We start from the raw sequence: 57,671 nt of genomic DNA on the forward strand, positions 1-57,671 counted from the left end.
CTGGATATATGATGGAACTAGATGCTATTGCCACGGTAGTTCTCGGAGGAACTTGCATAAAAGGCGGCAGGGGGAGTATAGGGGGTACTGTGCTTGCAGGTCTCCTTTTGGCGGTATTACATAACGGGCTGACCATTCATGGAATTGCCTCCTACTATCAACAGTTAACAACAGGTGTGATTATCCTCGCAACTGTCCTCGTAACTGAATTAAAATCCCGGACAAGTGGTGATTAAATCTTTATGACCATGATGCAAGGAAAAAAGGTACGGCATACCAGGAAGGCTTTGATCGAAACTGCCTTACTGGGTCATGGTTTACCATCTCTCACCAATGACTATATATTACGAGAATGGAGACATAGTACCTCCATAGCTCTGGTGTGGCTGGAAAATGGGCGGATTACTTTCGGTAACATTAAGGAGTTTCTGCAGCTTAGGGGTAATCCAGATATGGAGCGCATCGATGCCAGCAACCTTTCGGTGGCCATAAGAGAAAGGGTTAGTGGCTATATGACCGCCGCGGCAGTAATGAGGGTTGCGGCTCAAACAGGAAACTTTATTGTAGTTACTGCCGGTATGGGAGGAATTAGAGGAAAAATTTTATCTAATGATCTGGTAACCTTGAGCCAGATGCCCATTGTCCTGGTAGCCAGTTCTCCTAAAGATACATTGGATTTGCCAGCCACCTTGGGCTACCTGCGAGGGCAAGGAGTGTGCTTAATTGGTAATGGTACCGATCAGTGCAACGGTTTTCTGTTCATAAAAGAAAGTTTTCCCTTGGACGGGGTTTATTGCGGCCAAAAGGTTGAGGAGCTCATTAAGAATGGCCCATGTCTGATCTTAAACCCCCTGCCTCTTTGCTTGCGTTTCACCGATGGTACCATCCTGGCTAATGCTACAGCGCAGGGGGAAGCGGCAGCCAGGCAAATGCGTCAATTTCACCCGGCCGTAAACGCTGCCCTTGACCGCCTTACCGGAGGCAAAGCTTCCATATTGCAGCTGCGTTCTCTGATGGACAACATCGATCTGGCACTTAGCTTACACTGAGAAGTTTAGTGAGAGGGATAGGAGATTACCTGCATATGGAGTTTAAAGAACGCATGACCCCGTTGGAGCGCATGACAGCCTTTAAGTAAGGTTTACCGGTAGATCGTATACCCTGCAGTCCCAGTATTTCGGAGCACGTCTGCCGGCTGATAGGTGTTTCGGTGGCCCGTTACTGTCATTCCTCGCGCTTGATGGCAGAGACCCATATAATTGCCTTTAAAATTTATCAATATGATTCCGTCGGCGTAGGGCCTAATTTTTATGGGCTGGCAGAGGCAATGGGAGCCAGACTACGGTTTTCAGACAATGACCGTCCCCAGCTGGCGGAACCGGCCATCCGCTCTTATAGTGAAATCAGCCATCTGGAACCAGTTGATGCTGAACATGCCGGCCGGCTCCCACTTTATTTGGAAGCACTGGAAATCATTAATGAAAGTATAGGTCACCAGGTCCCGGTAGGTACAGGAATAGGTGGCCCTTTTACCACGGCTGCTTTTCTAAGAGGGGTCGAGGATTTTCTTAAAGACTTACGTAGAAACCCCGAGTTCGTCCACAGCCTGTTACAGTTGACTACCCGAAGCATCATCAACTACATAGAAGCAGCCAGAAAAAGGGGCTTTTCCTGCAGTATAGGTGACCCGCTGGCTTCGGCCAGCGTTATTAGCCCCCGCCATTTCCGGGAATTTGTGAAGCCCTACCTGACCAAGATCGCCGCCTGGGTCAAGGCGGCAGGTGGTAGCGGACCTTCACTGCATATCTGTGGTGATACCAGGGCTATCTGGGCAGACATGGCCGACACGGGCGTAAGTGCCATTAGTCTGGATAACCAGGTGAGTCTGGAGGAAGCTAAAAGGGCTGTGGGGACAAGGGTGGCCCTCAAAAGTAACGTGGCACCGGTGGAAGTTCTCCTACACGGAACAAGGGATGCAGTCCTCGCTGCAGCGAAGGAATGTATACGCCAGGCTTTTGACAACCCCAAGGGCTTTATCCTGGGCTCGGGGTGTTCCGTTGCTTTAAACACGCCACCTGACAATATTCTGGCCCTTATGGAGGCGGCACGAATCTACGGCAGGATGCCGATTGATCCCAAGAGGCTGAATTAACGGGTAAATATTTACCAAAGTAAACTTTTAAGATTGGAGAACCGGAGCAGATGAAACCCAGTATGCTGGCATCCTTTGATGGCTTACGTGAGCAAAACCTGATGGCGCTGAAGGAGGCTAAGGAAAATGGTGCCAAGGTAGTGGGCATATATTGCACCTATGGTCCCCGGGAGCTGGTGCTGGCTGCGGGGGCTATTCCTGTGGGGCTTTGTGGTACCAGGCACCCGGGGTTATTGTGTAGGGGATTCAGAGACACCCCGGATTTTACTTACCGGCACGCCGGTTGGCGTGGGGAGTGAAAAAGTGGTCGCCTTGGTCGAAGAGTGCGGTGGGCTAGTGGTGGCTATGGAAAACTGTAGCGGTTACAAGACAGTCGGTTTAAAGATAGATGAAAGCGACCAGCGCGACCCTCTCCTGCTTCTCGCTGAAAAATATCTTAAAATACCATGTTCAATTATGTCCCCTAACGGGAGAAGGTTAGAACTCCTCCGACAGATGGTGAGAGACTTCCAGGTTGATGGTGTAATAGATTTAACCTGGCGAGCCTGCCACACCTATAATATAGAGTCCTATTTTGTGGCAGATTTAATCAAAAACCATTTTGGGCTGCCGTTTTTGCAATTGGAAACAGACTACTCTACTTTAGATCGGGAAAACCTGCGTGTCAGGATAGGCGCCTTTATCGAAATGGTTATTGAGAATAATTTCAGGAGGAAAAAATATGGCGAGGGATGAGCAGATTTACTTTCAGACGCGGGAAGTTCTTAAGGAACTTATTACCCCTGGCACTTATAACCCGGGTACCATCCTCGTGGTTTCGTGCAGTATCAGCCGCGTTGAAGGACGCCGTGAAGATACCACCGGCGACCCTCACCTGGCCGCAGTTATCTGCCGGGCTATCTGGGAATTTTGTCCTCCCGAAATACAGATGGCTGTACAATGCTGCGAGCACTTGAATCGGGCATTGATAGTTGAGCGGGAATTAATGGTGGAAAAAGGGCTGGTAGAGGTAAGTGTTATTCCCGTCCCGGAAGCGGGGGGAACCTTTGCCGCTGTTGCTTACCAACATTTTTTTAAGAATCCGGTAGTGGTAGAGAGTATTACAGCGGATTTGGGCATTGACATTGGCTTAACGATGATCGGAATGCATTTGAAACCGGTAGTGAAGCCGCTGCTCCTGGCTAATGAATATATTGGTGGTGCCCGGATAGTTGCAGCGCGTACGCGCCCTAAGCTGATTGGGGGCGCGCGTGCTAAATACCCGGGGCAGTGAAAACTAAAACAGGCAAGCTAGGGGGATTGCTACTGGATGAAAGTACTAGGGCTGGGTACTGCCGCAATGGATATTGTCTTGCAATGTGAGAGTTTACCCCGGGAAGACGGCTTTGCTTTTGTCCATTATGAGAGCCTCTTTCCGGGAGGAAGCTGCGCCAACGTTCTGGTAGCCCTGGCCAGGATGGGAGTGGACACCAGCCTGGTAGCTAAAATTGGCGACGACAAATACGGAGAAGCCTTCCGGGAAGATATAGTCAGGTCAGGTGTATGCGCCAGATACCTCTTTACCCGTCCCGGCGGTATTACCCTTCACACCTTCGTAACGCTGGCTCCAAATGGTGCGCGGGCTATTTTCTGCCACCTGGGCGATAGCTTGTTAGACCTGGCGGAAGATGAGGTAGTTCCCCAAATGTTACAGGGAGTAAAGGTCTTTTATACAGACATGTTCCCCGGCCGGCCTGCCCTTAAATTGGCCCGTCTCAGCCGCGAGCTGGGCGTTAGAGTCGTCTTCAACCTGGAGTGCGCCCCCTCCTTTATGCAACTATGCCGGGTAACCATGGCAAAAATTGAGGAGATGATCTCTCTTTGCGATCTGCTTTGCATGTCCCGGGAGGGACTCTTTGAACTCACAGGAGTTGAGGACCCGCAGGTTGCCGGCCAGACGCTCTACCAGCGTTACCGGCCCACTGAAGGAATAGTTTCTACCTGTGGCACCCAAGGAGCAATTTGGTGGTTGGGAGATAAGACAAGCATATTTGCCCCGGCTTTTAACATCCAAGCTATCGATACGACAGGAGCGGGGGATGCGTTTATTGCAGGGCTAATATATGCCTATTTCTGCCAGGAGATGGGGCGACAACGGGCGCTGGAATTTGCTAACGCTTGCGGGGCAATCAAGTGCACCCAGCTGGGTGCCCGCTTCAAGGCCAGTTTAGAGGAGGTGAATTCTTTTCTAACCCGGAATAATCAATAAAACAATAAAATGGGGGCCTTAAAGAAGGGCCGCCAACAGGTATACTTGTTTGGTGATAAATATATTCAAAAAGAGAGGGTGGAGACTTTAAGTATGCGGAAGTTCTTGGCATTCGCGTTAGTATTTGTCCTATTGATAGGTATAGCGGGTTGTTCAGGCAAAGGGGGAACTGCGAATAACAACCCCCAAACCGCCAATACCCAACCCCCGGCAACTGTGAATAATAAAGCCTTTAAAGAAGCGGAAGCCGAGCTCCTAAAATCCCTGCAACCCCTTCCCAAAGCCTCGCAAAAATATAAAATTGCTGCCCTGTTAATTACCCTGGCCAATCCATTTTGGGTTACTGTGAAAGAAGGGTATGAAGATGCAGCCAGAGAATATGGCGTAACAGTAGATGTGATGTCCGCCCCCAAAGAAGATGATGTAAATTCTCAACTGGAAACCCTGAAAACCATTGTTAGCAAAGATTATAACGCCATTGCTATCTCGGCTATTACACCGTTTAACCTGGTCCCCGGCGTTGCTGCAGCCACAAAAAAAGGCATACCGGTAGTCGCAGTGGGTACCAGTGTAGACCAGGAAGCAGCTACCAGAGCTGGGGCCAGGGTCCAGGCTTTTATTACCTCCAATTTTGAAGATCAGGGTAAACTGGGTGCCGAGTATATAATTAAAAAAATAGGTGCTGGCAAAGTGGCGATAATTGAAGGGCTCCCCGGTGCAGCCCAGAGTGAGGCCCGCAAAACAGGTGCTAAGAAAGCCTTTGAAGGTAACAAAGATATTACCCTGGTGGCAATCCAGCCGGGTAACTGGGACAGGCAAAAGGCTTATAATATAGCGGCCAACCTTATTCAGGCCCACCCCGACTTAAAGGGTATCTTTTGTGCCAATGATGTTATGGCTTTGGGCGCTGTGGAGGCCCTCAAGGCAGCTGGTAAGAAAGACCAGGTAACAGTGGTTGGCGTTGATTTTATCGATGATGCCCGTAAATCCATAGCCAAAGGAGAATTAGATGCCTCAGTGGCTATGTCGCCCTACCTTTTCGGCAAAGGTGGTTTAATTCTTGCCCTGAAAGTTTTGGAAGGGCACGAAATAAAGCAAGAGATTTACTGGACCCCCCTGGCAATTGTAGATAGGGAGAATGTGAACTCTTTTGAAGGATGGAAGTAGGCAATACTTCATTAGAATGACAGGCCGATGACGAAACGCTCATCGGCTTTTGTCCATAAATTAATCCAATACTATGGTGACTGGATATGGGCGGCGAGGTATTTTTTGTTAACCTCGAAGGAACACGAGGCGATAGTGTCCTCGACAAGTTAAAAAGGCTATGTAACCACGCGGGTTTAAATAAGGTAATTGCAGAAGGTGACCTAGTTGCCATCAAACTCCATTTTGGTGAGCTAGGTAATACCAGAGTGCTCAGACCGCAGTTCTTAAAAATAATTATTCAGTTAGTGAAAGAGAGGGGTGGTCATCCTTTTCTAACGGACTGCAACACCCTGTTTTACCGGGGCAGATTTAACGCTGTCTGTCACCTGGAAACAGCTAATTTCAATGGTTACGACCAGGCGGCCATGGGGGCGCCTCTAATTATAGCCGACGGCCTCAAAGGTCTGGACTACAGACTGGCCAGGGCCCGGGAAGGTTTAAGCGAAGTCAAAGTGGGATCAGCTATTTACGAAGCTGATAAGTTAGTCGTTGTTACCCATTTCAAGGGTCATGATGATGTAGGCTTCGGAGGTATTATTAAAAACTTGGGGATGGGAGCTATCGCTCGGCCTGGAAAACAGGCCATCCATTCCCACATGAAACCCGTTGTTGAGACGTCCCTCTGTAACGGTTGCGGCAAGTGCGTAGAGGTTTGTAAGGTGAAGGCCATTGCAATTGAAGAAGGCAAAGCGTTCATCGAACAGGGCAACTGCAATAACTGCGGTGATTGCCTGGTAATATGCCCACGAAAGGCAATACCTGTTAATTGGGCAAGAGATGATAAGGAAATGCAACGTAAACTGGTGGAATCCTGTGCTGCAGTCTTAGCTAATAAAAAGGGGCGAGCTTTTTTTGTTAGTTTCCTCGTGGATATTACTGCCTTTTGCGACTGCCGCTCCTGGAGCCCTCTACCGATTATCCACGATATCGGCATATTGGCAGGTACCGATCCCCTTGCCATAGAGCAGGCAAGCTATGATCTGGTAGATATGCACATTAAAGCCGTTTATCCAGAAAAAGCCCTTCATGATTTTACAGGGGTAAATGGCCTCTACATGCTGGAATATGCTGAGACAATTGGTCTGGGTAGTCGCGAGTATCAACTCATCAAGCTTTGAATTATGGGGGTGTATCGTTTGGCTACTGATAAAGCAATACTAAACTTGCTAGCTGCGGGGGTCAGAGACATGGATGAAGCGCTTACCATCAAGGCAGCGAGGGAGGCTCTGGCCAGCAATATCGATCCCTTAAAAGCCATCAATGAAGGTTTTTTCAGGAACCTTTAATTTTCCCCTTGCATTTTCCTCCTCCAGGTGTTATCCTGAAGACAGGATGGTGTATACAAAACACCGGAGGAGGCGGGGGTTATGGATTACCTGCTGACCTGGATTAACGGGGAAGAGGTAGATTACCGGTTTGTCAGCGCTGAGGAGTTACAAAGGGTCCTGGCTGCTGAAGAAGAAAAACAAAACTGCATCGTTGTTCCATTACATTAGGCACCCCGGTCCGGCATGAGCCGGCTTTTATTTTTTCTTAAACCATGGTACTCTAGAAAAAACATTAACAGGAAGGAACTCCTGGTAACGGTAACACCCTCTCCAGGCAAATAATGAAAGAGGACGTGGTTTATTTGGCCCTCCCCTATAACCTGGATGTCACCCTGGACCTGGCCCGCAAAGAACTGGAACAAGGCAACCCCCGGGAAATAGCCGTCAATAAGGGGGCTACCTGGGATAGGGAAAAAAAGGTGTTAATCCTGCCCTCTTTAAGTGACGTATTTCACATATCCTGCCCCGGCGGGACCATCAGTACCAGTGACGGCAGCAGCGTCGACCCGCGGGTGCAGGTTTTAATCCTCCACTACCTGGTGGGTCCGACAGTTGCCAGGCGGGGTGAATGGGTTTCCTTTAAGGAATTGCCCGGCGGCCTCATCTACCAGCAACCCTTTTATGGCCGGGCCGTCTTGCCCCTGGTCCGCACCTTCGGCTACGATCCCGCCGGCCTCCTCCAGGCCGCCCGGCCCCTTGGTGGGCGGCCCGTAAACCTGGGAGATGCTGCCGTTGAACTTTATCCCTTTCCCAGCCTGCCGGTAAGGCTGGTTCTCTGGGCCGGCGATGAAGAAATCCCCCCCAGCGGTACTATCCTTTTCGATGCTTCCGCGGCGGCAATCCTGGCCACGGAAGATCACGCCGTGCTGGCTGAATACCTTGTCAAACGTTTACAGGGCCAGGCGAGGGAGTCGAAGTAGCTATCAAGCATGTAGTCAGCATCAGTTTGGGTACTAATTGCAGAGATTACCAGGTAAAGCTCAACTGCGGCCAGGAGACAATCCTCCTGGAACGGCGCGGCTGCAATGGCCGCCTGGACCTGGCTGCCCGCCTTCTTAAAAAACTGGATGGACGGGTGGATGCCCTGGGGTTGGGTGGCGCCAACTTTAACTACAACCTGGGTTCGCGGTGTTATCCCTGCCCGGTAGGCCGGTATTTAGCCCGCCAGGTTAAAGAGACCCCCCTGGTGGACGGCTCTGGCTGGAAGCAATGGGTGGAGCCCCGGGCCATAGACCAGCTAGCTTTTTTACCCCCCGGTAGCAGGGCGCTGGTAGTTTCCGTCCTGGACCGCTTCTGGCTGGCCCGGGCTTTACAGGCAGCCGGCTATCCCGTCCTGGCCGGGGATGCTGCCTTTGGTTTAAAACTCCCCCTTGGCTTTCCTTTATCAACCTTCATGATTCTGGGTTATTTAACCATGCCCCTGCTGGCCCATTTGCCCCTGGGCTACCTTTACCCTTTGGGTCATGACCAGGAAAAATCGCACCCCCATTACCATCATCTCTTTGCTAGGGTCAAAATCATTGCCGGGGACTGGCATTTTATCCGTCGCCATCTACCAATTTCTCTGACCGGTAAGGTAGTTATTACCAGCGGCACCACGCCCGGCGACCGGGAACTCCTGCGCCAGCGCGGGGCTGCCTGGCTCCTGGCAACAACCCCCGTCTTCGAGGGTTTCAGCCCGGCGGCCAATGCCATGGAAGCTATGCTGGTGGCCCTGGGCGCTGCAGCGCCCCAGTACCCGGCCCTGGCCGGGAAGTTAGGCTGGTTGCCCTCCCTTTACTGCCTGCAGAAATAAAAGGTGATCCCTCTTACAGGCCTGCTGGGGGTTAACCCCACTCCGTGAACTAGTCATTTCTTCCCCTTCCTGGCCATAGGATGTAACAGGAATGGGGGAGAGAAATAATGACTGGAACCAGTGGCAACCCTACGACCTGCCGGATTAATTTCCAGCTCCGGCACGCCGGGGAGAGAAAAACGATTGCCTATTACCTGGACCTGACCCGGGAGCGCATACCCACCTGGGCCGGCATCAACCTGGGCGGTAATGACCTGGCTATCCAGGGCCAGGGCTATGACGGCCGCTGCGCCTTCTGCCGTTATTTCCGGAAAGCCTTAAAAAACCGCGGTATTCGTTTTAGTTGCACCTGTCCCTTTGAAATCCAGGATAATACCTGTACCTGGCGGGTTAAAATAGGTAGCGTCTTTTTTGATCAGGACCTCCTTGAGGATGAAGAAAAATACCTTACCTACCTGCGCCGGGTGGAAAATGATCCCCGGGATCTGGAAGCCCGCCTGGCCCTGGGGGTCATTCATGAATACCATGGCCGTTTTGCCCCGGCCCTGGCCAGTTACTGGGCCGCCCACGACCTGGACCCGGACGATGCCTTCATCAAGGAACGCCTCCAGGACCTTCTATCGTTATTACAGCAACTATTGCTTGCCTCAGAACAGCAAAAAAGCTGAGCTGTCGCCAGTTTTGGGAAGCAAATCCAGGGCAGCCAACCAGCCGTACCACAGCACTAAAGGCTTGCGCCTGTCCTGTCCCTGTGGCAATATATAGATAGCCAGAAAAAGGGGGATGAGAGTAAGCCTTGGATCTGAAAACTATTGGCGAGTTCGGTTTGATCGAACGCCTGAAAGCCGGGGCCATTGTAGTCCCGGATAAAGTCATTATGGGTATCGGCGATGATGCTGCGGTTTTAAAGGGGGAAGGTGGTTACCTGACCCTGGCCTCTACGGACATGCTGGTGGAAGATATCCACTTTACCCTGGCCACGGCTACAGCCCGGGAAATCGGCTACAAGACCATGGCGGTAAATGTGAGCGATATTGCCGCCATGGGTGGTATACCAGAACAGGCCCTTGTTTCCCTCGGTTTAAGGCCGGAGCAACCGGTGGACTTTGTGGACGAGCTTTACGCAGGCTTACGGGAATGCGGCCAGCGTTTTGGGGTCAATATAATCGGTGGCGATACCGTATCTTCCCCCCGGGCCATGGTGATCAATCTGGCCATCCTGGGGCGGGTAGAAGAGGGGGCCTGTCTCTACCGCAGCGGCGCCCGGCCGGGAGATGTCCTGCTGGTAACGGGCGATCTCGGGGGGTCGGCTGCCGGCTTGGATACCTTGCTTTCGCCCCGCCCGGCCCCACCGGAGGCCGTGGCCTTCGCCCGGGAACGCCACTTCCGGCCCACCCCCAGGGTAACTGAAATCCGGGCCGCCCTGCCAGCAGGGGGGATAACGGCAGCCGATGATATCAGCGATGGCCTGGTAGCTGAAATATATACCCTTGCCCAGGCCTCTGGTGTTGGCATTATCCTGGAAGCCGCTGCCGTTCCCATCGCCCCGGCCACCAGGCAGCTGGCCGCTATTTATCAAAAAGATCCCCTGGATTATGCCCTCTACGGCGGTGAGGATTTCGAACTCCTCCTCACCTGCCGGCCGGACAAGGTGGCTGCCGTCCAGGAAGCCATAGCCAGAGCCTGCCAGACCCCCGTTACGCCCATCGGTAATGTGGTCCCGGCCACGGAAGGTATTACCATCATCATCGATGGGAAGAGATTGCCTTTAAATCCCGGGGGTTATAACCATTTCCAGTAATGTCTCAAAACCCTGTTCTTGCTGCCCAGGGGAGTTTCAGGGAGCGTCAGGGCAAGCTATAGCCCGGTAGAGGGGTTGAAAGTTTTACAGGCAGGACTTGCAAGCTGCCCTTATTACCTGGTAATATAAGGAGGTAGGGAATAATAAGGGGGATAGTTTAATTGAGTGAAGATATTAAGGCCAGGCTGGCCGACCTTGAAGCCAGGCGCGCAGTAGTTTTAGCCGGCGGCGGTGAGGAACGCATCGCCAGGCAGCATGCTGCCGGCAAGCTTACGGCCCGTGAACGAATAGAGTTATTGCTGGACCCGGGCAGTTTCCTGGAACTGGACCAGTTTGTCCGCCACCGGGCCACTGATTTTGGCATGCAAAATATGGAAACACCAGGGGAAGGGGTGGTTACTGGCTCTGGTACCATCAACGGCCGCCAGGTTTATGTCTATGCCCAGGATTTTACCGTCATGGGCGGCTCTTTAGGGGAAATGCATGCCGCCAAAATCTGTAAGGTCCTGGACCTGGCTCTGAAGACAGGAGTACCAGTTATTGGTTTAAACGACTCCGGCGGCGCCCGCATCCAGGAAGGGGTGGCGGCCCTTAATGGTTATGGGGAAATTTTCCGCCGTAATACCCATGCTTCCGGTGTTATCCCCCAGATTGCCGCCATTATGGGACCCTGTGCCGGCGGTGCCGTCTATTCGCCCGGATTAATGGACTTTATTTTCATGGTTGATCGTACGGCCCAGATGTTCATTACCGGGCCCCAGGTAATCAAGGCCGTTACCGGCGAAGAGGTAAGCCCGGAAGAGCTGGGCGGGGCTGCCACCCATGCCATGAAAAGCGGGGTAGCCCATTTCCACACTCCCACAGAAGAAGATTGCCTGCATTTAATCCGGACCTTGCTTGGCTACCTCCCAGGCAACAACCTGGAAGATCCGCCTTATGTGCCCAGCCCTGACCCCATTGACAGGCAGTGCCCCAATTTGCGGCATCTGGTCCCTATCGATCCCAATAAACCCTATGACGTCAAAGAAATAATCTACGGGGTAGTAGATGACGGCCTGTTTATGGAAATCCAGGCTCAATATGCCACCAATATAGTTATCGGCCTGGCCCGCCTGGCCGGGTATACTATAGGTATTGTCGCCAATCAACCCCGGCACCTGGCTGGCTGCCTGGATATCAATGCTGCCGATAAAGCCGCCCGTTTCGTCCGTTTCTGTGACGCCTTCAACATCCCCCTCCTGACCCTGGTCGATACCCCCGGCTATTTACCCGGGGTCGACCAGGAGCAGGGCGGTATTATCCGCCACGGGGCCAAACTGCTATATGCCTTTGCTGAAGCCGTCGTTCCCAAAATGACCCTGGTCTTGCGCAAGGCCTACGGCGGTGCTTATCTGGCCATGTGTTCCCGCTCCCTGGGCGCCGATCATGTGGTAGCCTGGCCGACGGCGGAAATTGCCGTCATGGGTCCCGAAGGGGCGGCCAATATTATCTTCCGCCAGGAAATCAGCCAGGCCAGTGACCCTCCTGAGGTGCGCCGGCAAAAAATCGCCGAATACCGGGAGAAATTTGCCAATCCTTATATAGCCGCTGGCCTGGGGCTGGTGGATGCCGTCATTGACCCGGCCCTGACCCGCCGGCACCTGGTCCAGGTCCTGTTAACTTTACTTAACAAACGGGAAAGCCGCCCGGCTAAAAAACACGGTAATTTCCCCGTTTAACAGTTTTTATTTTCAGGGCAGGTGATATTTTATGGTCGTTTCTTACCAGCAAATTGTTTTAAATAAAGCAGTTGCCCCGGAAATCGTGGCCGCCATTACCGCTGCCATAGCAGTATATTTGCCGGCAGAAACCGGCTGGCAAATCACAACCATCCGGCCCTTGAACAGGATTGCCAATCGCTGGGTCCTGGCCGGGCGGCAGGAACTGATGCATAGTTCTCTGGCGTTAGAAAGGAGGCGGATGGCCGGTTGAAGCGCCATTTTCAGGTCACCGTTAATGGGGAAACCTTTAGTGTAGAAGTAGAGGAGGTAGGTGGGACGGTTGAGCATTTGCGCCCGGCGGTGAAGCCCCCCGCGAAGAAAGCTTCTCCCGTCCACCAGGCCGGCCTTTCCCCGCGAGCCCCCTTACCCCAGGATAACCGCACAGTTACATCTCCTTTACCGGGTACGGTAGTAGAAGTCAGGGTTAAACCAGGACAGAAGGTAACTGCCGGCCAGGTCCTGCTCATTATCGAAGCCATGAAAATGGAAAATGAAATTCAGGCTCCAGCCGGGGGGGTTGTCCAGGAGGTAATGGTCCAGACTGGTACTAACGTCGCCAGTGGCCAGCCCCTGGTTAAACTGGGCTAATTAGCCCCGCAAAAGGAAGTGCTGGAAAGTGCTACCCCATACTTATGTCGTGCTGGACGTGGAAACAACCGGCCTGGACCCGGGCCGGGACCAGATCATTGAAATTGCCGCCGTCCGCCTGGAGAAAGGTCATATAACGGGCCAGTTTCACACCCTGGTCAACCCCGGCCGGCCGATACCGGCCTATATCCAGAAACTTACCGGTATTAATGACGCCATGGTCCGGGAAGCGCCCTGTTTGGCAGAAATCCTACCCGGGTTGCTGGACTTTATAGGGGAAGCCATTCCTGCCGGTCATAATGGCAATTTTGACCTGGCCTTTTTAAACCAGGCCGTGGGTTCTACTACCTGGCACCGCCCCCTGCTGGATACCTTAACCTTAAGCCGCATCCTCTATCCCTGCCTGCCTTCTTACCGGCTGGAGTTTTTAAGCCAAAAATTCGCCCTGGAAGTGACCGAACTTCACCGCGCCCTGGGAGATGTACTCACCACCGTCCAGCTGTTACATACCCTCTGGCGGGCTACCCTGGCCCTGGATAAAAAACTACTAACCGACCTGTTCAGGCTGGCTCCGGCAGGCCTGCAACCCTGGTTCCAGGCTGCCCTGGCCGCCGAATCCATCCCGGCAACCCCGGCAGAAGTAGCCGCTACCGGGCTCTTTGCCCTGGAGCAAACACCGGCACCACCGCCAGCACTCCCTGACTTTTGCCCGGACGAAATAGCGGCCCTCCTGGCTCCAGGGGGCCTGCTGGCCGGTAAACTCGCCGGTTATGAATACCGCCCCCAGCAGGCAGAGATGCTCCGGGCCGTAGCTACGGCCCTGGCCGGGAACCGGTACCTTATTGTTGAAGCCGGAACAGGTACGGGTAAATCCCTGGCCTATCTCCTGCCGGCCATTTACTGGGCCTGCCACCAGGGCAAGAGGGTAGCCATTGCCACCCATACCATCAGCCTCCAGGAACAGCTTATGAATAAGGACCTGCCCCTGTTAAAGGATATCCTTCCTTTCACCTTCAAGGCCGCCCTGGTCAAGGGGCGCAATAACTACCTCTGCCGGCGGAAGATCAGGGATTACCTGCATAACCCGCCACCCGGGGAAGAGGAACGCCACTTTATCCTCAGGGTACTGCGCTGGCTCAAGCTGACTACTTCCGGCGATTGGAGCGAAATGAAGCTGAAACCGGAAGAAGAAAGCTTGAAGCTCGCCCTGGCCGCCGAAAAGGACACCTGTGCCGGTAACAGCTGTCCCTTTAATGACAGCTGTTTCGTCAATGCTGCCCGGCGGGAGGCTGAGGCGGCCAGTATCCTGGTCTTAAACCATTCCCTGCTTTTAAGTGATGTCCGCTTAAACAACCAGGTCCTGCCCGAGTATCCCTATCTCATTATTGATGAAGCCCATCACCTGGAAGAAGCGGCCACCGAACACCTGGGCACCTCGGTCAGGCAGGCCAGTTGTGACTTTTTCCTCCACCGCCTGGGAGGGAAAGGTAGTACCTTTAGCTTTTTAGGCCGGGCCTGGAACCTCGCCCGTCGTTTAACCGGGGAAGGAAACGCCGAACTGCTACCTTTGTTAGAAGATCTGGAGGGAACAGTTGCCAGGATGCACCAGGAATGGCAGGCCTTCTGGGATGGCCTGGCGCAATTAAGTGAGGCTGCCCTGTGGGAACAGGGTAACTCCACTTTACGTTTCACGGCCCGCTTGAAGGAAACGCCGGCCTGGGACAGCCTGCTAACCATCTTTGGCCGCCTGGAGGAAACCCTGAACGGCCTGGCCGGTCGCCTGGTACGCCTGGCGGAACTGCTTTTCGCTGCCGGTGCTGAAGAAATGGCCGCTGATGCCACCAATTTGGGTAACATCTTTGCCCAGTACAGCCATGACCTGGGGGAAATTCTCGAGGCCGACCCGGAAGCATACGTTAGCTGGCTGGAAAAAAACAATGCCGGCCAGTATACCTTACGTTTGGCCCACCTGGAAGTTGGCCCCCTGCTGGCAGAACTGCTCTTTGCCCGAAAAGAAGCCGTAATTTTAACCTCGGCCACCATAACTGTTGATAATACCTTTGATTTTTACCAGCAACAGGTGGGATTAACGGCGTTACCTCCCGGGCAAATAGCTACCTGCCAGGTGGCCTCGCCCTTTGACTATCGTTCCCAGGCCCTGGTGTGTACCGTCAGGGGACTCCCCAACCCCGGCCAGCTTAATGACAGTGCTTACGCCGCAGCTATTGCGCCGGTGATAACGCAGATTTTGCCTGCCGTAGGTGGCCGCACCCTGATCCTCTGTACCTCCCACCGTTTCTTGCGCGATATGTACCACATCTTGAGCACTATGCTGGCTGGCAGTGATTATAGCGTCCTAGCCCAGGGGATTGACGGCGGTCGTTCCCAACTCCTGGAGGAATTCCGGCAAATACCGCGGTCTGTTCTCCTGGGGGCCAACAGTTACTGGGAAGGCATCGACCTGCCCGGGGATCTCCTGCGCTGTGTCATTATTCCCCGCCTGCCTTTCCCGTCTCCCGGCATCCCAACCCTGGCCGCCCGCACGGAACACCTGGCTGCTCAAGGAGGAAATCCCTTTACCACTTTAAGCCTGCCCCAAGCTGTTATCCGTTTCCGCCAGGGGTTTGGTCGCCTGATCCGGAGCGCTGCCGATCGCGGTGCCTTGGTAATCCTCGACCAGCGCCTCCTCTCCCAGCGTTACGGCCGCCATTTCCTCCAGTCCCTGCCGCCGGTTACCACAGCCGAAGTGACCCCGGCCGAACTCCCTGAAAGGCTCGTAAGCTGGTTTAACCCGCCTGCCACCAGGTAACATGCACTTTTTGGTCGTGGCCTTAATACTATAATTAAGGAAGCAAGACCAGAGTGAGGTGAATAGCATGCGGGTTTACTTTATTCCCCTGCCGTCCTTCTTGAAACGCCTTTTAAAAAAAATTTTGCACCAGGAATGAGGGGGTAACCTCTCTTCTTTTTTAGCATAAAAGGCCGGTCCCACCATTACAATTAACCATGGGGGTGGGATTGAGAATGCGGGCTTGTAAATATTTCGCCTGGGGTTTAATTCTGGGAATAGTGCTGACCTGGGGGTGGTTTTCCTTTAGCGAAAAAAACAAAGCAGAGCCTGCCCTGCCGGCCCTGGCTCCGGCCAGTCAACAGCAGGCACCCTTTGCTATTATTTATAAGTTTTACCAGGCCCTAGCCACAGGAAGGGAGGACCAGCTTTCCCTCCTGGTTACCCCGGAATTGCTAATAACGCTGCAAAAAAATCAATTTCTACAAAAGTGGCAGCAACGCCGCCAGCAGGATCCTTCCCTGCGATTCGTTTTTTTCCTGATCAAAGAACAGGAGGTTGATCTTAAAACCGGGACTGCCCGGGCCCGGGGAAGCGCCGAGTGGGTATCAGCCCGGCAGGGTACCCTTTCCGTTCCCCAGACTATTATCATTTTAAACGACCAAGGTAAATGGAAAATAAAAGATATCAAAGAGCAGGGATAAAAATGAGCATTAAAGAATCCAAAGAAAAACAGGCCCGGTGGCCTGGCAGTTTTACTCCCCGTGAGGGCCTGCGTTTTCGCCTGATCTTTGGCCTTTTCCTCCTGGCAGGAGGGTTCTTCTGCTGGTTACTGGTAGCTTTAAGGCATTAAATTAACGGCCAGTCATACCGGCCACCCCGCCCATGGCCCCGGCCAGGAGACAGAGCCCCATCTTCTGGCCGGTAGCTCCCAGGGCCAGGGGCCCGCCGCTCCAGCCCATGGCCAGGGTGACTGCGAAAAAGAGCAGGCCTACAGTTAAGCCCTGGACAAGTCCCCTGGCCGTGGCTATCCTTGCCGCCTGCAGGCCCCCAAAAAAGACGGCCAGGGCCACGATAATACTGGCCAGCAGGGGTAGCAGGCCCTCGGAAAGGGGGGTAAAATACAGCAGTAACCCCAGCAAGGTGGCCATACCCAGGCCGGCTAACATGGCATAAAGTAACCCTGTCAAAACAGCCCGCAGCAAAATTTCCACCCCCGAACCTCATTCTTGTCTCACCTAAACCCTATGCCGGCCCGCTAGAGAAAATACCTGCTTCTTTATAAACCCGGCAGGTATTTTTAAATGGACGTCGAAATCTAGGAAGGACAGTTCAGCAGGAGGAAGAAATCTTTGGCGTTACATATTGGCTTCCCGAGAGCCTTGATTTATTACAGCCATTTTCCCTTCTGGCAGGCCTATTTTAACCGTTTGGGAATCGAAATTGTCACGTCACCCCTGACTACCAAGGCTATCCTGGATGACGGCGCCCGCGAAGCAGTCGCCGATGCCTGTATTCCTATTAAGCTCTACCACGGTCATGTCCTGACCCTTAAAGATAAAGTTGATGCCATCTTTATCCCGCGTATGGTAAGAACAAATAAGCGCGCCACTTTTTGTCCCAAATTTTTGGGTTTACCGGATATGGTGCGGGCTACCCTGGCCCATCTGCCCCCCATCATCGATCTCCAGGTCGATGCGGGCCGGGGTTTATGGGGTTTATGGCCGACCTGCCGGGGCCTGGCCGAACTGCTGGGCTGTAGCCTGTGGCGGGCCTGGTCTGCCTACCGGGAAGGGAGGCACCACCAGCATGCCTACCAGAAATTGCTCCTGGCAGGTTACCTACCCCTCCAGGCCATGGCCAAACTACGGGGCGAGGCAGTAGAAGCTCCAGCCAGGGAACCAGGAGCCCTGAACCTGGCCGTCCTGGGCTATCCCTACCAGGTTTATGATCAATATATCAGCCTGGATATCATTGGCAAGTTAAAAAAGATGGGCGTTAATGTCTGGACCATGGAAATGGTCCACCCGGCCCGGCTTTACCGGTTGAGCAGCCGCCTTCCCAAGCGCCTTTTCTGGCATTTTTCCAACCTGGTGCTGGGAGCCACCTATCATTATCTCCAGCAGGGAAATATAGACGGAATCATTCATGTCACTGCCTTCGGTTGTGGCCCCGATGCCATGGTGGATAAGATTATGGAACTGGACATCCGTAAGTTAAGCCGGGGGCAATTACCCTTTATGTCGGTGAGCATCGATGAGCAAACGGGTGATGCCGGCATAACCACCCGCCTGGAAGCCTTCGTCGATATGCTGCATCAGAGGAGAGGGAACAGGTGAAAAAGGTTTCCTTTGCCCATATGGGGTATTCCTACCTGGGTTTCAAACAGCTGGTAGAAGATATGGGCTTCGAAGCCGTCGTCCCACCCAGCCCCAGCCCCGCCACCCTGGACCGGGGCGTTACGTATGCCCCAGAATATGCCTGTATCCCCTTTAAAATGGTCCTGGGTACCTACCTGGAAGTCCTGGAACGGGGGGCGGAGATGATTATTACCTCCGGGGGGGTGGGACCCTGCCGGGCCGGCCTGTACGGCATGATGCATGAAAGGATTTTACGTAACCTGGGATTTAACTTTGAAATCTTTATTTTTGACCCTCCCCTGACGGGGCTCTGGCCCTTCTTTATTAAATTAAGGCGCGTACTCAAGGCAGCCGGCCTTTCCTGGCTGGCCTTTGTTGATGTCGTCCGCCGCGCCTGGGCCAAGTTAAAGCTCCTGGATGAACTGGAACAGCTAGCTACCAGCATCCGCCCCTATGAATTAAAACGCGGGGAAACTACCCGTACCTTCCATAGCTGTCTTAAAATCGTCGACCAGGCCCGCACCCTGCAAGAATTAGCTGCCGCCCGGGAAGAATGCCGGCAGCTTTTACAAAATATTCCCCGGGATACCGGCCGCCGCCCCCTCAAGGTGGGTATTGTGGGGGAAATTTACGTCCTGCTGGAGCCTTTTATGAACCTGGAAATAGAAAAAACCCTGGGGGAGATGGGGGTCGTTACTCACCGTTCTATTTACCTGACCCAGTACACGGCCACCGACGTTCTGGCCCGCGGTGCCCAGGACGTACGCCAGCTGGCCCACCCTTATCTAAATCAATTTGTCGGCGGCCATGGCCAGAATAGCGTTGGCGAAACCATCCTTTACGCCCGGAATGGTTTTGACGGTGTCATCCAGCTGTCTCCCTTTACCTGTATTCCTGAAATAGTAGCCAAAAGTATTTTGCCGCGAGTTAGCCGGGACTTGGGCATCCCCATTTTAAGCCTGACCATTGACGAACAGACCGGCCGGGCCGGGGTAGAGACCAGGCTGGAAGCCTTTGTCGATCTTTTGCGCCAGCGGCGCGAGCAAATGGAGGCCAGGAGTAATGCAGCCCTGTTACCTGGGTATTGATGTCGGTTCCGTCAGTACCAACGTTGTTGTCATTACCGCTGCAGGAGAAGTATTAAGCAGCCTGTACATACGTACCCACGGCCAGCCCATCCAGGCCGTGAAAGAGGGCCTCCGCCGGGTGAAGGCCACCCTGCCAGGAGACGTGATCATCGCCGGGGCCGGTACCACCGGCAGCGGCCGCTATCTTGCCGGGGCCATTATCGGCGCTGATATTGTTAAAAATGAGATCACAGCCCATGCCGTGGCCGCCCGCCTGGAAGTGCCGGAGGTCCAGACCATCCTGGAAATCGGCGGCCAGGACTCCAAGATTATCATTCTCCGCCAGGGGGTAGTTATCGATTTTGCCATGAACACCGTCTGTGCCGCCGGGACGGGTTCTTTCCTGGATCAACAGGCCGCCCGTTTAGGGATTCCTATTGAAAACTTCGGCGAACTGGCTTTAAAGGCCCGGCATCCCGTACGCATTGCCGGCCGCTGCACCGTGTTTGCCGAATCCGATATGATTCATAAACAGCAAATGGGGCACAATATAGAAGATATTATCGGCGGCCTCTGTGAGGCCCTGGTCCGTAACTACTTAAATAACGTCGCCAAGGGCAAAGAGATACTCGCCCCCATCGTCTTCCAGGGGGGAGTGGCGGCCAACGCCGGTATCCGGGCCGCCTTCAGTAAAGCCTTGCAACAGGAAATTATCGTGCCCCGCCACTTTGCCGTTATGGGGGCCCTGGGCGCCGCCCTCCTGGCTCGAGATTATGTTAACAATAACCGGGAAACTAAATTTAAAGGTTTCGAAGTAGCCGAAGAAGATTTCCGGGCCCGCAGTTTTACCTGCCAGGGGTGTTCAAACCTGTGTGAAATTGTTAATATAGAAGAAGAAGGTAGTATAATTGCCCGCTGGGGCAGCCGCTGTGGCAAATGGGATACCCTTGGTGAATAGGAAAGGAGTGGAGAGGCTTGCGCGAAAGTACCTTTTCTTTCTGGGAGGATACCGAGTTTAACGCTTTACCAGGTAAACCCCTGGCGGCAGCTGACAACGCTTACCAGGGCCGGGCCGGGGAGGAAGAGAGCTGGTTCTGGGAAGCCAGCAGTGGTGATGGTACCTACCTGAACGTTTTCTTTGCCGTCTACGGGGAGGAAGGGAAAGCCCGTCTCCTCCTGGCCCAACCGGGTAAAGAAGTGATTATCCGGGAAGTCGCTGCCCCTTTTACGGCCGCCACCGATCGCCTCAATGTCCAAATGGCCGGTAATCGTATCTACCAGGAAGGAAACCTTTTCCGCCTGGAATGGCGATCAGAGGAGCCGATACTGGAGTTAGAGTATGAACCCCACCTGCCTGGCTGGCAACCGGGCCACGGCCGGATTAACTATGGCGAGAAGGGTGATAAATACCTGTTCTGGTCCGTACCGGTACCTCGAGCCCGGATCAGTGGCAAGATAGTCCTGGCAGGACAAGAGGAGAGCTTTAGCGGCCAGGGCTATATTGATCACCGCCGTTATAATTTCCCTTTACCCCGGACCTTAGGGGGCGCCATCCTGGGGCGTTATTATACCGATGCCTATACCCTCCTGTGGGCCGACTTCTGGGGCAACCTCCTTTACAGTGGTGAACACGTAACTGCCCTTTACCTGGCTCGCGAGGAGGAAATCCTGGCTGCCACCGGCAACCTGGAAGTGCAGGTCTTTGACCGGCAAACCAAGGGTGGCTTGAGCTATCCTGCCGAAGTGTCCCTGCAGGCCGGTACTACACCCCTCATCAGGCTGGATATTAAAGAAACAACAGCTTTGGGCCCGCGATTAGTCACCACCATGGGTGCTCAAGGTCTCTACTGCCACTTCAACGGGCAGCTAAAGCTGGCCACCCGGCCGGAAGAGGAAGTTACCGGGCAGGGGTTTATGGAAACCTTAATGGCCAGGGATTAATGGATACAGGTGTTATTATGGAAAATACCTTCAACGCCATCTGTCAAAAGCTCCACCAGCTGGATTATAAGGTAACCCCCCAGCGCCAGGTAATCCTCAAGGCCTTCCTGGAGAATTCGGCCGAGCATTTGAGTGCCGAAGAGGTATATAATATAGTCAAGGAACGGTACCCCGATATTGGCCTAGCTACCGTTTACCGCACCCTAGATCTCCTGGCCGAACTAGATATTTTACAGAAAATCAATTTTGGTGATGGCCGCACCCGTTATGAACTGGACCAGCACGAGACCCACTACCATCATCACATGATCTGCCTGGGCTGCGGCCGGGTGCAGGAGTTTGATGATGACCTGCTGGAATCCCTGGAAAAACTTTTAACCCAGCAGACCGGTTTCCACATCACCGATCACCAGCTAAAATTTTTCGGATACTGTCGCGAATGCGCCGCCAAAGACCAGGGGAAGTCGGGTGGTGACGCTATTTGACGTACGATTTTTGGTATATTTGGGAGGAAATGGTATAGAGGAGGACGAAAAATTAAGGACAGGATGGATATGAAAAGGAGCGATGCACCGTGTCCAGTCCTGTCCAAAATCCAGTTTACAGCCGGGACCAGAAGCCAGTTGCCCTCTCCCAAAAGGTAACATTACGTAAAGAAGAGCAGGCCTGGCAGCTGCTGGAACAGGGTCGCTTTCACGAGGCGGTTCCGCTTTATCAAAGAATCCTTCATACCAGGAAACGTTATGCTGCCGGGTGGAACAACCTGGGTTATTGCCTTCTTAAAATGGGAGAGGCAAAGGAGGCCCTGGCCTGTTACCAGAAAGCCCTGAAACTTGCCCCCAGGGATGCCGACATTTTAATTAATACCGGGCTCTGTTACCAGCGCCTGGGGCAATGGCAGGAAGCTTGTCGTTGCTTCCAGCTGGCCAGCCAGTATGGTGCCGGGGATGCCGATCTCCTGAATAACATAGGTGTCTGCCTGGCCCAGCTCAACCGTATTGAAGAAGCCATCAAATTTTACCACCAGGCCCTGGCCCTGGCTCCCCGGCAGGGGGAAATTATCGCCAACCTGGCGGCCGCCCTGGTCCAGGGCCGGCGCTGGCTGGAAGCAATTGAATGCCTGGAAATGGCCCTGCGCCTGTTACCGGCGGACGTCTCCGTACTCAATAATGCCGCCACCTGCCTGGAAGCCCTGGGTAAATATTACCTGGCTGCCCCCCTCTATGCCCGGGCCCTGGCCCTCCAGCCGGGTGACCTGCAGGTTAGACTAAATTATGCCGCCTGTTTGATGAAATTAAGTCGTTTAGAGGAAGCCCGGGAAGTCCTGGAAGAATTGTTGCGCCTTGACCCCCGGCACGGCGATGGCTGGCAACTGCTGGGAGCCCTGTATGATGCCATGGGTGAGCCTGAAACTGCCGCCTGCTGTTACAACCGGGCCTGGGGATTGACCCCTACCAGGGAAGAAGGAAGGAAGGAAGGGATGACCCAGCATGCGCCTGCTGGCCAGCAAGAGTTTTACCAGTAACGATGAATTATATAAAATCGTCGACTTATTAAATAAAACCCTGAAGGATTATAACCTCATGTTTGGCCTGTCCAAAGATACAGGTGGGCAAACCATGACCCTGTCCATTTACGAGGTGTAACATTGCTAATCCTGGTAACTAACGACGACGGTATCCACGCGCCGGGTATCAAAGCCCTTAGCCTGGCCCTGGCGGCCATCGGCAAGGTGGTCGTTGTAGCTCCTGAAAGAGAACGCAGCGCCATCGGCCACGGCATAACCATGCATAAACCGTTACGGATTACCGAAGTCCCCTGGGAAGAGCCCATCGGCAAGGGCCTGGCCATTAACGGCACCCCTGCCGATTGCGTCAAACTGGCCCTGGACGCCCTCCTGGAGGAACCACCGGCCATGGTTGTCTCCGGTATTAACCGCGGTGAAAACCTGGGCACCGATGTCCTTTACTCTGGTACCGTCTCGGGGGCTATTGAAGGCTGTATCAACGGCCGGCCTTCCCTGGCGGTATCCCTGGTGGGGGAAGGAGAGTTTGATTTTACCTTTGCCGCCAGTTTCACGGCCCGCCTGGCCCGGGAAATACTCAAGCGGGGGCTGCCGGATGGTACCTTGTTAAACCTGAATATTCCTCACCTGCCTGAAGCTGAGATAAGAGGGATAGCTATCACCCGCCTGGGCCGGCGGCGCTACATCAATACCGTCAGCTGCCGGCAGGACCCCCGGGGGCGGGCTTACTATTGGTTGGCCGGTGAGAAAGAGGATCTTGACCAGGGCCCCGATACCGATATCGGCGCCTTGAGCCGCGGCTTGATTTCCCTGACACCTCTGCAGCTAGATTTAACCCATTACGCCTTTCAGGAGGAATTAAGCACCTACCTGCCTTTTCTTTGGCCGGGCCACGGTAATAAGTAAAGATGGTTGGGGTTAATCATGCCGGAGCCGAAGAGGATTAAGAGATAGATTAACCCGCTGCCGGTAATAGTCTGAATAAGACGCCAGGTAGCCGGTACAGCCGCGAGAACCGTCCAGAAAAAGGAGGCGGCCAGGGCCAGCCCCCCGGCGGCCACCGCCGGCCAGTAAACAAAGGTCCGCAGATCCAGGCGTAAAGGGGTATACCTGGACAGAGCAAGGAGGTTTAAAATAGCCGTCGTAGCGCTACCCAGGTTCACCCCCAGGGCAGCTCCTGTAATCCCCAGCAGGGGGGTAAAGAAATAAATCCCCAGAATATCTACAAGCCCGCCGGTAACGGTGGTCCGGAGAACGGTCGGCATAGCCCCCAGGCCATTAAGAATGCCGACGGTAGTTTGTTCCAGGTAGATAAAAAGGCTGCCCCAGGAAAGCATTTGCAAGGCTACCCCGGCAGCCGGCGTAGAGAAAATAAGATCACAAAGGGGTGTAGCCAGGAGATAAAAGATTACCACAAAGGGTAAACCGCTTAATACCGTAAGTTTTAAAGCCTGCCGGCAACGTTTAGATAACAGATCATAATCCTTCATGGCCTGGGCTTCAGCAATAGCCGGGACCATAGCCATGGCTACTGCCACGGTAATGACCATGGGCAGGTAAACCAGGGTCAGGGCGATGCCGGCATACTGGCCATAAATAGTCGTCGCTTCCGCTACACTTACTCCCCAGCGCTGCAGCTGGCGGGGGATCAGCAGGGCCTCCAGGGTCAACATAACCCCGCCGGTTGCCCGGGCCAGCATGACCGGCAAGGACAGGCGCGCCAGGGGTAAGATATCGGCTTGCATTGAACCTTCCTGGTAGATAGCAACATCATAGTAGGAACGTGCCCGCCAGAAAATAACGATACTTATAACCAGCCCTGCCAGTTCCCCTAGGACCATACCCATAGCCAGGCCGGCGGCAGCCATAGCCACCCCGTAGGGGAGGAAATGGAGGCCAAAGAAGAGGCCGGCGCCTACCCGTACCACCTGTTCGCTTACCTGGGCCAGGGCCACCGGTTGCATCAGTTGCAGTCCCTGGAAATAGCCGCGAAAGGCCGAGCAAGTACAGACCACGGGGAGGGCCAGCAGCATAACCATAAAAGCCTGGTAAACCCGGGCATCGGCGAAGATCCTGCCAGTTAGATAAGGAGCCAGAAACCATAAAATTAAGGCTGCTATGAGCCCGCTACCGGCTAAAAAGAGCAGGGAAAGGCGGAAAACACTGCGTACCTTTCCCCAGGCCTGGATAGCCACCCTTTCCGCTATTAACTTGGCCAGGGCCACCGGCACACCGGCCGTAGCGATCATTAATACCAGGCTATAAAAGGGAAAAACCATTTCATAGAGGCCCATGCCTTCGGCGCCAATGAAACGTACCACCAGGATGCGGTAGGCAAAACTGATAATCCGGTTTAACAGGCTGGCCAGCATGAGAATAGCAGCACCCTGCCAGATAGATGCGCGCATACTTTCACCCCATCTAAACTTATGCCGGCCGGGAAATGTTTAGAAGAACCAGAAGTGGGGAAAAGTAGAAACGGCCTATCTTAAAAATATTTGACTAGAAAAAGAGGATTTTTGCAAAGAGAAGGCTAATATATACCTTGTTAAGTTTCCGTTAACAGCAGAAGGATGAGGAGGGCTTAATTTAATGAAGGTTTACCCCAGTACCAATATCCGTAACGTTGGCATTGTAGCCCATGGCGGCGCCGGCAAAACGAGCCTCACGGAAGCACTGCTGTATAATGCCGGGGCCACCAAGCGTTTGGGCCGGGTTGACGAGGGCAACACCGTAACCGACTACCACCCGGAAGAAATTAAACGCAAGGTAACCATTAATACCTCCCTCGCTTTTGCCGAGTGGCAGGATCATAAGATAAATATCCTTGATACGCCGGGTTACAGCGATTTCTTTGGTGACGTCGTAAGTGCCTTACGGGTAGTTGATAGTGTACTGGTAGTTGTCAGTGCCGTGGCCGGGGTAGAAGTCCAGACTGAGGTTGTCTGGGAAGAAGCCGAGGCCCGTCACCTGCCGCGGCTGGCCTATGTTAATAAAATGGACCGGGAAAACGCCAATTTCCAGAAAGCCATAGAATCCATGCGGGAACGTTTGAGCGGTCGTATTGTCCCCGTCCAGCTACCCATAGGAGCCGCCGAAACCTTTAGCGGTGTCATCGATATTCTCAATCAGAAGGCCTACACCTATGACGGTAACGGTAATGAAAAAGAGGGCCCTGTCCCGGCTGAATACTCCGGCGAAGTTGCGTCTTTACGAGAAGCCCTGGTTGAAGCTGCTGCCGAAGGCGATGATGAACTTTTAATGAAATACTTGGAAGGCGAGGAACTTACGCCGGATGAGGTGCGCCTGGGTCTCAAAAAAGCCATTGCCGAAGGAAAAGTGGTACCGGTCCTCTGCGGTTCGGCCCTGAAAAATATGGGGGTTAGACCCCTGCTAGACTATATTGTGGACTATTTACCTTCGCCCGTAGACGTGGCCGGTAAAACAGCGGCCGAACTGGAAAAGGAAAGCCTGGCCGCCCTGGTATTCAAAACCCTGGCCGATCCCTATGTCGGCAGGTTAAGTATGTTCCGGGTCTACAGCGGCGTTCTGAAATCGGACTCTACCGTTTACAACGCCAACCGGGAAAGTGAAGAAAAAATCGGCCAGCTTTTTGCCCTCCAGGGCAAAAACCAGGTAGCCGTTACCGAAATGCGGCCGGGGGACATGGGGGCCATTGCCAAATTGCAGGTTACCACTACCGGCGATACCCTTACCAGCAAGGCCAGCCCGGTCAAACTGGAAGGAATCAATTTCCCCGAACCGACCCTTCCCGTGGCCATCCGGCCTAAAAGTAAAGGTGATGAAGATAAGCTCAGCAATGCCCTGGCAAGGCTACTGGAAGAAGACCCGACTCTGCGCCTGAGTAAAAATACCGAGACCAGGGAAACCATTCTCACCGGTATGGGCGAGTCCCACCTGGATATTACCCTGGAGCGCCTGCAGCGGAAATTTGGCGTCGAAGTAGAAATGAGCACGCCCAGGGTACCCTACCGGGAAACCATTCGCGCCAGCGTTAACCGGGTGGAAGGCAAGCACAAGAAACAAACCGGCGGTCACGGCCAGTACGGTCATGTCTTTATTGACATGGCCCCCCTGCCGGACAAGGAATTTGAGTTTACCGAAACCATCTTCGGCGGTGCCGTCCCGCGGCAGTATATTCCGGCCGTGGAGAAGGGCATCCGGGAAGCCATGCAGGAAGGGATCCTGGCCGGCTACCCGGTAACCAATATTAAGGTCAACCTGGCGGACGGTTCTTACCATACGGTAGACTCCTCGGAAATGGCCTTTAAGATTGCCGCCGGGATAGCCTTCCGCAAGGCCGTGGAACAGGCCAAGCCGGTACTGCTGGAGCCAATTATGAATGTAGAAATTATTGTACCCGAACAGTTTATGGGAGACATTATGGGCGATTTAAACGGCCGCCGGGGACGGATCCTGGGAATGGAACCCCAGGGTAAAAATCAAATCATCCGCGCCCAGGTACCCCTGGCCGAGATGTACCGCTACGCCATCGACCTGAAGTCCATCACCCAGGGCCGCGGCCACTTTAAAATGGACTTCGCCCAGTACGAAGAAGTCCCGGCCAGCATTGCCGAAAAGATTATCCAGGAAGCCAGGAGAGAAAAGGAAGATTAGGCAGCTTGCAGCCCCCTCGCCAGGAGGGGGCTTTGATTTCTCGTTTTTCAGGGCTACAGGTTTAATTATATTTAATTGTGAAAATAAGTACAATAATAGATGTGGAGGAAAAGCGGAGAAATAGGGAGGGATGGAGGGTTAAGCATAATTTAACCAGATTTTCAATGGAAAAGCGAAAGCGCCGCAATCCTTGCGGCGCCTTACATTTTCCTGGCAGGGGTGGCAGGGCTCGAACCCGCAACCAACGGTTTTGGAGACCGCTACTCTACCAGTTGAGCTACACCCCTACAGCAACTTTATTATACCCCCTTTCCGCTTGTCAGTCAAGCCGTCGTTTTTTTACCGCCAGGCAGGTTTCTTTTTTTATAAGCCGAATATAGATATAATGTCAGCTTTTAGAGGTGTTGCCCTTGGTATATGCCGACCTCCACATTCATACCCTGGCTTCGGACGGCAGCCTGGCGCCGGCTGCAGTCCTGGAACAGGCGAAAAAAATCGGTCTCAAGGCTCTTAGTTTTACCGATCATGAAAGCCTTGCCGGTTATTACCAGGCTTGCAATTATGCCCGGGAACTCGACCTGGATCTCCTGCCTGGAATTGAAATGGTTACAAGTTTTAAAGGTCAGGAAATCCATCTCCTGGGCTATAACTTTGATCCCTATTCTCCCGTACTAATCTCCGCTTTACAAACTATCTGCCGGGAACGAAATTTCCTTGCCCGCAAAGTTATCCAGCGCCTGCAAGCCCTGGGTTTTAATATCAGCTGGGAGCAGGCCTTGAAGCTTATCCCTCCCGGCGGCGTCCTGGGTAAAAACCACATCCTGCAGCTCTTACGGCAGGCCGGTTATATCCGGGAACCTGCCCAGACAATCAAATTTTTGCGGTGTTATTTATCCCCCGGTGGCCTGGCCTACATCCCCTATGAAGGTAACCCCTTGCCCCGGGCGGTATCCTTGATTCACGCCGCTAATGGTATCGCCATCCTGGCCCATCCCGGCCTGATCAGGGATGAAGGACTGTTAGAGCTCATCCTGGAAGAGGGCATTGACGGCCTGGAGGTATTTTATTATTATCTAGGGGATAAAGGGAGAGATGCTATCCGTTATTTCTACCGGCTGGCCCTGGAACGGCGGCTTCTCATTACCGGTGGCACCGATTTCCACGGTATTTATACGCCAGTAGAAATGGGCTCTATGGGCATTTCCGCCAGGATGGTTGCCAGGCTAAAGGATTATAAGGAGGCACCTGTATAAACATGAAAATCGCCGTCTTAATGGGTGGCCCTTCTTCCGAAAGGGAAATTTCCTTAAAGAGCGGGGCTGCTGTTGCCGCCGCCCTGGTAAGCCTGGGGCACGAGGTAATGAAGATTGACCTGGATGAGGAAGTAGTTGCTAAACTAAAGGCCTTTGCCCCTGACGTTGTTTTCAATGCCCTGCACGGCAGGCCGGGAGAAGACGGTTCTGTCCAGGGCTTGCTGGAGATTTTGGGCATCCCCTATACGGGCAGCCGCGTCCTGGCCAGCGCCATTACCATGGATAAAATCATGACCAAGCGTATCTTAAGCCAGGCCGGCATTCCTACCCCTGATTTTTTGAGCTGGACTGCTGGCCAGTATGCTGCCGACAGGGAAGAGGTAAAGAAACGCATTTTAAAGGACCTGGGTTTACCGCTGGTCATTAAAGCCCCGACCCAGGGTTCCACTATCGGCACCTTTATCGTAAGGGAGGAAGGAGAGCTAGCTACCGCCATTGAAGGCGCCTTAAAGTATGACCCGTGCTTTATGGCCGAGGCTTTTCTTCCCGGCCCGGAAATAACGGCCGCTGTCCTGGGCAACAGCGATCCCCTGGTCTTACCTTTAATTGAGATTGTTTCCCATACCGGCTTTTATGATTATACGGCTAAATATACCCCTGGTTTAAGTGATCATATTATTCCACCCCGGCTGCCGGAGGCCGTCCTGGCCGCAGCCGCCTCTCTGGCCCGCCAGGCTTATATCCTCCTGGGCTGCCGCGGCTTTGCCCGGGTGGATATGATTGTTGCCGGGGGGCAGTCTCCTCAGGTCATCGAAGTCAACAGCGTGCCGGGGATGACGGCCACCAGCCTGGTTCCCGACGCTGCCCGGGCTGCCGGGCTGGACTTCCCGACCCTGGTGCAAAAAATAGTCGATCTGGCCCTGGAAGCCTGAAAAGTGTCATGTAGCAGCCCCGGTACCACGGGGCTTTTTCTTTTAACCAGGAGGAAAGGCCACCCCGGTGGCGAAGTATTACTTGTAACCCCCTGCAGGAGGTTTTTAATATGAGCATCCTGAACCGCATCCGGATAATCCTGTTAATCATCATCTTTGCCGGCCTGGGTATTGCCTTCCTGGGTTCCCATTTCCTGGCTGACTGGTACTGGTTTGGCGAAGTCGGCTACCGCCAGGTCCTCATTACCAGGCTTTTATCCGACTGGGGCCTGCGGCTGGGAGTTATATCCTTTTTCTTCCTTTTCTTTTACCTCAACCTGCTTTTTACTTACCGGGGTCTAAATTTAACTCCTTCCCCCGCCCGGGAAAGCTGGACCTTAAAAGAGTACCTGGTTGACCGTTTCGTTACCCGACGGCGGTTAACCATCCTTTACCTCCTGGTGAGCCTTATTGGTGCCTTGCTCTTCAGTCCCCTGGCAGCCGGTAAATGGCTGGTTGTCCAGCAATACCTGCAGGCAACTAACTTCGGGGTTTCTGACCCTTTATTTACCAAAGATGTCGGCTTTTACGTCTTCAAATTGCCTTTTTATCATTTTCTCTATGGCATGTTAGTTACGGCCCTGGTAGGGGCCGCCCTGGTTACCGGATTTTTCTACCTGCTTTTTAATCCAGGGGAACTCCTGGGCTTAAGCAAGGGTCGCTTTGCACGTCCCCAGGTTCATTTTTCCACCCTGGTGGCCCTCTTCTTCCTGGTCCAGGCCTGGGGTTTCCGCCTGCAGGCCTTTGACCTGGTACGTTCGCCCCGGGGTGTAGCCTTTGGCGCCAGTTATACGGATATTCACGCCTTGCTACCGGGGTATAACATCCTGGCCGGCGTAGCCGTGGCCTGTGCCTTGATTATCTTCCTCAATGCCTTCCGCCGTAACCTCAAGCTGGTAGGCATAGGTGTCTTAACTTTCATTGCTGCTTATGCCTTGCTGGTGGTTATTCTACCCCTGGCAGTACAGAAATTCCAGGTAGAGCCCAATGAGTTTGCCCGGGAAGAGCCCTACCTGCGTTTTAATATTGACTTTACCCGCCGCGCCTATGGTTTAGATAAAATAACCGTCCGGGAATTCCCGGCCCGTGATAATCTTACCCCGGCCGACCTGGAACAGGAGAAGATTACCCTGGATAATATCCGCCTGTGGGATTACCGGCCCCTCCAGCAAACCTACAGCCAGCTCCAGGAAATCCGCTCCTATTATAGCTTTAAGGATATTGATGTCGACCGTTACACCATCGGGGACAGCCGGCGCCAGGTCATGCTTTCAGCCCGCGAACTGGACCAGGATAAGCTGCCTGACCGGGCCAGGACCTGGATTAATGAAAAAATGCGCTATACCCATGGCTACGGCCTGGCCATGAATCTGGCCAGCACCGTTACCCCCGGTGGCCAGCCCGAATTTATTGCCGGCGATTTGCCCTTCCGCAGTACTGCCGGTCTCCAGCTTAACGAACCCCGCATCTATTACGGTGAGTTAACCAGCGATTACGTTATTACCGGCGGCAAGGCGGCTGAATTCGATTATCCCTCCAGCGGTGGCGATAACTTCGTGGAAACCAGGTATGAGGGCAGGGGAGGAGTAGCCCTCAATAACTACTGGCGGCGCCTCATCTTTGCCTTCCGCTTTAATGATTATCGGTTATTGATGAGCAAGGAACTGACTCCCCAGAGCAAAATCCTCTACTACCGCAACATTCAGGAACGGGTCCGCAAGATTATGACTTACTTGCGTTATGACGCCGACCCCTACCTGGTGGTCGCCGGCGGGCGGCTGTACTGGTTACTTGACGCCTATACTTTAACCAGTATGTACCCCTATTCCGAACCGGTCAATGAGGGTTTTAATTACATCCGCAATGCCGTCAAGGTGGTAATTGATGCCTATAACGGTACGGTCGATTACTATATTGTGGATCCCGGCGATCCCTTAAGCCAGACCCTGGGTAAGATTTTCCCTGGCCTGTTTAAACCCCTGGAGGCCATGCCGGCCGAACTGCGGCAGCACCTGCGTTATCCTGCGGAACTGCTGACCATCCAGGCCAGGATGCTGGCCAGCTACCACATGGAAAACACCATGCTCTTCTATAATAAAGAAGACGCCTGGAATATTGCCGAGGAAATGGTAGGCGATCAGCGCCGGGCTATGGAGCCCTATTATACCTTGCTGCGCCTGCCCGGCGAACAGGAGGCGGAATATATATTGATGCTGCCCTTCACCCCAGCGCGCAAGGTTAATATGGTGGCCTGGCTGGCGGCCCGCAACGACGGCCCCCACTACGGCCAGCTCCTACTTTATACGTTCCCTAAAAATCGTTCCATTTATGGCCCCATGCAAATTGAAGCCCGCATTGACCAGGAACCCACTATCTCCCAACAACTTACCCTCTGGGACCAGCACGGTTCCCGGGTTATACGCGGTAATCTCCTGGTCCTACCCATTAAGGAAGCATTGCTCTATGTGGAACCAATTTTCCTCCAGGCCCAGGAGAGCAAGTTGCCGGAACTCCGCCAGGTGGTAGTAGCTTACGGGGAGAAAATAGTCATGGCCGATACCCTGGCCGGCGCCCTGAAGGCCATTTTCGGTGACCGGGCACCTGTTACCCCGCCACCGGCAACAACGGTACCTCCTTCCGGCCCGCTTACAACTAGCAATTTAGCAACTTCCATCCAGGAAGCCAACCGCCTTTACAGTGAGGCCCAGGAAAAACTAAAACTGGGCGACTGGGCCGGTTATGGCGAAAACATGAAGAAACTGGGCCAGCTTCTCCAGGAGATGCAACAAAATTATCGCCAGTAATCTCCTGCCAGGAGGAAAAATGGCCATCTTGTGGAAATGTATTAGTTATGGGCCGGAGGTGAGAGGGTAGTGGCTTATTCTTTTCCTGAAGAGGACCGGGAATATTTAACAGAAAAACTGGCCATTGTCGGTGAACTGGCTGCCGGTATGGCCCACGAAATCCGCAATCCTCTAACTTCCATTCGCGGTTTTTTACAACTCTTACAAACTAAATTTGACCCCCAGGCCCTCGAGCAGGAATATTTCGCCATCATGTTTGACGAACTCGACCGCATCAATAATATTATCAAGGAGTTCCTGTCCCTTTCCAAGCCTTCCCAGCCCCAGCTGCAGATAACGCCTTTTGGCCAGCTGGTGGCCGAGGCCCTGCTCCTGGCCGAGCAGGAAGCTATAATGCATGAGGTAAAACTGGTCCAGCACCTGGCACCAGATCTGCCCCTTTTATGCCTGGATCCCGGCCAGATTAAACAGGTTATTCTCAACTTGACTTCCAATGCCATCCAGGCGGCTGGTCCAGGAGGCAAGGTAATTGTGACTTCTTACCTGGATACGACTAACGGCCAGGTCGTCACCACCGTTGAAGATAATGGCCCGGGGATTCCCCCGGAACAGTTAAAATTAATCTTCGAGCCCTTTTATACCACCAAGGAAAACGGCACCGGCCTGGGCTTAACCTTGAGCAACCGTATCGTTGCCGGCCATGGTGGTAAAATAGAAGTTAAAAGCAAAGTAGGGGAGGGAAGTTGTTTCAGCATTTGCCTACCCATAACTTAAACTGGAACCAGTGGATAAAGTGGATAACTATGTAGATAACTTTCTTTTATGTCAATTTATGGATGGTGACAGAATGAAATTAACAGACAATGCCCGCTTAATACTCGAAAAACGTTACTTGAAGAAAGAAAATGGTGTCCCGGTGGAAACACCGGAGGAGATGTTCCGCCGCGTGGCCGGGGCGGTAGCCGGGGCGGAAAAAATTTTCAACCCCGCCTTGACAGAAGAGCAGCTAGAAGACATAAGCCTGCGCTTTTACCAGCTCATGACCAGCTGGGACTTTTTACCCAACAGCCCCACCCTGATGAACGCCGGCCGGGAGCTGGGCCAGCTGTCGGCCTGCTTTGTCCTGCCGGTGGAAGACAGTATGGAGGCCATCTTTACCGCGGTTAAGGATGCGGCCCTGATTCATAAAAGCGGCGGGGGAACAGGCTTTTCCTTTTCCCGCCTGCGGCCGAAAAACAGCCCCGTACGCTCTACCGGCGGGGTAGCCTCCGGCCCCGTATCCTTTATGAAGGTTTTCAATGCCGCCACCGAGGCCATCAAGCAGGGAGGGACCAGGCGGGGGGCCAATATGGGGATCTTACGGGTGGATCACCCCGATATCCTGGAATTTATCAGCTGCAAGGAAAATAACAATGAACTAACTAACTTCAACATCTCCGTGGGCCTGACAAAGGAATTCATGGAAGCCCTGGCCCGGGACGATTACTATGAGCTAAAATTTGGCGGCAAAGTATACCAGAAGCTGAAAGCGCAGCAGGTATTCGAGGAAATCGTAAACCATGCCTGGGCCAACGGCGAGCCGGGCATCATCTTCCTGGACCGTTTAAATGAAGATAATCCCACCCCTGAACTGGGAGAGATAGAAGCCACCAACCCTTGCGGCGAACAGCCACTGCTGCCCTATGAAGCCTGTAACCTTGGCTCCCTGAACCTGGCCAATATGGTCCGGGAGGGCGGCGTAGACTGGGAGAGGCTTGCGGAAACAGTTTACTGGTCGGTACGCTTCCTGGATAACGTTATTGAGATCAACGAATTCCCCCTGGAAAAGATAAAGACCATGGTCATGGGTAACCGGAAAATCGGCCTGGGAGTCATGGGCTGGGCCGATATGCTTTTCTTGCTCCGGATTCCTTATGATACAGAAGAAGCAGTCGAGCTGGGCCGCCGGGTCATGGCCTTTATTCAAAAAGAAGCCCGCCAGGCTTCCCGGATGCTGGCGGAAGAGCGGGGCAGCTTTCCCAATATCGACAGGAGCATTTACCGGGGGCAGAAGCTCCGCAATGCTACCTGCACCACCATTGCCCCTACCGGTACCATCAGCATGATTGCCGGTACCAGTTCAGGGATAGAACCGGTTTTCGCCCTGGCCTATACTAAGAACGTCCTGGATGGCGAAAGCCTTATTGAGGTCAACCCCGTTTTCCAGGCCTACATAGAGGAAAATTTTGCGCCGGATGAGGCCAGGTTAATTTTCCAGCAAATTGCCGCCGGGACAAGTATCCATGATATTAAGCAGATCCCGCCGGATATGCGCCGGGTTTTTGTCACGGCCCTGGAAATCGCCCCGGAGTGGCACATCCGCATGCAGGCCGCCTTCCAGGCCAGTACCGATAATGCCGTGTCCAAAACGGTTAACTTCCCGCCCGGTGCCACCAGGGAAGATGTCCGCCGGGTCTATGAACTGGCCTACCAGCTGGGTTGTAAAGGGGTGACAGTCTACCGTTCCGGCAGCCGGGAACAGGAAGTGCTGGTCAGCGGCACCAAAAATACTACTGTCAAGACGCCCTCCGGCCAGAAAACCCATCCCCGGCCGCGGCCGAAACGTACCTGCGGCGTTACCGAGCAGGTTAAGACGGGTTGCGGTAAAATGTATATCACCGTCAATTATGACCAGGAGGGTTTAATCGAAACCTTTATCACCACCGGCTCTTCCGGTGGCTGCAGCGGATTTACCGAAGGTGTCAGCCGGCTGATTTCCCTGGCCCTGCGGGCCAATATCGCCCCGGAGGCCATTATTGACCAGCTCACCTCGGTAAGCTGCCCCAATTTCTTACGGCGCCGGGCCACCGATAAAAGTATAGTCGGTAAATCCTGCCCGGACATCATCGGCCGCGTCCTGGCCCAGGAGCTGAAAAACTGGCACGACCACGGTTCTTACCAGCTACCATCTGATTTCAGCGCCCGCGCCCTGGCCGAGATTAGCGCTACCATTGAAAACCAGCAGGCCAGTTTCCAGCCTTTAAGCCCGGCTGCAGAAGCCGAACTCATCCAGAAGGGTATCTGCCCGGAGTGCGGTTCTAACCTCCATTTCCAGGAAGGCTGCGTCACCTGCAGCTGTGGCTTCAGTAAATGCGGTTAAAATTCAGCCGCTATAAGAACTCACATGGACTACCCGGTAGCCCCCGGCTTCCAGAGCGGGTAGGAGATTGCTGACATCATCTGTTGCCAGCCGCAGGACGACATAGGTATGGACATCGTCTTTATGGCGGTTGGCAACGTTAATAATATTAATGCCGGCGTCTGCTACCCGCCGGGCAATGTTAGCCAGGACACCAATGCGGTCTTCTACTTCCAGGGTAACCCTCACACCCGGGCGCCGCAGGCCAAAGAGTTTAATCAAAGCCTCAAAGAGGTCGGTCTGGGTAATAATACCGACGAGCTTTTCCTTTTCCATGACCAGGAGGTTGTCAATTTTATGCTCCCGCATCAAAAGGGCCGCTTCTTCAATGGTCATATCTGGAGGAACGGTAATGGGGCGTTTAATCATGGCATCTTTAACCGTCATCTTGGCTACCAGGTAATTGACTTCAAAGGCGCTGAGGGTTGAAGCCGGGGAAGGAGAAACCCTTAAGATATCCCGTTCAGTAACCAACCCTACCAGCCGTCCATCCTGGACCACAGGTAAGCGCCGGATTTTATGCTTCTTCATTAGCTCGAGGGCATCCAGGACGGAAGTCTCCCTGGTAACTGTAATGGGATTGGGAGTCATATGGTCGCGTACAAACATCCTGGCCAACCTCCTTTGTTAATGTCTAATTAATTTTATTTCGTTTACCCTGATATAAATCCTGCCGGCAAGCAGGAAGAACATTATAAATATTTTTGGCAGGGAAAAGCACATGCTAATTTATGAAGTACCCGGGCGCAGGATAGAAATTCACCAGGTAGTCCTGGACTTTAACGGTACCATTGCCTGCGACGGCCAGCTCCTGCCGGGGGTGGCAGAGCGCCTGCAGGCCCTGGCGGAAAGGCTTAAGGTTTATATCCTGACGGCCGATACCTTCGGTACAGCTGCCGCTGCCTGCCGGCACTTGCCGGTGGTATTAACTAAAGTCGACAGCCAGGCCGGCGGGCCGGATAAGGAACGTATAATTACGGAATTAGGAGCAGAACATACAGCTGCCATTGGCAATGGCGTCAATGATGCTCAAATGCTCAGCCGGGCCGCCCTGGGTTTGCTGGTTTTAGGACCCGAAGGAGCCGCCTTCCAGGCCCTGCAACAGGCGGACGTGGTTTTTACCAGTATCCTGGCCGCCCTTGATTTCCTCTTAAAACCCCAGCGGGTAGTAGCTACCCTGCGACCGTAGTGATATAATAAGTTTAATGGGGGGAATAAACCGTGATCCTGGCCAGGGATATTATGACTACCGATATAGTTGTCGTCCACCCGGATGATATGGTTGGTGATGTAGTCCAGCTTTTTGTCCAGAAGGGCGTTACCAGCGCTGTTGTTATTGATAAGGAGGGTAAGATCAAGGGCATAATTACCGATGGTGATATCATGGCTGCCGTTCGCCAGCGGCGCCCGGTTTTTGTCGATCTTTTTAATTCGCTCTTTGTCCTGGAAGACAATAATGATTTAACCACTAAGGTCCAATTCCTCACCGCCAGACCTGTTAAAGAAATCATGACGCGCAGAGTTATTGCCGTCAGGGAAGACGCCAGTATCGCTGAAATCGCCGGTTTAATGACGGACCATAAAATCAAGCAGGTGCCAGTTGTCCGCGAAGGCCAGCTAATAGGGCTCGTACGGCGCCACGATATTGTCCAGGCTGTTGCCCGGAATGCCACCTAAAGAAAGGCGGCTCCAAAATTGCATATTGGCATTTTCACTGACAGCTATTTACCATATACCAGCGGGGTAGTAAGATCCATTGTCACCTTTACTAATGAACTGCGGAACCTGGGTCACCAGGTATCTATTTTTGCTCCCAGTTATGGTAAATGCCGGCCCGAAAAAGACATCTACCGTTTCCGTTCGCTAAAGGCACCTACCTTTAAAGAATTTGCCCTGGCCATCCCGGTGGCGCCGGCTTTGCCCAGGGCCTTGCGGGAGTTAAGGATCGACCTTATCCATGTCCATTCACCTTTTTTAATGGGGCAGCTGGGGGCACGGATGGCCAGGCAGCTGGGGCTACCGCTGGTGGCCACTTATCACACCCTTTATGAAGAATATGTGCACTATTTTCCCCTGGCACCCAGGCTGATGCGCAAAGCAGTCCGCCATTATACCGTATCTTTTTGTAACCGTTGCCAGCTGGTAATTACACCGACAGAGGTCATTACCGCTTACTTACAGGAAAACGGCGTCAAGGTACCGGTGGTTAGTATCCCCACTGGTATTGAACTGGACCGCTTTCAAAACCTAGATCCCACCTGGTTGCGCCGCTACCTGCAACTACCACCGGGGGAGGTCATGCTCCTCCATGTAGGACGCCTGGGTAAGGAAAAAAACATCACCTTTATCCTGCAGGCCTTTGCTCTTGTACACCAGCAGGTACCGCATACCCGCCTGGTCCTGGTGGGTAGCGGCCCCTTAAAGGAAACCCTGCAAAGCCAGGCCCGTTCTTTAGGAATCAACCAGGCCGTTACCTTTGCCGGGTCTTTTCCCTTTGAACAAATGCCGGCCGTCTATGCGGGGGCCGACTTGTTTATTTTTGCTTCAGTCACCGAAACCCAGGGACTGGTAATCGCGGAAGCCAAGGCTGCCGGCCTGCCGGTAGTTGCCGTCAAGGCCTACGGTGTCGAGGAAATGGTTGTCAATGGAAAAGATGGTTTTTTAACCCCACTAGATATAAATGCCTTCAGCGCTTGTGTGTTGCAATTAGTTAAGGATTTAAGCCTCAGGCGGCGGATGGGTGAACAGGCCCGTCATAATGCTGCCGGCCTTGCGGCAGCGGCCATGGCCCGCCGCCTGGAAGCCCAGTATCAAGTGTTATTAAGATAGGAGTGTTGTCGTTTGTCCACGGTTCGTGTCCGTTTTGCCCCCAGCCCTACCGGCAGCTTACATATCGGCGGGGCTCGTACAGCCTTGTTTAACTGGCTCTTTGCCCGGCACTATGGAGGTGCCTTTGTCCTGCGTATTGACGATACCGATACCGAACGTTCGACGGATATATCCTACCGGGAAATCCTGGCCGCCATGCGCTGGCTGGGCCTTGATTGGGACGAAGGACCGGAAAAGGGCGGCCCTTATGGACCTTATCTCCAGTCCCAACGCCTGGAGTTTTACCGCCAGGCGGCAGCCCGGCTGTTAAATGAAGGTAAAGCCTACCTCTGCTACTGTACCGTGGAAGAACTGGCCACCCGGCGTAAGATTGCCCAGGCCGAAGGTCGCCCCCCCATGTACGACCGCCGCTGCCGTTATCTTACGCCGGAAGATCGTACCCGCCTGGAAAAGGAGGGGCGGCAGCCGGTTATCCGGCTGGCAGTTCCCGACCAGGGTACAACGACCGTAAAGGATATTGTTCGCGGTGATGTCTCCTTTGATAATGATACCATCGATGATTTTATCATTGTTAAATCCAATGGCATGCCAACCTATAATTTTGCCACCGTGGTTGACGATCACTTAATGCAGATCAGTCATATCATCCGGGCTGAGGAGCACCTCTCCAATACTCCCAAACAGATCCTGGTTTACCAGGCCCTGGGGTATGAGTTACCGGCCTTTGCTCATGTGCCCATGATCCTGGCCCCCGACCGCAGCAAGTTAAGTAAACGCCATGGTGCTACTTCGGTAGAAGAATACCGGGATGAAGGTTACCTGCCGGAAGCCATTATCAATTACCTGGCCCTCCTGGGGTGGTCACCTGAAGGGGAAGAAGAAATTATCCCTTTGGAGGAGATGATTAACAATTTTTCCCTGGAGCGAGTTTCTAAAAATGCCGCTATTTACGATACCAAAAAGCTAACCTGGATTAATGGCCACTACCTGCGGGAGGGTGACCTCGACCGGATCACTCGCCTGGCCGTGCCCTTTTTACAGGCTAAAGGGCTCCTTCCTGACCCGTTACCGGAGAAGGATTATGACCATGTCCGGGCCATCATTGTTGCCGTCCGCGACCGGGTCAAGACCCTGGCCGAAGTGGCCGATGCCGCCAGCTATTTCTTTACCGATGTAACCACCTATGAGGAAAAGGGTGTCCGTAAGCACTTCAGTAAACCCGGGGCCGCCGCCCTATTGGATGAAGCCAGGGAAGAGTTGGCAGCTTTACCCCAATTTACTGCCGCGGCAGCTGAAGAGGCTTACCGGACCCTGGCTGAAAGAAAGGGGATAAGTACGGGGCAGCTTTTCCATCCCACCCGCCTGGCAGTCACCGGCCGCACCATGGGCCCCGGCCTCTTTGAGATTCTGGAATTACTGGGTAGGGAAACCGTCCTCGAGCGCCTGTCCCGGGCCTCCAGGTGGATCCGGGAAAACTCGGCTTAGTAAAAGGGAGGGGCCAGTAACAGCATACTGGCCCCTTAGCAATATTGGTATAGACTTGCAGGCGTTATAAAAAGCAAAAACCCCCTTCCAACAGGAAGGGGTAGATAATTTCTGGCTGCGGGACCAGGATTCGAACCTGGGCAACATGATCCAGAGTCATGGGTGCTACCGCTACACCATCCCGCATTGTTTTCCCGCGCAAAAAGTATATTAGCACAAAACCACGTTAAAGTCAAGGCGTACCCGGTTTCATTTTTGGGGACTCAGGCCAACCTGTAAGTTACAGCAATCTACAACTATATAACCAGCTTAGCGCGAGCATAAGTTCCTGGCCCCTTCGACAAAGGGCAGGGCGTCCTCCCGGCCGGCATAAAACACGGGCCGCTACCCTTGACAGTATTTTAACCCCGCGTTATATTTGAAACAACTTGAGGGGTGATATTTTTGCGGACCCGCATCCTCGTTGTCGATGACGATGCCAAGATTACCTCCATGCTAAAAAGGGCTCTGACCTACGAAGGTTATGATGTAGAAGTCGCCAGCAACGGTCACCAGGCCCTGGCTCTGGCGGCTAGCCAGCCCGACCTCATTGTCCTTGATATCATGCTGCCCGGCATTGACGGCCTGGCCGTATGCCGGCAGTTGCGGGCCCACAGTGATATTCCCATCCTCATGCTAACGGCCCGGGATGATACCGCCGACAGGGTCCTGGGATTGGATACCGGGGCCGATGACTACCTGGTTAAACCCTTTGCCCTGGAAGAACTGCTGGCTCGCATCCGCGCCCTACTGCGGCGCCGGTCCCGGGGAAAAGAGCCAAAAATCCTCCAGTACAGCGATTTAACTTTAAATACAGCCACAAGGGAAGGAAAAAGAGGCGCGCGAACCTTTACCCTCACAGCCAAGGAGTATGAACTACTGGCTTATTTCCTGCAAAATCCCCTCCGGGTCCTTACCCGCGACGAGCTCATGACCCGCATCTGGGGTTATGATTTCAGCGGCGAATCCAATGTACTGGAAGTTTACATTGGCTATTTACGCTCCAAGCTGGAAGCGGGGGGCGAGCCGCGCCTTATCCAGACGGTCCGCGGGGTGGGCTACGTCCTCAAGGAGCAACAGCCATGACCCTACGCTGGCGCCTTACCCTTTTAGTTACTGTTATCCTGACCCTCACCTTTCTCGTCCTGGGAAGCCTGGTCTACCTCTTCATGGGACGCTACCTGACCAGTGCCGTTGATCGTTCCCTGGCTTTCCGCGCCCAGGAGGTCGTCAGCTCCATAAAAGTCGAAAGCAATTTCCTGCGCCAGCAGCGTATCACCCTGCCCGATGTTAACGTTTTTGCTGCTCCCGATATCTTTTTGCAAATAGTCGACAGCGAGGGCTTTGTGGTTACCAGGTCGTACAATTTAGGCCGCCAGACCCTGCCGGTGAGACCCCAAACGTTAATCCAGGCCCGCCAGGGTATTGCTTTCTTTACGACAGAGGCCATCGATAATTACTCCTTAAGGGTTTACAATGTACCCCTCCTTCTCAGGGGCCAACCGGTGGGCTTGCTCCAGGTAGCTACCATTTTAAGTACCGTGGAAAAAACCCTGGGCAACCTGCGCCGGGTACTTATCTTCCTGGGCCTGGTTGCTGTTTTAATGGCTACCATCCTGGGCTATATCCTCGCCCGGGCAGCCCTCAGGCCTATCGAGCGCCTGACCCAGGTGGCGGCACAGATAGGGGAGGGGAGGGATCTGGCCCAGCGCGTTCCCTACCATGGCCCCATGGACGAGATCGGCCGGCTGGCGGCCACTTTTAATGCCATGTTGGGCCGCCTGCAAAGGGCCTACACCCGTTTGGAGGAAGCCTACAGCGCCCAGCGCCGCTTTGTTGCCGATGCCTCCCATGAATTGCGTACCCCCCTGACCACCATCCGCGGTAATGTGGATTTACTGCGTAAAATGAAGGGTGCGGACATGGCAACCCAGGAAGAAGCCCTGGCTGATATAGCCAGCGAAGCCGAACGGATGAGCCGGCTGGTGAATGACCTCCTTACCCTGGCCAGGGCGGACGCCGGCCAGGAAATTAAACGCGAGCCCATGGAAATAGCCGGCCTTTTACAGGAAGTAGCCCGCCAGGCTCCCTTGCTGGGCGAGGCCTACTTTACGGCCACCGGCCTTGAAAACCTGACGGGAAGGCAGATCATGGGCAACCGGGATTATTTAAAGCAATTACTCTTTATCTTACTGGATAATGCCTTTAAATACACTCCTACCGGGGGTGAGATCGAGCTGGCGGCATCTGTTAAACCTGAAGGACTGGTTATCGAGGTGAAGGATACTGGGCCCGGCATTGCTCCCGCAGATCTAGAGCACATTTTTGAACGCTTTTACCGGGCCGACACCACCCGCAGCAGCGGCGGTACCGGCCTGGGGCTGGCCATTGCCCGCTGGATTGTCGAGCAACATCAGGGAGAGATTAAGGTAGAAAGCAGGGTAGGAGAGGGTACCACCTTCACGGTTATCCTGCCATTGTTAAAGACGCCATAAATGCCCCATGAAGTTCACCGGTAACGTCTTAAAGGATTTTAATCAAAGTATTTTACTAAGAAAGGCCCTGGTGCGCGGGTTCTGGCAGTTATTAAAGAGCTGGTCCGGCGTCCCTTCTTCAATAATCAAGCCCTCATCCATAAAGAGCACCCGGTCGCCTACTTCCCGGGCAAAACCCATTTCATGGGTTACGACCACCATGGTCATGCCGTCCCGGGCCAGGTCCTTCATCACTGCCAGTACCTCGCCAACCATCTCCGGGTCCAGGGCCGAGGTGGGTTCATCAAAGAGCATCACCTTGGGTTGCATGGCTAGGGCGCGCGCAATGGCGACCCGTTGCTGCTGGCCTCCTGATAGCTGTTCGGGGTAAGAAGCAGCTTTATCGCTTAAACCTACCCGGGCCAGCAGTTCCCGGGCCTGTTTTTCAGCCTGGGCAGCCGGCAAGCGGCGCACCTTAATAGGCGCCAGGGTTATATTCTCCAGGACCGTCTTATGGGGAAAGAGATTAAAGCGCTGGAAGACCATGCCTACTTCCTGGCGCACGGCATTAATATCAGTCCGGGGATCAGTTAGGGAGATACCGTCAATAATGATCTCCCCCCGGGTGGGTTTTTCCAGCAAATTGAGGCAGCGAAGAAAAGTGCTTTTCCCGGAGCCGCTGGGACCGATGACGACCACGACTTCCTTCGCAGCGATGGTACAATTTATACCCCGTAATACCTCCAGGGAACCAAAACTTTTATACAGGTTTTTAACTTCGATCATGGTCACCGGTCCGCAACCTCCTTTCCAGGTAATCAACCAGGCGGGAAATGGTAAAGGTCATAACTAAATAAATGAGGGCCACTGCAAAAAAGACCTCAAGAGGTCTGAAGGTAGCAGCGCTAATCAACTGTCCCTGGCGGGTCAATTCCACGTAACCGATAACGGAGAGGAGGGAGGTATCCTTGAGCATGGCAATAAATTCGTTCCCTAAAGGAGGAATAACCCGCTTAAAGGCCTGGGGCAGGACAATATACCGCATGGTTTGCCTTTCCGTCATGCCCAGGGAACGGGCCGCCTCCACCTGGCCTCTTTCAATGGATTGAATACCAGCCCGGAAAATCTCGGCCACATAGGCGCCGCTATTCAGGCTGGTAGATACCGTAGCAGCCACAAAGACAGGGATGTGGGTGGTTTGTAAGAGCTGGGGCAAGCCAAAGTGGGCCATTAAAAACTGTTGCCCTTCATTCAGTAACTGGGGAAAGCCGTAATAGACAATAAAGATCTGGACCAGTAAAGGCGTACCCCGGAAAAAATCAACATAACAGGTAGCCAGAAAACTGGTCAGCCGCCGGCGGGAAAGGCGACCCATACCGGCAATAAGCCCGAAAACGCATCCTAATGAAACGGCAACCAAGGTTATCTTTAAAGTTTGCACGGCCCCTAGCAATAAATAGGGCAGGGATTGGATAACTAAGCCCAAAAAATTTCACCTCACTAGACCCGGAACAGCAGTATGCGTAACACCGGATGGTGTTACGCATACTGTTTATCCCCAGGAAATTATTGCTTCTGCTGGGGCGGTTCACCGGGCAGGAAAGCAGGCGGCTCCTGGCCGAACCATTTCTTATAGATTGCCGCATACTGGCCGTTGGCCTTGAGGGTCTTTAACCCTTCATTGATCTTCTGCAGGACTTCCGGTTTACCCTTGGGTATGGCAATACCGTAGTACTCAGCCGACCGTACATCCCCGACAATCTTAATGTCTTTATTACCCTGCTGAATGTAATAGGCGGTAACAGGCAGGTCATTTACCACGGCGTCGACACCGCCATTTTTCAGTTCTAGAAAGAGGTCGGGCACTTTATCCAGTTCAGTCACTTTGGCCCCGGGTATTTTTTTCGCTTCCTTGGCGCTGGTGGTACCGATCTGGACGGCAATCTTTTTGCCCTTTAAATCATCAAAGCCCTTGAGGGTATTGTTATCCGCCTTTACCGCCACCACCAGTCCCGACTGGTAGTAGGGAAGGGAAAAATCTACTGCTTTTTTGCGTTCATCATCAATGCTGATCCCGGAGATGGCCAGGTCGACATTATTGGTCTGCAGCGCTGTAATTATGCCATCAAAGCCCATTTCTTTAATCTCAACATCAAAGCCGGCTACCTGGCCGATGGCCTTGATCAGGTCGATATCAAAACCGGTAAATTCACCCGTCTTCATATCCCGGAATTCAAAGGGCGCAAAGGTGGCTTCCAGGGCCACAGAATACTTGGGCCTGCTTGGGGTGCTGGTACCAGAAGTGGCTGGCTTTGTTTGTGTGCCGGAACCTTTATCCTGGGAAGCGCTGCTCCCGCAGCCGGCCAGGCCAGCGAGTAAAAGCACCAAAACCAGTAAACTAAATATCTTTTGCCACGCCTTCATGAACTTTCTCCTCCTTAGTAATGTAACTTACAACGGGCAACAATCTAGTATTTATTCGCCTTAATTAATAAAAATCCTGCCGGGGACGATTATTCTTGACAGGGCATTGCTGGTAACGGAAAATAAAAAGGGGCCAGGAGATCCTGACTTGGCGCCAGGGGGCCGGCTGCTTGCTCATCCTGGCCGGGATGCTCCTGGCAGAGATGAAGGATAATACCAATCTCCAGGTTGACAAGTGTCTTAATGATTAGCCTGGACGTATTCTAAGAGTTACTTCCTTGATGACCCCTCATGAATGGAGGGGTTTTTCTGTTCCCTGACACGTGACACGAAATTTGCTAAACTATAAAAGTGTAAACTATAAAAACTGAAAAAGAACATATTAGGAAACCGAACTATATTTAGTAATTTAGAAAGGGCGGTTCCTGAATGAAGAAATACGTATGGATATGGATAATCGTTGCCTTAGTCGTAACTACCATCTTCTTTTTTTTCCATGCTGTTCGCAAGACGGATCAACAACCCCTGGTGGCTGTGCTTTTGATGAATGACGCCCGGCAGGAAAAACTTACCGGCCTGCGAGACGGCCTGGCCCAAATGGGTTATACCGAAGGAAAGAATATAACCTTTATAACAGCCAATGCCAGGAGTCAGCGGGACGACCTGGAACGCCTGGCCACAGAACTTGTGGCCCAAAAGCCAGACGTCCTGGTGGCCGGTGGGAGGCTGGAAGCTGAAGTACTGGCTCCCCAAGCCCAAAAAGTAAACATCCCTTTGATTTTTATGGGGGCAGCTGCTACCTGGAATGTCCAGAAGAGCGACCTGGGAGCCCGCGGTACCATTACCGGCATCGATAATTATCACGTAGACCTGGCCGGGAAAAGGCTGGAACTCCTGGTCAAACTGGTGCCTGGTATTCAGCGGGTCCTGGTTCTTTACGATCCCCGGGTCGTACCTGGACCGGCCAGCCTGGCGGTAGTGCAGGAAGCTGCCCGGAAACTTAACATCCTCTTACACGTGATGGCCGTAACTTCCCTCAAAGAACTCAAGGCAAATCTGGAAATGATTCCACCAGAAGCAGCTGATGCTGTCCTGGTTATGTCTGGCTTTTTACTTGAAGAGGGTATGGGAAGTATCGGGAAAGCAGCCATTGCCAAAGGTTGGCCGGTAATGGGCCTGAATGCAGCCGATGCCGAAGCCGGTGCCCTGGCGGCTTACGGATGCCCTTTTGTTGAGCAAGGTCGGCAGGCAGCCAGGCTGGTGGCTAAGGTTCTAGCTGGTAAGGACGTGGCTGCCATACCGATTGAAACTCCGGATAGGTTGGAACTGGTTGTGAACCTGGGGGTGGCCCGACAGTTGGGAATAGAAATTTCTCCTACCGTACTGGGTTTGGCGAGTCAAATCCTGGACAGAGGTGTCAATAGCAATGCCGTTCTCATGGTGGAATAGAATCCGATTTCGAGTATTGCTGGCCGGATTGGTGCTAACGATTCTACCACTCTATCTTCTTGGTGCTTACCACTTATGCACCCTGCGCGCAGACTTGGTTGAATCTACTAAAAGCCAAAACCTCAAGGCTGTAGAAGAGGTTGCTTCCTCGGTATGGTTGGCCACCGTCAGCGTGACCGATCAGATGAAACTGGTGGCCACTACCTATCGTGAAACATTGCTTACATCAAAGCCAGAAGAACAAGAACGAATTTTATATTCCCTCTTACAGCAGGTACCTGTCCTGGAAGAAGTCAGCGTGACTAACCAGGAAGGTCGCGAGTTAACCCGGGTTTCCCGGCGGAGGGTTATTACCCCCGCCGACCTGGTAAATATGCACGGACAACAGGTGTGGAATACGGCCATTACAGGCCAGACAGCCTTTGGTACGCCTGAACCAGGTGTTGATGGGCGACCACTTCTTGCTATGGCCGTTCCTATTCCGGATCGTAAGGCCAGGGGCCCGGTTGGAGTGCTCTGGGGCGAGGTCAGCCTGCGCGGTGTCATGGATCATGTAACAGCCCTTATTTCTCTGCAGAGAGCGACCTTTTATGTGGTTGACAGGCAGGGAAAGCTCATTGGCCACCCTGACTTCAGCTCAGTACTTCTTAGAGAGGACCTAAGTAACCACCCAGGTGTGCAACAAATTCTTTTCAATAACACAAGTAAGCAGGCAATCCCTCTGCAGTACAACTTACCGGATGGCAGGGAAATGTTGGGGGCCGGAAAAGTGGTGGAGGGTCTGGGTTGGGTAACCCTGGTAGAGGTCCCAATGGAAGAGGCCCTGCTCCGCCTTCAACAACATACCCGCCAACTCTTGCTATTTTTACTGATAGTGGTAGCTCTGGTCTCTGTATGTGGATATAAAGCCGCCGAGGCGTTTACAGCCCCCATTACTCGCCTCAGTAAGGCCGCAGCCGAGGTTGGCCGTGGCAGGCTGGATATCACAGTACCTGAAAGATCAACGACAGAAATAGGCCATCTGGAACGCTCCTTTAACGCCATGGTACGGCAACTAGCCGAAAAGGCCCGTATGGAAGAAGCCATCCGCCGGGCAGAAAAAATGGCCGCAGTTGGTCAGCTGGCGGCAAACGTAGCCCACGAAATCAACAACCCCCTGGCTACATTAGCGGCTTATGCGGAAGACCTGGCCGATCGTGGGCAAGAGGAAGGTTGGGATTACCTGGTACAAAGCGGCACCTTGGAGCAATACCTGGGGGTAGTCCGGGCTCAGGTAGAACGATGCAAAACAATTACGCGACGCCTCCTGGATTTTGCCAGGCCCCCCCTTGGTGAAACCGGCCCGGCAGATGTACTAACGGCGGTGAAGGAAACAGTAGCCCTGGTAAGCTATGCCTTTCACAAAAAGGGTGTAGCCCTTAACTGGGAGGCTCCATCTATTAAGCCTTTCCCCAGGGTAAAGATCGATACCTCTGAACTCCAGCAAGTGCTTTTTAACCTGTTACAAAACGCCCTGGATGCCACCCCGGCCGGTGGTAGGGTGACCATTGATCTTTTCCAAGAAGCCGGAATGATAATTATCCGTATCGCTGATACCGGCAAAGGTATTCCGGCAGAATATTTGTCCCGGGCCACCGAGCCTTTCTTTACTACCAAGCCACCAGGTCAGGGAACTGGTCTAGGGCTGACCATTTGCCACCACATTGTTACCAAGGCCGGAGGCAACCTCACTATAAACAGTGAAACAGGGCGCGGGACCACCGTATCGGTGACTCTACCCCTGGCCAGCACGGGAGAGAACATAGCGGCAGGTGAGGGTAAGGAGGAGAATCAATGAAAGATTTACCCCGTATTCTTGTCGTAGACGACGAAGAAGCTCTGCGAGAGCTCATCGTAGGCCGTCTAAACCGTAAGGGGTGGAAAGCTGATGGTGTCGGTACTGCTGGTGAAGCCTTGGCCCGCCTGGGAACTGCCATTTATTCTGTGGCAATTTTTGACCTGAAGCTCCCGGACGGGGACGGACTTGAGCTTTTGCACCAGGCACGCGAAAGGCAACCAGATCTGGAAGTAGTGATTCTTACTGGCCACGGCACCATTGCAACAGCCATTGAGGCTATGAAGATCGGAGCCTATGATTACCTGACCAAGCCAGTCAACCTGGCCGAACTGGAAGTAGTCCTGGAAAAAGCCGCCGATAGACGCGCCCTGGTAGTTCATAATGAAGGCCTGCGCCTGGCTTCACGCGGTACGGTCACCGCTACTATCGTCGGTCGTAGTGAAGCCATCAGGCGGATGCTGGATGTGGTGCACCGGGTTGCTCCCACCGAGGTCCCGGTCCTCATTCTGGGGGAAAGTGGGACCGGGAAGGAACTAGTTGCCCGGACTATTCACCGGGAAAGTAGGCGTCAGGACGGGCCCTTTATTGCCGTCAATTCTGCGGCCATTCCTGAAAATCTCATGGAAAGCGAGCTCTTCGGTCACGTCCGCGGGGCCTTCACCGGCGCCACCACAGCCCGAGCCGGGCTGGTAGAAGCTGCCGAAGGGGGAACCCTCTTCCTCGATGAAATTGGCGAGATGGATCTAGCCCTCCAGGCCAAGTTGCTGCGGTTTCTGGAAACGGGCGAGTACCGCCGGGTAGGAGATAACCGCCAGCGAGTGGCCGATGTACGCATGGTAGCCGCTACAAACCGGAACCTGCTTCGAGAAGTGGAAGCCGGGCGTTTCCGTCAGGATCTATACTACAGGCTAAACGTGGTCCAGGTTCTTGTACCTCCACTGAGGGAAAGGCGAGAAGATATTCCCCTCCTGGTAGAGCATTTCCTACGCCTCAAAGGTGCAGCGCCAGATGCCCTGACACCCAGGGCCATGGCAACCCTCATGGCTTATTCTTTCCCGGGGAATGTGCGGGAACTCTTCAACCTGCTGGAACGCGGCCTTCTTCTCAGCGGCAACCGGCCGGTGGAACCGGAGGATATTTTTGTAGAGCAGCTGTCTGAGGCCAGCGACCCCACCCTTTTGCCCCTGGCAGAAGTGGAGAAGAGACACATCCGCCGGGTGCTGGAGGCTACCGGCTGGAATCGTACGGAGGCTGCCAGAGTACTGGGCATCAGCGTGCGCAACCTCTATCGTAAACTGGAACAATATGGGTGGCAACCTTCGCACCATTAATCCCCTGACAAATTGTCACGGACCATGACATAATGTCATTATTAAAAGGCTTGCCCTTTTGGGCAGGCCTTTTAATAATGCCCCGGCAGTTCGTCACGGTAGCTGGCGAAGGGTGGCACGAAATTTGCATACCCATGGGTATGTACTGGTTAGCACAAATAAGGAGCAGGAGGTGAAAAAGAATGTCAGAACGAACCACCGACCAGAACCCCCGCTGGGCCATGGTCATCGACCTGCAAAAATGCCTGGGTTGTGACACCTGCACGGTATCCTGCAAGGCTGAAAACAGGACACCCCCGGGAGTCAGCTACAATGTTGTCCTGGAAGAAGAGCGGGGGAGTTTTCCCCGGGTAACAGTTACTCACCTGCCGCGGCCCTGCATGCAGTGCGACCGGCCGGCATGCGCCCAGGTTTGTCCTGTCGGCGCCACTTATAAGATGGCCAACGGTATCACAGCCATCGATTACGACCGGTGCATCGGTTGCCGTTACTGCATTACGGCCTGCCCCTACGGGGCCCGCTCCTTTGACTTTGGTGAAGATTACGGGCAAGAAATGATAGGAGCCCTGGCGATCCAGGCTCCCGAGTATGGTATTGAACGCGGGCCACGGCGGAAGAAAAAGGTCCCGGTAGGGGTAACGCGCAAGTGCCATTTCTGTTTCCACCGCCTCGAACGGGGTGAGGAACCGGCGTGTGTGGAAACCTGCCTGGGAGATGCCCGCTACTTTGGAAACTTAAATGACCCGGAAAGTATCGTCGCCAGGCTGGTAACCAGTCCGCGGGCCTTTCGCCTGAAGGAGGAGCTGGGTACAGAACCACGAGTTTTTTATCTCAGATAATTGAAAGGAGGTTTTCCGGATGGCAGTGCCATCGGTTTCCCCCTCTGTGTCCCCAAACCCCGGCAAGACCCTCTGGTACGGTTTACTTGGGGCCGGGATCTTGTTAGGTCTTTACGGTACCATCCAGCGTGGTCTCCATGGCCTGGCTGCTACCTATCTCACCAGCACCACCCCGTGGGGAGCATGGGTTGCCTTTTACATTTATTTTGTCGGCATGAGCGCGGGCGCCTTCCTGCTTTCAACCTTGAATTCCGTCTTCGGTTTCAAACAATTCGAAAAGGTGGCCTGGGATGCGTTGCTGGTGGCCATACTCAGTATGGCTGTGGCCATGACCTTCATCCTTTTTGACCTGGGACACTGGGAACGGTTCTGGCATGCCCTGGTATACTGGAACTGGACCAGCATCCTGGGGTGGGAGATCAGGTTTTATGTACTTTACGTCCTCCTCTTAATGGCTGAACTCTATTTTTCCCTGCGCCGCGACCTGGTGCGCAGGAGCCAGGAAAAAGGTTTTAGGGGGGCCCTGGCTGGCTTCCTTACCCTGGGGTACAGGGATCTCTCCCCGCGAAGCGCCGGGCGTGACGCCGCCTGGCTGAAGATCCTGGGCATCCTCGGTATCCCCATTGCCATCTTTGGCGTCCACGGAGGTACAGGAGCCCTTTTTGGCGTGGTCAAGGCCCGGGCTTACTGGAATACGGCCATCTTTCCCGTCGTGTTTGTCATTTCGGCCCTGGTTTCGGGTACCGCGCTCCTTACTATTATCTACGCCCTGCGCCACCGGCAGGGGAAGCCAGGTATTGACCCCGCCCTGGTAAGGAATCTTTCCGGGCTCATGATCGCCTTTTTGCTGGTGGACCTGGGCTTACAGTTCTTTGAAATCCTTATCGGGCTTTACAGCCTGGAAGAAGCTGAACTGGCCACATTAAAGGTTATGACTGGCGGCCCCTTTGCCTGGACTTACTGGGGTGTCCAGCTGGGCCTGGGGGCGGTTGTTCCTCTTTTTCTCTATTTTTATCCGGTCACAGCACGGTCCGTATGGGCTCAGGTTATAGCTGCGGCCTTGGTAGATGTGGGAATCCTGGCCGTACGGTTCAATATCGTTGTACCGGCGCTTATACCGCCGCTGTTACCCGGCTTGCCCGCTGGTTACTATGTCCCCAACCTGGCCGAATGGCTGGTTGCCACCGGCATTATCAGCCTGGGTGCCCTTTTATATACCCTTCTCATTGGCTGGCTCCCCATGGAGCCAGTAGATGAAAGGAGCGTGGTATCCCATGAGTGAAAAAAAAGGGGGTAAAAAAATAACCCGCCGCCACTTCCTGGCCGGTAGCCTGGCGGCGGGCGGTGCAGCTATGGCCCTGCTGGCCGGGGGCAGTTCGGACACCCTGGCCACAGGCCTGGACCATTTGTGGATCCCGCCACAAAACCACGGTACAGGTAAAGCCACCGGTGATTATGGGGCCGACAGTGTTATTTACACCGTCTGCGAACAATGTAATACCCACTGCACCATCAAGGCCGTGGTGCAGGAAACGCCGGAAGGGGTAATGGTCCGCAAAATTGCCGGTAACCCCTACAGCCAGCTCAATACCGTCCCCTTTGGACCCATCCCCTATAACACCCCGCCCGAGGAAGCCGCCCGGGGCAGGGGGGACATAGCCCGTGGCGGCCGTAGCTTCAGGGGTGGCCGTACCTGCCTGAAAGGACAGGCCGGTATCCAGGTGGCTTACGACCGTTACCGCCTGCGCCAGCCCCTGAAACGGGTAGGGCCGCGCGGTAGCGGCCAGTTCCAGACCATTACCTGGGAACAGGCCCTGCAAGAGATCCTGGAAGGAAGCCCTGACCTGGGAACCCCCGGCCTCCGCTCCCTGGTGGCCTATGTGCCCCAGGAGCCCGTCATGGCTGACTGGGATAAAGTCAAAAAAGGCCAGATGCCATGGGAGGAATTTGACCGGCGTTATAAAGATGTCCTCATTGATACCAGGCATCCAGACCTGGGGCCCAAGGTAAACCAGGTGGTAAATATGGCCGGGGACCGGCGGGAACTCATCCAGGATCGTCTCTGGAAACTTTGCCTGGGCAGCACCAATTTCTACCACCACAGCGGCGTTTGCGGCGTGAGCGGCGTGCAAGGAAATATACGTTCCTTTAACGGCCCCAAGAAGAAAAAAAGGATGTACGCTGATATAGATCACACCGAGTTCCTCATCATCTGGGGTACCGATCCCCTGGTAGCCAACAAAGGACCGACCTGGCTGGCACCCAGGATCATCAATGCCCTCCAGCGCGGCATGAAACTGGTAGTAATCGATCCCCGTTTAAGCCGCATTGCTGAAAAGGCCCACCGCTGGGTACCAATTATTCCTGGTACTGATGCCGCCCTGGCTCTGGGTATGGCCAGGTGGATCATTGAAAACGAGCGTTTTGATAGGAAGTATTTAGAAAATCCCAACCTGGCCTCCGCCCGGGCCGATGGGGAACCGACCTGGAGCGATGCCACCCACCTGGTTAATATCTCCGCACCGGGCCGTCCCAAACTACGGGCCGCCGACCTTGGTCTGGGGACCCCCGAACAGTACGTGGTTATGCAGAATGGCGTCCCGACCCCCCATGACCGGGCAACGGCCGGCGACCTGGAAGTTGACAGGGAAATCAACGGCATCCGCGTTAAGTCGGTTTTTACCCTTTTCCGGGAGCGGGTTATGGAAAAGACTCTGGCGGAGTATGCTGCCATCTGCGGCATTGAGCCACGAGTGATTGAGGAACTGGCCCGGGAATTTACCTCTCACGGCAAGAAGGCAGCCATCATCTCCTACCGCGGCCCGGCCATGCACGTCAACGGCTACGATAACATCCGTGCCATTAATTGCCTGAACCATCTCCTCGGCAATTACGACTGGCAGGGGGGGAGTCTTAGTTCCGGAGCCCGCTTTAAGGAACTGGAAGGTGCCTACGATCTGATGACGGTACCCAATGCGAGGAAGGCGTGGGGCATTCCCCTGGCCCGTACAGGGATAGCCTATGAAAAGACCAGCCTTTTCCAGCGAGATGGCTACCCGGCCAGGAGGCCGTGGTTTCCCTTTACGGCCCACATCATCCAGGAGGTGCTCCCTAGCGCCAAGGAAGGGTATCCTTACCCCATCCAGGCCCTGTTCATTCACCGCATATCACCGGTATTATCCCTCCCCGGTGGTGAATGGCAGCGGGATGTTCTTCTTGACCAGAAAGCAGTACCCCTGCTGGTAGTTTCCGACGTGGTCTTAAGCGAAACAGCCATGTGCGCTGATTACGTGCTGCCGGACCTGACCTACCTGGAGCGCTGGAGTCTGGAAACCATTTACCCCAACCAGCCATTAAAATCAAGTCACATCATGCAGCCCGTAGTCCGGGTCTTCCCGGAACCAAGGCCTGTGGAGGATGTCTATATCGACCTGTTTAAAGCCCTGGGACTGCCCGGTGTAGGCGAAAAGGCCTTTGCCGACGGGAGCGCCCTGCACAGAAGTGAAGACTTCTTCCTGAAAGTGGTAGCCAATGTAGCCCTGGATGGACCCGAGCCGGTACCCGATGCCAGTGACCAGGAAGTAGCCCTTTTTACTGCTGTGCGCCAAAAAACTCTGGGATCAGCCTTTAATGAAGCAGCCTGGCGACAGGCCGTCCGGCCTGAGCACTGGCGCAAGGTCGTCTACGTCCTGAACCGCGGCGGTCGCTTTGAGGCTCCAGGTCACGAGTATGAAGGCGGCCTCCTGAAATATAAGCTGGCCCAGCAGGCAGATTTCTACCATGAGCCTGTGGCCGGAGGGAAGAATCCTTATGATGGCAGTCCCCTGGACGGCCTGCCGCGGGTTCTGATACCTTCTTTCTATAACGGCGAAACCCTGGACAAAGACGGTCTACCCCTTATCCTGATCAACTGGAAGGCCAGGCACATTGGCACCCACCGGAATATTTCCTCTGCCTGGTTGCGGGAAATTGAATCCGAAAACGCTCTCTGGATGCATCCTGATGACGCCACCGCCCGGGGACTGAAAACCGGTGACCGCGTCAAAATCCGTTCCGCCAGCTTTGAGATGGAAGGCCAGGTACTGGTCACTGCTAAAATCCGTCCCGGCGTTGTCGGCACTTGTTATAATTACGGCCATACCGCCTACGGTTCCCGGCCCGTAACCATTGATGGTAAAATGGTACCGGCCGTGAAACCATACGGCCACACGCCATGGCTGGCCGGGCAGCCGGAAGCGTCATATGCTCCCGGCCGGGGTACAGGATTTAACTATAATGCCCTCCTGCGGCTGGACCCAGCTGTTTCAGGTGGCGCAGTGAATGATATCATCGGCGGTTCACCAGGCCAGCTCGATACCAGGGTAGAAGTCACCAAACTCTCTTAAATAACCAGCCCGGCATTATGCCGGGTTTTTTTCTTTGGTAAAGGGTTGACAGATATTTTACCAAGTGATAGGTTAGAGAAAATACATACCACAACCCGGAACAGCATAAGAACAAGTTTTGAACAGATACCGGTATTAAGCCGGTTTTGACGGAGGATTCCCCTATGAAGACTGGTGCTTATAACGGTGAAGGCATGAAAATGCTGCGCCTGGGAGCCCACCTTTCCATAGCAAAGGGATTACCGAAAACCGTAACTATGGCGACAGAGATAAAGGCCAATACCTTCCAGTATTTCACCCGCAACCCCCGCGGCGGCGCGGCCCGGAAAATCCCACCTTCAGAAATAGCCGCCTGGCAGGAGGCCAGACAAAAGGCCGGCCTCTATCCCATTGCCGGCCACCTGCCCTATACCGTCAACCTGGGAGCTGTGCCTGGTAGGCAGCAGGAATTTGCCCGTATGGTCCTCCATGATGACACCTTGAGGGTAGCTGCCATTGGGGGCGAATACCTGATCACTCACCCCGGCCACCACGAAGGCGACCGCGAGGCCGGTTTAGAGAGGATTATCCAGTTGATTAAAGAGTCCTATTTAAGTATCCCTGAACCAGGCCCAATGCTTTTACTGGAAACCATGGCCGGGCAGGGAAAAGAAGTTGGTTCCCTTGAGGATTTGCGTTACATCCTGGCAGGCCTGAACTGGCCGGAAAGGGTGGGTGTTTGCCTTGACTCGGCCCATCTATTCGCCGCCGGCTGGGACCTGCGGACCCCATCCGGCTGCCGGCAACTGGTAAAAGAGTTAGAAGCAAAGATTGGCCTGGAGCGGGTTAAGGTCATGCATTTAAATGATTCCCTGGCGCCCCTGGGCAGTCACCGGGACCGCCATGCCGGTATCGGCAGGGGAGAACTGGGGGAGGAGGGGATAGCTGCTATTGTCAACGATCCTTTTCTTGGTGAGTTGACCCTGCTTTTAGAAACACCGGTAAGCACCTATGAAGAATACGGGACTGAAATTGCCCTGGTGCAGAAACTACGTCTTGACGGCTCCCGGGAACCTGTGCTATAATAATCCCCGGTTGAGGCCCTATCGTCTAGTGGCCTAGGACGCCGCCCTCTCACGGCGGTAACCGGGGTTCGAATCCCCGTAGGGCTACCAGATAATTGCAGAACCAGGTTCCTCTAAGGGAACCTGGTTCTTTTAATTTCAATAACCTCGGGGCTATCGCTTCCATGTGGTACGAGCACTGGAGGAACTGGCGTAGCCGGTTCCAATTCACACATCCAATTATAAAGGAGGGGGCTTAGCCCCCGGCTAACCGGCTGGTTCTTGTTGCTGGCGGCGTCGCAACCATATACTTAACAAGTAACCATCCAGCAAGCCCATGGGGTAAGCCAGTAAGGTGAGCCACCAGGGCCAGCCGCGCCGCTGAGGGCGCGACCCCATGGTAAAACGGGCTCGGAACACCTGAAATCCCCCCTTTAAAACTTATTATCATACCTGAGGGCCGTGTCTATTCTTATTTCATTAACATAATACCGGGAATTGCCTGCGTAGAGGCAAGGTAGGGTACATAAACTAGCGATATGAATTACTTTAGAGCTCCGAAGCTCAACTTTTACTCAATAATTAGCATGACCAAAAACCGATACAACTCTTTACAAAAGGGGGGGAAGAGATGCCCAGGCGTTTTAAACTCAGCCGTAATGGCCCCAATCAGGACCGTCGTTCAAAGGTAAGGGCCAGAGAACTTCATCATATCCGCGGCAACCAGGTTATTATTGATCCGAACGGGGCCCGGAAAATAAATAATAAGAGTAGTATAGCTGGTCCTAAAACCTTACCCGAGGTTAACGGGCCAGCTCTTTTAATACTTAATTAAGGAAGGGAATACTCATAGTGAATCATGAAGTCTGCGGTGGTAAGGGCAAGGAAGCTACCACGGCTTGCCCGGTTTGTGGTACAAAGGGGCAAAAAGTACCAGGTATAACGGTAGCTAGTTTACTTAATACGGCGGCAGCGGCTTCTTTAAGCAATACCCAGTACAATTTATGCCTGTCGCCATCATGTAATGTTGTTTACTATAGTGATCATGGTACCGTATTTACCAAAGAAAATATCCGCGTACCGGTCTGGTTTAAAGAAAAATCGCCCCGGATAATCTGCTACTGTAATAAAGTCACGGATAGCAAGATATTGGACCACATAGTAACCAGGCAATGCTGCCACAATTTAAAGGACATCCGGGAACATACGGGTGCTAATGCCGGTCATGACTGCCTTACCCAAAACCCGGCCGGAACCTGATGTAGCCCGGCGGTGCAATCGGTGATTGCCCAGGGATTAGCTATTACTTAACATAATAATTATTATAGGAAGTTGTAGTTTCTACAGCTAAGTAATCTCCTTCATTTACCTGCTAATACCTGCTAATCTTTGAGCTGCAAAATACCGGGTACTGCCTCTGCCGGCTTTGTGAGCAGGATTTTAATTTCTGGTATTGCAGGACCCGTGCCTGGATTATTCATACTAATATCAGAAAATATTTTGCTGTTCTTGTAACGAACAGTTGTTTACAGGGTAAAAATATGTTAGGATTAAATTATAGAATGAACCGGGAGGGATTGAGGTTGACGTCCGATTTAACGCCCAGGCAAGAAATGGTCCTTAACTATATTCGCCATTTTATCGATGTGCACGGTTACCCACCTACGGTCCGGGACATCTGCCAGGCTACTGGCCTGCGTTCAAGTTCTACCGTTCACGGCCATTTAAACCGGCTGGAGAAAAAGGGTTACATCCGCCGCGATCCCACCCGCTCCCGGGCCATCGAAATCCTTACTACCTACCCGGGCCCTTCCCATACCACTAGAAACATGGTTTCCGTCCCCCTGCTGGGCAAAATTACCGCGGGTCAGCCCATCCTGGCCGTGGAAAATATCGAAGAAGTCTTCCCTCTCCCCTCCGAACTGGCCGGGAGTGAAGACGCCTTTATGCTCCAGGTCCAGGGCGACAGCATGATTGAAGCCGGTATCCTGAATGGCGATTACCTCATTGTCCGGCCCCAGGACAGGGCCGAAAACGGTGATATTGTCGTTGCTCTCCTCGGTGACGAAGCTACCGTTAAATATTTCCACCGCTATGAAGACCATATAGAACTGGTCCCGGCCAACAGCC

General features: G+C 53.7%; 57 protein-coding genes, 3 tRNA genes and 1 pseudogene (2 of these 61 only partly in view). 52 read left to right on the forward strand and 9 right to left on the reverse strand.

Annotated elements, in window-relative coordinates; all coding sequences use genetic code 11:
- From MOST_RS12345 to MOST_RS17325, 21 genes are all read left to right on the forward strand, one after another.
- Positions 1-236, forward strand: partial view of an ABC transporter permease gene (locus MOST_RS12345; RefSeq protein WP_083476753.1) — the end only. The gene continues 727 nt to the left of window position 1, outside the view; only the last 236 of its 963 coding nucleotides appear in the window; the start codon falls outside the window, past its left edge; the stop codon is at positions 234-236.
- A gap of 15 nt (positions 237-251) precedes the next feature.
- Positions 252-1,049, forward strand: a complete 798-nt coding sequence (locus MOST_RS12350) for a pseudouridine-5'-phosphate glycosidase (RefSeq protein ID WP_244267180.1) — start codon at positions 252-254, stop codon at positions 1,047-1,049.
- 107 nt (positions 1,050-1,156) lie between these two features.
- Entirely contained in the window at positions 1,157-2,152 is a 996-nt protein-coding gene (locus tag MOST_RS12355) for a uroporphyrinogen decarboxylase family protein (RefSeq protein WP_083476754.1), read from the forward strand.
- Between the two features lie 50 nt (positions 2,153-2,202).
- Positions 2,203-2,451, forward strand: coding sequence for a hypothetical protein (locus MOST_RS18030; RefSeq protein ID WP_054937604.1), 249 nt, complete (start codon positions 2,203-2,205; stop codon positions 2,449-2,451).
- Positions 2,452-2,455: 4 nt separating this feature from the next.
- Positions 2,456-2,887 carry a 2-hydroxyacyl-CoA dehydratase family protein gene (locus MOST_RS12360; RefSeq protein WP_054937605.1) on the forward strand — a complete coding sequence of 144 codons (432 nt, stop codon included), beginning with the start codon at positions 2,456-2,458 and terminating at the stop codon, positions 2,885-2,887.
- Positions 2,874-3,425 (forward strand): TIGR01440 family protein, encoded by a 552-nt coding sequence (locus MOST_RS12365; RefSeq protein WP_054937606.1) that lies wholly within the window; start codon positions 2,874-2,876, stop codon positions 3,423-3,425. Before MOST_RS12360 ends, MOST_RS12365 begins: the two co-directional genes overlap by 14 nt.
- A gap of 36 nt (positions 3,426-3,461) precedes the next feature.
- The gene (locus MOST_RS12370) at positions 3,462-4,400 is read left to right on the forward strand and encodes a carbohydrate kinase family protein (protein ID WP_054937607.1); all 939 of its coding nucleotides are present in this window, start codon (positions 3,462-3,464) and stop codon (positions 4,398-4,400) included.
- Positions 4,401-4,493: 93 nt separating this feature from the next.
- The gene (locus MOST_RS12375; protein WP_161952844.1) at positions 4,494-5,567 is read left to right on the forward strand and encodes a sugar ABC transporter substrate-binding protein; all 1,074 of its coding nucleotides are present in this window, start codon (positions 4,494-4,496) and stop codon (positions 5,565-5,567) included.
- An 86-nt stretch (positions 5,568-5,653) separates the two neighbouring features.
- On the forward strand, positions 5,654-6,727 hold the full coding sequence (locus MOST_RS12380; RefSeq protein ID WP_054937609.1) for a DUF362 domain-containing protein: 1,074 nt from the start codon (positions 5,654-5,656) through the stop codon (positions 6,725-6,727).
- 18 nt (positions 6,728-6,745) lie between these two features.
- On the forward strand, positions 6,746-6,895 hold the full coding sequence (locus tag MOST_RS17320; RefSeq protein ID WP_157049503.1) for a hypothetical protein: 150 nt from the start codon (positions 6,746-6,748) through the stop codon (positions 6,893-6,895).
- Positions 6,896-6,976: 81 nt separating this feature from the next.
- Complete coding sequence (locus MOST_RS18290; RefSeq protein WP_269085219.1) at positions 6,977-7,105, forward strand: hypothetical protein; 129 nt, start codon at positions 6,977-6,979, stop codon at positions 7,103-7,105.
- Between the two features lie 134 nt (positions 7,106-7,239).
- Positions 7,240-7,857, forward strand: coding sequence for a DUF3786 domain-containing protein (locus MOST_RS12385; RefSeq protein WP_161952845.1), 618 nt, complete (start codon positions 7,240-7,242; stop codon positions 7,855-7,857).
- 20 nt (positions 7,858-7,877) lie between these two features.
- A complete protein-coding gene (locus MOST_RS12390; protein WP_489676597.1) occupies positions 7,878-8,732 on the forward strand; it encodes a DUF8754 domain-containing protein in 855 nt (284 codons plus the stop codon).
- 107 nt (positions 8,733-8,839) lie between these two features.
- Complete coding sequence (locus tag MOST_RS12395; protein ID WP_054937612.1) at positions 8,840-9,400, forward strand: tetratricopeptide repeat protein; 561 nt, start codon at positions 8,840-8,842, stop codon at positions 9,398-9,400.
- Positions 9,401-9,528: 128 nt separating this feature from the next.
- A complete protein-coding gene (gene thiL, locus MOST_RS12400) occupies positions 9,529-10,533 on the forward strand; it encodes a thiamine-phosphate kinase (RefSeq protein WP_054937613.1) in 1,005 nt (334 codons plus the stop codon).
- A gap of 161 nt (positions 10,534-10,694) precedes the next feature.
- On the forward strand, positions 10,695-12,251 hold the full coding sequence (locus MOST_RS12405) for an acyl-CoA carboxylase subunit beta (protein WP_106007174.1): 1,557 nt from the start codon (positions 10,695-10,697) through the stop codon (positions 12,249-12,251).
- 31 nt (positions 12,252-12,282) lie between these two features.
- Complete coding sequence (locus tag MOST_RS12410) at positions 12,283-12,504, forward strand: hypothetical protein (protein WP_054937614.1); 222 nt, start codon at positions 12,283-12,285, stop codon at positions 12,502-12,504.
- Positions 12,501-12,881, forward strand: coding sequence for a biotin/lipoyl-containing protein (locus MOST_RS12415; protein WP_054937615.1), 381 nt, complete (start codon positions 12,501-12,503; stop codon positions 12,879-12,881). Before MOST_RS12410 ends, MOST_RS12415 begins: the two co-directional genes overlap by 4 nt.
- Before the next feature lie 28 nt (positions 12,882-12,909).
- Positions 12,910-15,690, forward strand: coding sequence for a helicase C-terminal domain-containing protein (locus MOST_RS12420; RefSeq protein ID WP_054937616.1), 2,781 nt, complete (start codon positions 12,910-12,912; stop codon positions 15,688-15,690).
- 215 nt (positions 15,691-15,905) lie between these two features.
- Complete coding sequence (locus MOST_RS12425; protein WP_054937617.1) at positions 15,906-16,373, forward strand: hypothetical protein; 468 nt, start codon at positions 15,906-15,908, stop codon at positions 16,371-16,373.
- Positions 16,374-16,375: 2 nt separating this feature from the next.
- Positions 16,376-16,522 carry a hypothetical protein gene (locus MOST_RS17325; RefSeq protein WP_157049504.1) on the forward strand — a complete coding sequence of 49 codons (147 nt, stop codon included), beginning with the start codon at positions 16,376-16,378 and terminating at the stop codon, positions 16,520-16,522.
- A gap of 1 nt (position 16,523) precedes the next feature.
- On the opposite strand, the gene MOST_RS12430 is transcribed toward MOST_RS17325, so the two are convergent.
- The gene (locus MOST_RS12430) at positions 16,524-16,883 is read right to left on the reverse strand and encodes a TIGR04086 family membrane protein (RefSeq protein WP_161952846.1); all 360 of its coding nucleotides are present in this window, start codon (positions 16,881-16,883) and stop codon (positions 16,524-16,526) included.
- A gap of 138 nt (positions 16,884-17,021) precedes the next feature.
- Between MOST_RS12430 and MOST_RS12435 the strand changes: the two genes are divergently transcribed.
- The 8 genes from MOST_RS12435 (at position 17,022) to surE (ending at position 23,468) form a co-directional block, all read left to right on the forward strand.
- Positions 17,022-18,008 carry an acyl-CoA dehydratase activase-related protein gene (locus MOST_RS12435; RefSeq protein ID WP_054937619.1) on the forward strand — a complete coding sequence of 329 codons (987 nt, stop codon included), beginning with the start codon at positions 17,022-17,024 and terminating at the stop codon, positions 18,006-18,008.
- Complete coding sequence (locus MOST_RS12440) at positions 18,005-19,117, forward strand: 2-hydroxyacyl-CoA dehydratase (protein WP_054937620.1); 1,113 nt, start codon at positions 18,005-18,007, stop codon at positions 19,115-19,117. The genes MOST_RS12435 and MOST_RS12440 overlap by 4 nt, the downstream gene beginning before the upstream one ends.
- Positions 19,092-20,054, forward strand: coding sequence for an acyl-CoA dehydratase activase (locus MOST_RS12445; protein ID WP_054937621.1), 963 nt, complete (start codon positions 19,092-19,094; stop codon positions 20,052-20,054). The genes MOST_RS12440 and MOST_RS12445 overlap by 26 nt, the downstream gene beginning before the upstream one ends.
- A gap of 17 nt (positions 20,055-20,071) precedes the next feature.
- The gene (locus tag MOST_RS12450; protein ID WP_054937622.1) at positions 20,072-21,037 is read left to right on the forward strand and encodes a hypothetical protein; all 966 of its coding nucleotides are present in this window, start codon (positions 20,072-20,074) and stop codon (positions 21,035-21,037) included.
- On the forward strand, positions 21,037-21,522 hold the full coding sequence (locus MOST_RS12455) for a Fur family transcriptional regulator (protein ID WP_054937623.1): 486 nt from the start codon (positions 21,037-21,039) through the stop codon (positions 21,520-21,522). Before MOST_RS12450 ends, MOST_RS12455 begins: the two co-directional genes overlap by 1 nt.
- Positions 21,523-21,611: 89 nt before the next feature.
- On the forward strand, positions 21,612-22,562 hold the full coding sequence (locus MOST_RS12460; RefSeq protein ID WP_054937624.1) for a tetratricopeptide repeat protein: 951 nt from the start codon (positions 21,612-21,614) through the stop codon (positions 22,560-22,562).
- Entirely contained in the window at positions 22,528-22,683 is a 156-nt protein-coding gene (locus tag MOST_RS12465) for a YpmA family protein (RefSeq protein WP_064774443.1), read from the forward strand. The genes MOST_RS12460 and MOST_RS12465 overlap by 35 nt, the downstream gene beginning before the upstream one ends.
- Positions 22,684-22,685: 2 nt before the next feature.
- Positions 22,686-23,468 (forward strand): 5'/3'-nucleotidase SurE, encoded by a 783-nt coding sequence (gene surE / locus MOST_RS12470; RefSeq protein ID WP_054937625.1) that lies wholly within the window; start codon positions 22,686-22,688, stop codon positions 23,466-23,468.
- Here surE and MOST_RS12475 read toward each other — a convergent pair.
- Positions 23,429-24,970 carry a putative polysaccharide biosynthesis protein gene (locus MOST_RS12475; protein WP_083476755.1) on the reverse strand — a complete coding sequence of 514 codons (1,542 nt, stop codon included), beginning with the start codon at positions 24,968-24,970 and terminating at the stop codon, positions 23,429-23,431. The genes surE and MOST_RS12475 overlap by 40 nt on opposite strands.
- A 184-nt stretch (positions 24,971-25,154) precedes the next feature.
- Between MOST_RS12475 and fusA the strand changes: the two genes are divergently transcribed.
- On the forward strand, positions 25,155-27,200 hold the full coding sequence (gene fusA / locus MOST_RS12480; RefSeq protein WP_054937627.1) for an elongation factor G: 2,046 nt from the start codon (positions 25,155-25,157) through the stop codon (positions 27,198-27,200).
- 211 nt (positions 27,201-27,411) lie between these two features.
- Here fusA and MOST_RS12485 read toward each other — a convergent pair.
- Positions 27,412-27,487 (reverse strand) — tRNA-Trp (locus MOST_RS12485).
- 123 nt (positions 27,488-27,610) lie between these two features.
- Here MOST_RS12485 and MOST_RS12490 point away from each other — a divergent pair.
- From MOST_RS12490 to MOST_RS12510, 5 genes are all read left to right on the forward strand, one after another.
- Positions 27,611-28,453, forward strand: a complete 843-nt coding sequence (locus MOST_RS12490) for a PHP domain-containing protein (RefSeq protein WP_054937628.1) — start codon at positions 27,611-27,613, stop codon at positions 28,451-28,453.
- Positions 28,454-28,455: 2 nt separating this feature from the next.
- On the forward strand, positions 28,456-29,385 hold the full coding sequence (locus MOST_RS12495; protein WP_054937629.1) for a D-alanine--D-alanine ligase: 930 nt from the start codon (positions 28,456-28,458) through the stop codon (positions 29,383-29,385).
- A gap of 110 nt (positions 29,386-29,495) precedes the next feature.
- Entirely contained in the window at positions 29,496-32,228 is a 2,733-nt protein-coding gene (locus MOST_RS12500) for a UPF0182 family membrane protein (RefSeq protein ID WP_054937630.1), read from the forward strand.
- A 69-nt stretch (positions 32,229-32,297) separates the two neighbouring features.
- A complete protein-coding gene (locus tag MOST_RS12505) occupies positions 32,298-33,002 on the forward strand; it encodes a two-component system sensor histidine kinase NtrB (RefSeq protein ID WP_054937631.1) in 705 nt (234 codons plus the stop codon).
- A gap of 73 nt (positions 33,003-33,075) precedes the next feature.
- Positions 33,076-35,367 carry a vitamin B12-dependent ribonucleotide reductase gene (locus MOST_RS12510; protein ID WP_054937632.1) on the forward strand — a complete coding sequence of 764 codons (2,292 nt, stop codon included), beginning with the start codon at positions 33,076-33,078 and terminating at the stop codon, positions 35,365-35,367.
- Positions 35,368-35,370: 3 nt separating this feature from the next.
- Here MOST_RS12510 and MOST_RS12515 read toward each other — a convergent pair whose 3' ends face one another.
- The gene (locus MOST_RS12515; protein WP_054937633.1) at positions 35,371-36,015 is read right to left on the reverse strand and encodes a CBS and ACT domain-containing protein; all 645 of its coding nucleotides are present in this window, start codon (positions 36,013-36,015) and stop codon (positions 35,371-35,373) included.
- Between the two features lie 112 nt (positions 36,016-36,127).
- Here MOST_RS12515 and MOST_RS12520 point away from each other — a divergent pair, with 112 nt between their 5' ends.
- Genes MOST_RS12520 through gltX form a run of 4 tightly spaced genes read left to right on the forward strand, consistent with a single transcriptional unit; the run spans position 36,128 to position 39,720 of the window.
- Positions 36,128-36,595, forward strand: a complete 468-nt coding sequence (locus MOST_RS12520; RefSeq protein WP_054937634.1) for an HAD family hydrolase — start codon at positions 36,128-36,130, stop codon at positions 36,593-36,595.
- A 32-nt stretch (positions 36,596-36,627) separates the two neighbouring features.
- Positions 36,628-37,083: a CBS domain-containing protein gene (locus tag MOST_RS12525; RefSeq protein ID WP_054937635.1), complete on the forward strand. Its 456-nt coding sequence runs from the start codon at positions 36,628-36,630 to the stop codon at positions 37,081-37,083.
- Positions 37,084-37,101: 18 nt separating this feature from the next.
- Positions 37,102-38,235, forward strand: coding sequence for a glycosyltransferase family 4 protein (locus MOST_RS12530; RefSeq protein ID WP_054937636.1), 1,134 nt, complete (start codon positions 37,102-37,104; stop codon positions 38,233-38,235).
- Between the two features lie 12 nt (positions 38,236-38,247).
- Positions 38,248-39,720: a glutamate--tRNA ligase gene (gene gltX / locus MOST_RS12535; RefSeq protein WP_054937637.1), complete on the forward strand. Its 1,473-nt coding sequence runs from the start codon at positions 38,248-38,250 to the stop codon at positions 39,718-39,720.
- Between the two features lie 112 nt (positions 39,721-39,832).
- Here gltX and MOST_RS12540 read toward each other — a convergent pair.
- Positions 39,833-39,906 (reverse strand) — tRNA-Gln (locus MOST_RS12540).
- A gap of 258 nt (positions 39,907-40,164) precedes the next feature.
- On the opposite strand from MOST_RS12540, the gene MOST_RS12545 reads away from it, so the two are divergent.
- Both MOST_RS12545 and MOST_RS12550 read left to right on the forward strand, forming a co-directional pair.
- Positions 40,165-40,845, forward strand: coding sequence for a response regulator transcription factor (locus tag MOST_RS12545; RefSeq protein WP_083476757.1), 681 nt, complete (start codon positions 40,165-40,167; stop codon positions 40,843-40,845).
- A complete protein-coding gene (locus MOST_RS12550) occupies positions 40,842-42,254 on the forward strand; it encodes a sensor histidine kinase (protein ID WP_054937638.1) in 1,413 nt (470 codons plus the stop codon). The genes MOST_RS12545 and MOST_RS12550 overlap by 4 nt, the downstream gene beginning before the upstream one ends.
- A gap of 42 nt (positions 42,255-42,296) precedes the next feature.
- On the opposite strand, the gene MOST_RS12555 is transcribed toward MOST_RS12550, so the two are convergent.
- The 3 genes from MOST_RS12555 to MOST_RS12565 form a co-directional block, all read right to left on the reverse strand.
- The gene (locus MOST_RS12555; protein WP_054937708.1) at positions 42,297-43,019 is read right to left on the reverse strand and encodes an amino acid ABC transporter ATP-binding protein; all 723 of its coding nucleotides are present in this window, start codon (positions 43,017-43,019) and stop codon (positions 42,297-42,299) included.
- On the reverse strand, positions 43,006-43,719 hold the full coding sequence (locus MOST_RS12560) for an amino acid ABC transporter permease (protein WP_054937639.1): 714 nt from the start codon (positions 43,717-43,719) through the stop codon (positions 43,006-43,008). The genes MOST_RS12555 and MOST_RS12560 overlap by 14 nt, the downstream gene beginning before the upstream one ends.
- 80 nt (positions 43,720-43,799) lie before the next feature.
- Positions 43,800-44,657 carry a basic amino acid ABC transporter substrate-binding protein gene (locus MOST_RS12565; protein WP_054937640.1) on the reverse strand — a complete coding sequence of 286 codons (858 nt, stop codon included), beginning with the start codon at positions 44,655-44,657 and terminating at the stop codon, positions 43,800-43,802.
- A 429-nt stretch (positions 44,658-45,086) separates the two neighbouring features.
- Between MOST_RS12565 and MOST_RS12575 the strand changes: the two genes are divergently transcribed.
- The 8 genes and pseudogenes from MOST_RS12575 (at position 45,087) to MOST_RS12610 (ending at position 55,652) form a co-directional block, all read left to right on the forward strand.
- Positions 45,087-46,106 (forward strand): ABC transporter substrate-binding protein, encoded by a 1,020-nt coding sequence (locus tag MOST_RS12575; RefSeq protein WP_054937641.1) that lies wholly within the window; start codon positions 45,087-45,089, stop codon positions 46,104-46,106.
- A gap of 31 nt (positions 46,107-46,137) precedes the next feature.
- The gene (locus MOST_RS12580; protein ID WP_161952847.1) at positions 46,138-47,943 is read left to right on the forward strand and encodes a sensor histidine kinase; all 1,806 of its coding nucleotides are present in this window, start codon (positions 46,138-46,140) and stop codon (positions 47,941-47,943) included.
- Positions 47,940-49,274, forward strand: a complete 1,335-nt coding sequence (locus MOST_RS12585) for a sigma-54-dependent transcriptional regulator (RefSeq protein ID WP_054937643.1) — start codon at positions 47,940-47,942, stop codon at positions 49,272-49,274. The genes MOST_RS12580 and MOST_RS12585 overlap by 4 nt, the downstream gene beginning before the upstream one ends.
- A 212-nt stretch (positions 49,275-49,486) precedes the next feature.
- Positions 49,487-50,113 (forward strand): annotated as a pseudogene (locus MOST_RS12590) (4Fe-4S dicluster domain-containing protein); the annotation flags it as partial.
- Between the two features lie 19 nt (positions 50,114-50,132).
- Positions 50,133-51,395, forward strand: a complete 1,263-nt coding sequence (nrfD, locus tag MOST_RS12595) for an NrfD/PsrC family molybdoenzyme membrane anchor subunit (protein WP_106007176.1) — start codon at positions 50,133-50,135, stop codon at positions 51,393-51,395.
- Complete coding sequence (locus MOST_RS12600) at positions 51,388-54,498, forward strand: molybdopterin-dependent oxidoreductase (RefSeq protein WP_054937646.1); 3,111 nt, start codon at positions 51,388-51,390, stop codon at positions 54,496-54,498. Before nrfD ends, MOST_RS12600 begins: the two co-directional genes overlap by 8 nt.
- A 164-nt stretch (positions 54,499-54,662) precedes the next feature.
- Entirely contained in the window at positions 54,663-55,562 is a 900-nt protein-coding gene (locus MOST_RS12605; protein WP_244267168.1) for a deoxyribonuclease IV, read from the forward strand.
- A 14-nt stretch (positions 55,563-55,576) separates the two neighbouring features.
- A tRNA-Glu gene (locus MOST_RS12610) sits at positions 55,577-55,652 on the forward strand.
- 156 nt (positions 55,653-55,808) lie between these two features.
- On the opposite strand, the gene MOST_RS17330 is transcribed toward MOST_RS12610, so the two are convergent.
- On the reverse strand, positions 55,809-55,961 hold the full coding sequence (locus MOST_RS17330) for a hypothetical protein (protein ID WP_157049505.1): 153 nt from the start codon (positions 55,959-55,961) through the stop codon (positions 55,809-55,811).
- A 211-nt stretch (positions 55,962-56,172) separates the two neighbouring features.
- On the opposite strand from MOST_RS17330, the gene MOST_RS12615 reads away from it, so the two are divergent.
- The 3 genes from MOST_RS12615 to lexA form a co-directional block, all read left to right on the forward strand.
- Positions 56,173-56,376 (forward strand): hypothetical protein, encoded by a 204-nt coding sequence (locus MOST_RS12615; RefSeq protein ID WP_054937647.1) that lies wholly within the window; start codon positions 56,173-56,175, stop codon positions 56,374-56,376.
- A 14-nt stretch (positions 56,377-56,390) separates the two neighbouring features.
- Positions 56,391-56,801, forward strand: a complete 411-nt coding sequence (locus MOST_RS12620) for a (2Fe-2S)-binding protein (RefSeq protein ID WP_340637981.1) — start codon at positions 56,391-56,393, stop codon at positions 56,799-56,801.
- A gap of 302 nt (positions 56,802-57,103) precedes the next feature.
- On the forward strand, positions 57,104-57,671 hold the 5' portion of the coding sequence (gene lexA, locus MOST_RS12625; protein ID WP_054937649.1) for a transcriptional repressor LexA. The gene runs 74 nt beyond the window's last position; the window shows 568 of its 642 coding nt (coding positions 1-568); the start codon lies at positions 57,104-57,106; the stop codon falls past the right edge of the window.

The organism is Neomoorella stamsii (assembly GCF_002995805.1).
Taxonomy (GTDB): domain Bacteria; phylum Bacillota; class DSM-521; order Neomoorellales; family Neomoorellaceae; genus Neomoorella; species Neomoorella stamsii.

Excerpts from the sequence above, each read along its gene's own strand:
- MOST_RS12350 (WP_244267180.1), top strand. The coding sequence starts at position 252 with ATGCAAGGAAAAAAGGTACGGCATACCAGGAAGGCTTTGATCGAAACT.
- MOST_RS18030 (WP_054937604.1), top strand. The coding sequence starts at position 2,203 with ATGAAACCCAGTATGCTGGCATCCTTTGATGGCTTACGTGAGCAAAAC.
- MOST_RS12365 (WP_054937606.1), top strand. The coding sequence starts at position 2,874 with ATGGCGAGGGATGAGCAGATTTACTTTCAGACGCGGGAAGTTCTTAAG.
- MOST_RS12370 (WP_054937607.1), top strand. The coding sequence starts at position 3,462 with ATGAAAGTACTAGGGCTGGGTACTGCCGCAATGGATATTGTCTTGCAA.
- MOST_RS12375 (WP_161952844.1), top strand. The coding sequence starts at position 4,494 with ATGCGGAAGTTCTTGGCATTCGCGTTAGTATTTGTCCTATTGATAGGT.
- MOST_RS12380 (WP_054937609.1), top strand. The coding sequence starts at position 5,654 with ATGGGCGGCGAGGTATTTTTTGTTAACCTCGAAGGAACACGAGGCGAT.
- MOST_RS18290 (WP_269085219.1), top strand. The coding sequence starts at position 6,977 with ATGGATTACCTGCTGACCTGGATTAACGGGGAAGAGGTAGATTACCGG.
- MOST_RS12395 (WP_054937612.1), top strand. The coding sequence starts at position 8,840 with ATGACTGGAACCAGTGGCAACCCTACGACCTGCCGGATTAATTTCCAG.
- MOST_RS12410 (WP_054937614.1), top strand. The coding sequence starts at position 12,283 with ATGGTCGTTTCTTACCAGCAAATTGTTTTAAATAAAGCAGTTGCCCCG.
- MOST_RS12425 (WP_054937617.1), top strand. The coding sequence starts at position 15,906 with ATGCGGGCTTGTAAATATTTCGCCTGGGGTTTAATTCTGGGAATAGTG.
- MOST_RS17325 (WP_157049504.1), top strand. The coding sequence starts at position 16,376 with ATGAGCATTAAAGAATCCAAAGAAAAACAGGCCCGGTGGCCTGGCAGT.
- MOST_RS12445 (WP_054937621.1), top strand. The coding sequence starts at position 19,092 with ATGCAGCCCTGTTACCTGGGTATTGATGTCGGTTCCGTCAGTACCAAC.
- MOST_RS12455 (WP_054937623.1), top strand. The coding sequence starts at position 21,037 with ATGGATACAGGTGTTATTATGGAAAATACCTTCAACGCCATCTGTCAA.
- MOST_RS12465 (WP_064774443.1), top strand. The coding sequence starts at position 22,528 with ATGCGCCTGCTGGCCAGCAAGAGTTTTACCAGTAACGATGAATTATAT.
- MOST_RS12475 (WP_083476755.1), bottom strand. The coding sequence starts at position 24,970 with ATGCGCGCATCTATCTGGCAGGGTGCTGCTATTCTCATGCTGGCCAGC.
- fusA (WP_054937627.1), top strand. The coding sequence starts at position 25,155 with ATGAAGGTTTACCCCAGTACCAATATCCGTAACGTTGGCATTGTAGCC.
- MOST_RS12495 (WP_054937629.1), top strand. The coding sequence starts at position 28,456 with ATGAAAATCGCCGTCTTAATGGGTGGCCCTTCTTCCGAAAGGGAAATT.
- MOST_RS12500 (WP_054937630.1), top strand. The coding sequence starts at position 29,496 with ATGAGCATCCTGAACCGCATCCGGATAATCCTGTTAATCATCATCTTT.
- MOST_RS12510 (WP_054937632.1), top strand. The coding sequence starts at position 33,076 with ATGAAATTAACAGACAATGCCCGCTTAATACTCGAAAAACGTTACTTG.
- MOST_RS12515 (WP_054937633.1), bottom strand. The coding sequence starts at position 36,015 with ATGTTTGTACGCGACCATATGACTCCCAATCCCATTACAGTTACCAGG.
- MOST_RS12520 (WP_054937634.1), top strand. The coding sequence starts at position 36,128 with ATGCTAATTTATGAAGTACCCGGGCGCAGGATAGAAATTCACCAGGTA.
- MOST_RS12550 (WP_054937638.1), top strand. The coding sequence starts at position 40,842 with ATGACCCTACGCTGGCGCCTTACCCTTTTAGTTACTGTTATCCTGACC.
- MOST_RS12555 (WP_054937708.1), bottom strand. The coding sequence starts at position 43,019 with ATGATCGAAGTTAAAAACCTGTATAAAAGTTTTGGTTCCCTGGAGGTA.
- MOST_RS12565 (WP_054937640.1), bottom strand. The coding sequence starts at position 44,657 with ATGAAGGCGTGGCAAAAGATATTTAGTTTACTGGTTTTGGTGCTTTTA.
- MOST_RS12575 (WP_054937641.1), top strand. The coding sequence starts at position 45,087 with ATGAAGAAATACGTATGGATATGGATAATCGTTGCCTTAGTCGTAACT.
- MOST_RS12585 (WP_054937643.1), top strand. The coding sequence starts at position 47,940 with ATGAAAGATTTACCCCGTATTCTTGTCGTAGACGACGAAGAAGCTCTG.
- nrfD (WP_106007176.1), top strand. The coding sequence starts at position 50,133 with ATGGCAGTGCCATCGGTTTCCCCCTCTGTGTCCCCAAACCCCGGCAAG.
- MOST_RS12600 (WP_054937646.1), top strand. The coding sequence starts at position 51,388 with ATGAGTGAAAAAAAAGGGGGTAAAAAAATAACCCGCCGCCACTTCCTG.
- MOST_RS12605 (WP_244267168.1), top strand. The coding sequence starts at position 54,663 with ATGAAGACTGGTGCTTATAACGGTGAAGGCATGAAAATGCTGCGCCTG.
- MOST_RS12615 (WP_054937647.1), top strand. The coding sequence starts at position 56,173 with ATGCCCAGGCGTTTTAAACTCAGCCGTAATGGCCCCAATCAGGACCGT.